Source organism: Pseudoalteromonas luteoviolacea CPMOR-1 (genome assembly GCF_001625685.1).
Classification (GTDB): domain Bacteria; phylum Pseudomonadota; class Gammaproteobacteria; order Enterobacterales; family Alteromonadaceae; genus Pseudoalteromonas; species Pseudoalteromonas luteoviolacea_K.
The window spans coordinates 1-57,671 of the sequence record NZ_AUYC01000059.1; the positions used below are offsets into that span (position 1 = coordinate 1).

The window sequence follows — 57,671 nt, forward strand, 5'->3', positions numbered from 1 at the left end:
CTCAACTGGCTTTTCAATAAAAGTCTCCGTTAATACGGCAAAATACTCTGCTTCATTCGTCGCACCGTATTCATGGATAAAGCAGATGAGCATTTGATGCGTAAACTTGACCCCTTTACCTGTTTTACACCGCTCTACCCAACCAATCTCTGGGGTCAAACCTAAAATAGCTTACTAACAGGTTAAACAGTTCTAGGTTTTCTTGCTTTAGCTCAACTGGCTTTTCAATAAAGGTCTCCGTTAATACGGCAAAATACTCTGCTTCATTCGTCGCACCGTATTCATGGATAAAGCAGATGAGCATTTGATACGCAAACTTGACCCCGTTTGTGGTTACCAGTTTTACACCGCTCTACCCAACCAATCTCTGGGGTCAAACCTAAAATAGCTTACTAACAGGTTAAACAGTTCTGGGTTTTCTTGCTTTAGCTCAACTGGCTTTTCAATAAAGGTCTCCGTTAATACGGCAAAATACTCTGCTTCATTCGTCGCACCGTATTCATGGATTACGTGCGGCATTTGATACGCTAACTGTGTTTTTAGCTGACGATAGGCACGACTTAGCACATCAGCCCAATGCTGGTAACTGATCCCTTTTGGCAGCTCTGGCGTGCCATTGGTATTGCCAGCTTGCTGGTCCAATTGATGAGCAAACTCATGAAACACCAAGTTATGGCCATCCCCGGGTAAGCGGTTACCCTCGAGGACATCATGCCAACTGAGCACCAAGGTACCACCCGGCCAAGACTCGCCTTGCCTCACAGCAGTGTGATAGCTTACTAACCCAGCACTGTCTTTATTGGTTTGCGGCGCATAGTACTGACTTGGATATAGCAGTACTTCTTTAACATTGGGGTATAAAGGCCAAGTTTGATTTAACACCAATAAACAGGCATCCGCTGCGATAATTAACGACATCGGCCTTGTCACTTGCAGGCCGTCACGTCCAATCACACGCTTTTCACCTAAAAACCAAATGATGTGCTGCTCTAAACGCGTACGATCAGCATCTGTCATGTTGCGATAAATAGGCATGTATTTGCGCAATATTTTTTTATCTGCTCGTGACAGAGTTTGCTGCTGGTATTTTTTGTGCCAAAAGTAGCGCCTGATGTCATTGAGGTACCAATAGGCCACCACAAACACCACTAAGAACACGATCAACATAAGATTTATCATACTTGCTCAATTACTGTGCTTTTTTATTTAAGTGTGTTCACTCTTGTCCCTTTTCAATCGTTTTTTGATAAAATCGACAAAAAAGTACCGAATAAAAAACAGCCATGACCTTGCCCATTGAATCCATCAAGTCAGAATTTCTAGCCACCATCACAAAGCAAGATGTTGTCGTGACCGCAGCCACAGGCTCCGGGAAATCAACACAACTGCCTATCTGGGCAGCCTCTATGGGAAAAGTATTGGTTGTCGAACCACGGCGAATTGCGTGTACATCGCTTGCTGAATATGTCGCTAGCTTATGCAACTCACAACTAGGCGACAAGGTGGGGTATGCTATCCGTTTTGAAACCGTATTTAATGAGCAAACGGATATCGTATTTGTTACGCCCGGTGTCGCACTAAGATGGTATTTTGAAGATAAATTAGCCGATTATTCACACATCGTGCTGGATGAATTTCATGAACGGCGTTGGGACATGGATTTGTTGCTCGCCCTGCTCAAGCAACATGCTGAACACCGGTTAGTACTCACCTCCGCAACGCTTAATGCACAGAGCTTGAGCCGCTATCTTGAAGCGCCCATTTTACATAGCGAAGGCAATATGTATCCGGTAGAGCAAGACTTTATCGCAAAAGATCAGCGTGCAATGCCTAGTAAAGACCGATTGACAGAGCGCGTAGTCTTTGCCTGCCAACAAGCGCTTGAAGACACGCAAGGCGATATTTTGGTGTTTTTGCCAGGTAAAGGAGAAATTATCGCCTGTGCCGCAGCCTTAAAATCTCTCGAAGTCATTATTGTCCCGCTGTACAGCGGCTGTAGTAAGCAACATCAGCAACTTGCTCTATCGCAACAAGCAACGCAACGCATCATACTCGCCACCAATGTCGCAGAAACATCTCTGACAATTCCAAATGTTACCTGTGTCATTGATTCAGGATTAGAGCGCCGCACACACTTGAGAAATGGCAAAACCGTACTTGGATTAGATGCTATAGGGCAAGATTCAGCAAAACAACGCCTCGGTCGCGCAGGCAGAACCCAAGCAGGTATCTGCATTCGCCTGTACGGCCAATATGCCCCTTTAATAGACCGTACACCACCAGAAATTCAACGCGAAGCGCTCACCGAGCTTGTACTCGCAGCAGGGTGCGCTGCACAAGGCGTTGACTCATTGCCCTTTATCGATCCCTTGCCAGAGACGTCAAAGCAACGCGCAATTTCAACGCTCCATAGCATCGGTGCCATTGACGATGACCAACGTGCTACCGGCCTCGGTCGACTACTATACCCGCTCCCAGTCGATGCTGAACTTGGATATTTAGTTGACAAAATGCCCTCTGGCGCGCTTAAACAGGCCATGATTGACTTAATCGCTGTTATCTCTGTGCCAGCACGTGTTTACCAACTACCGACTCACCTTGAACAGTTAGAGCAACTAAACTTACTACTTCCTAATCAATGCGATGCAGAACTTGCTATCGCGCTGATAAGAGGAAAGCTTGATGGGATTGTTCAAGCAGAACCAGAAGCCCTAACCGAAGCCAAGCAGTTTAGTGAACAGTTAAGAGAAGCATTTTCACTGCCAAGTCTTGATAAGGCTGCTAGCTACGATCGCCACGCCCTTATCAAAGCCATCGCAGAGGCCCGCCCAGAGTGGATATTCATAAAGCGACAAAACCGCAGAGGCGGTTTTGGAAACGGTCACATGGAAATATCTCCTTCCAATACCTCTCGAGTAGATGAACGCTCTCAGGCAATGCTGGTACTCGATACCTTCGCTTTAGCAGGCAAGGGCACAAAGCAAGCTATGACCATGGCAACACTTGCCGCGCCATTGCCGATTAAAATGCTAGTTGAATTAGGAGTAGGTGAACAGCATATTACTCATGCATTTATAGAAGATGGGCAGATAAAAATAGAATATAACCTAATCTATGCAGGCGTTTCGCTGGCGACCAAAGTAAGTCATGCAGAAGGTGATATGTTGATCCCCGCTTGTCGTATGCTAATTCAAAGCGGACAGTTGTATCCCGGTGTTAGTGACATACTCGAAGAGTCGCTCGCATACCATGCTTTATACTATCAATACGAGAAAATAAGCGACATAGTACCCGCGCCAGAGGAGTACTTAGAAAGCAGGTTGTCCGAGCTGGGCGTCACTCACTTTGAAGACCTAGAGCTAATTGAACCAGAAGATTTATATTTTCAAGCCATAGAAAGTTGGATATTAGCGCCTTTTATTGAAAAACACCCTATCAAAGTCACACTGCCCGAATTAAGCATGTCAGTAACGTATAACTTTTTATCAAAAAGAATTTTATTAGAATATCAAACGGGTAATAGAAAAGATTCGCCCAAAAGATGGGAACTGCCAAGCTTTCAAGGCTTTAAAATACAATATAAAAAAGCCAGTAAAGTCGTTGATATTAGGTAAAAAACCATGAGTAAACAACTTTAAATTTTAATGGAGGGGTAACCCTCCATTACTTTAATTACAAATAAATTCAAAAAACAACAAACCTTATTTATTTTTATTTAAAAGATTTCACCTTCTCCATTTGGATTTTAAAAACCTAATCACTCGCATCCACCAAGGCGATAGTAAAAGAAGGAAAAGCTAGCTATACATATTAGATAAGCAGCAATTATTAATATAAGAGTTACTAACTAAAATTATTATCGGCCATCATTTCCAGTTAAGATTTGCTTCTGAGAGTTTCGCAGTGATTCAGCACCACGCCTACGAGTCTCGTCTCTTTGCTTGCGGGTTGAGCAATACTTAGTTGGAATATTTGAGCCCAAAGCCGTCACTTGTTCGCAACGATACCCTGAATCTGTTGTTTTACTCTGTCCATCATTGCTTTGACAGCCCACTAAGAAAACACTCGTTACAGCCAAAATAGTAAGAACATTAAGTTTCATCTTTATCATTCCTTTTAAACTTTGTTTATATCTAATTTCATACTTAAAAGCACAACCTATAACAAATAACACTGAAAATATGAAATAAAGCCAGACTCAAATTAACCTATTAGAAAAAGTCTCACTTACTCTAAAAAAACCATGAACCAGTAAACCCATTCTGTAAGAGCTATATCGCTTATATTTTTACACCAATAAAAATCTGTTTATTTATAAACAACAAAGTAGAATACAGATCGAAACCAACCAAACTTAGTTAAATAAACAGTAACACACCATAAATTCATTAAATACAGCTTTAAATTCCAATGCAAATATAGTGACATCCTACTCCAAGCGGTACCTAGCATGCATTTAAAATAAAACCATTAACATTTTATACTAAAACAAAAAACAACCGTCAACAAAGCAGGTTGCTGTTATTAATATTTAAATAAAAGACATCTCTTAGTTTATAGCAAGCTTACAATTCAAGATGGCGTTAAAGTAAACCTCTAACAATAATATAATTGTCTAGCCCTGTATGAATAAGCTAATGGCCAAGCATAACATCCAATTTTAGTTGCTTAGATTTGATGTAACTTTCATACTTACATGAAAGAAAAAACCGTATTAAAGCGTCAATGCATAGGCTCACACTACACGTAATAGATGTGTCTATATTTGCGAATATAAAGGCACTAGCTATTGTCTAAATAACAAATGCACTAAAATAGAAACAGCAATGCCTTTCGGAAAAAGAGAAGATGTGAGAATAGATTTTAAGTGAAGCGAGCGGAAAAATGCAGTTCCGCCTATGTTCTAGTATCTAGCGTTAGTTTCCACTGTTAACTGTCGATACTCTTTGAGCATCACGCAAATCTCGCTTTGCTTGCTCACGAGCTTCTGCCCTTTGTTTTTTAGTAGAACAATATGTGGTGGGAATATTCGAACCAAGCGACCTTACTTGCTTGCAGCGATAACCCTTATCAGCCTTGCTATTTGCAGTCGCACCACTATCGTTGCTTTTACACGCAATTAAAAATGTACTTGAAAAAGCCAAAAGTAAAAGTGTCTTTAATTTCATGATTCCTTCCTTTTTAAATTGGATTTAGTTTGATTATTTATTGTTTTTATTTTGGATAAAAAAGGCCGCAGTATATGCGGCCTTTTTTAAACTTCAGATTAGAAGCTGTAATCAACACTTAGGTAGAAAGTGCGAAGCAGCTGGTCATAGTAACGACCTTCATAACCTACAAGGTGGCCTTCTGGATCACCTAGTGAGAACGGAGGCTCAACATCAAATAAGTTGTTAACACCAAGTGTAATCACTGTGTCTTCTAAGCCATAGTAATCAACTTTATAATCTGTCTTCACGTATGAAGGGATTTGAAGTTGTACGTGCTCTGAAACAAACTGATTACTACCAACGCCATCTTCGTCGAACACTTCTTCCATTGTTGGGTTAGCAATTGTACCTGCAAATACCTCAACACGGTCGTCACGGTAGCCAGACTTATAGCTTAGACGAAGTGTATGCGAGAAGTCACCATGCGTTAGCACGTTTTGGAATGTAGCAATATTTCTGAATACAACTTCGTTATCAGTACCGTATTGACCAAGGCTTGATCTCCAGTCATAAGGTACAACACCTGGCGCTGTGTACGTAGACTTAGTGATATAAGTACCTTGTAAAGTCGTCTTCAGCTGGCCGAAGCTTAGCTCATTGTTGAACTCAAATTTCCAGTCAATACCCGCAGTTTCATTTTTACCAAGGTTAAGCGAACTACGCTCGACACTCAATAGCTTTTGGTTGTCATCGGCACGGCTTGTGTGAACAACAAACGCATCATTGAATAAACCAACATTCTGGAACATATAATCAAAGTCAGGTGCTTGTACCTGGTCTTCAATCTCTACACTCCAATAGTCAAATTGGATTGTTGTATCAGTTGTTGGAGAGTAAACAAAACCTAGTGACTTCTGCTCAGACTGCTCAGGAGCTAGGTTAGGGTTACCTTTGAAGAATGCTTGATACTGTGTTGTACCTGGAGGACAGAATCCTTCACGTGAAGGGTCACCTAAATCAGGACAAGTATAGTTACTACCCGTCACACCATTCGCTGAAAGAGGCTGTGCGTAGTCACGAAGAGAGGCAACTTTAAAACCAGTACCGATTGAACCACGAATTACTAAGTTATCTGTCGCATTGTAACGTACGCTGAACTTGTAAGTTGTGTCGTTTGCAGACGTGTAATTATTGTTATCAGCAACGCTGTTTTTAACCTTACCAATATTATCGTAACGAATAGCAAGGTTAGCACTTAAGTCGTCAAGGATTGGTACCTGGAACTCAGTGAAAGCACCATAAGACGTACGGCTTAAGTCATAGTCGAATGAAGTTGGTTGAGGCGTTGCAACGCGATTAACGTGTGCTTCAGTACGAGTAAGCTCGTATGAGTTTTCGCGAGCATCTATACCATAACCAATGTACACCTCACCAGCTGGCAATTCGAATAAAGGTTGTGAAGCACGGAAATCGAATGATAACACTTCTGTCTTAATTGTTCTCCATAGACCACGCCACTGTACGCTTTCAAGTGCGTCAACAGATGCTTGGTCCTGCATGAACTGGTCAGGAGTTAAGAATACGTCGATAGCACCTGATGCGATAGTAGGTGCAAATTTAGAACGGTTGAAGTGACCATTTTTGATGTGCTCTTCACGCTCATTTGTTGAGTAAACGAAAGCAGTGTTGAAATCAACTTGGTCGAAAAGAGTACCTTCAAAGCCAGTAATTAAGTTGATGCCAGTATTTTTGTTTTCAGTCGTACGGTTCCCACCTGGAAGAGCACGCCATGAAGCACCAAACTCTGTCGCATTTGCTTTTTCTTCGTCTGTTAGGTGTTTTTCAATATACTTGTCAAACAACACACTATCAGTACCGATTGGTAGTACACCTGTTGGGTTAGGTGCAATACGACCAGTCATTGAGAAGTCTGTGTAAGAGAATGTTGCAAAGCCTTGAATGTCATCAGTTACTGTGTAATCAGCTTGAAGGATAAGCGCTGCACGTTCGTTTTCTGGGTAGATTTCTAATGTGCTTGTGTAGTCAAATACACAGTCAACACCACCGGCATTACCGAAAGGAGATACCGCTGTGTTTGGAGCACAGGTATTATTGTCAAGATAGTATGGGCTGAATACACGTGTGTAAGAACCTGCAGTCGGACGACCTTCTTCATCACGAGTACCAATAAATACGTTTGCGATAGCAGGGATTGCGTTAGAAGAACCGTTTAGCTCCCAGTACTGTTCGCCATCGTGTTCAAACTCTAAGAAACCAGTTTTTGCAAAATCACGGTCTTTTGAACGAAGCATTTCTGTTTTATCGTAGCTAAGTGAAGCAACAATGCTATAACCGTCACGATCGAAATCACCAAAACCTGTTGTGAAAGATAGGTTGTAAGAATCACCACCATCTTGAGGACGGTCTGTACGTACAGAAAGCGTAGACTGGTCTACTTCAGACTTAAGAATGAAGTTGATTACACCCGCGATTGCATCAGAACCGTATAGTGCAGAAGCACCATCCGTTAAAACTTCTACACGCTCAATTGACGCAAGAGGAATTGAGTTAAGGTCAACTGTGTTGCCTGAGTTCATTGGTGCGATACGACGACCGTTTAAAAGTACTAGCGTATAAGCATCACCGATACCACGAAGTGATGCAGTTGCTTCACCAGTACCGCCGCCACCAACTGTAGATGTTGGTGTAGTAAAACCCTGCATTGAAGGGATTTGGGCAACTAGGTCACCTACGCTTGTAACACCAGTGTTTTTGATGTCTTCAGCTGAAATTACGTCAACAGGAAGTGCACCTGCAAGGTCAGTACCTTTGATACTAGTACCTGTAATTTCAATTTTTTCGATTTCTTTTTGTTCTTCAGCTGTTGCGTTAAACGCAGTTGCTGAAACAGCACCAAAAGCGATCGCTAAGCGTACTGCTTTTGAGATCTTACTATTTAACATTCAATTTCTCCCTGGGCTTTTGACAAAGCTTTTATTTTAATTATGCATTCAATACAAGGTTAAACACGTTACTTTTATGTGTACCTTATATGTAACAACGCAAGTATAGTAACCACAAAGTAAATACCCATGCAAGCTTGTAAAAATGAGTTAATACACATATTAATTGCACAAAACACAACAAGTAAAATTTATAAAGACCCCCGTTATAAATACAAACAATCTAACTAAACACTGCTCTAAACAAGCTTTTTTTTCGCTTTGTTATTTTGTCAAAAAAATCAAAATCAAAAAATAAAAGCAAATAAAAACAGACCTCTAATTGAAAAAAATGAGTATCAAAAACCTAGAAATAAAATAAATAATAAATTTAACACGGGAAGGGGTAGAAGAAATAAAACACGTCAAACGCTCAAAATAAAGCCAGACGAATAAATCATAAAAATTAACTTCGTGAACATTTTGAACACAAATAGGTACAAAAATGACAATAAAATAAATAAAAAAAAACCTGCGGATGCAGGTTTTTTAGACGAGAATATTTCAAGCTGAAACTTCAGCTACATGGCATCTACCTTTTTTACATAAATTCACTAAGCGTTGTTTATGAATAAAGTTATAAATGCTGCAACATGTTATATTTTCCTTCTAAATTCGTAACTTGGCTCTAGGTTAGACTAGAGCCAAGGGTCCTAATATTAGAAAGTGTAATCAGCTTGTAGGTAGAAAGTACGTCCATACGGGTCTGCATAGCGTGGGTCATAACCAACCTGGTGACCCGCTGCTGCGTTAAGCGTAAATGGCGGCTCTTTATCAAATAAGTTCTTGATACCAAAGCTTACATTTGCGTTATCGCCCCAAGCATATGCTAAGCGATAATCAACTGTCATATATACTGGGATATGCTTTTGAATTACGCTACCATCAACAGCATCATTCCAATCATCAGCTTTTGCTACATAGAAACTTACATCTGCTGCTGCATCTGTGTAACCACTGCGAGCCTTAATATTCAAGCTGTGTGTGAAATCACCATGCGTGAAGGTATTATTAAAGTTCACGATGTTGCGGAATGTAACAGCTTCGTTAGTACCCACTTTACCTAAGCTAGAATCCCAGATATTTTCACTACCAACACGCAAGCTTTCACTTTCAAGCATGTAAGTACCCATTAATTGAGACTTAAGTGTGCCGAAAGAAAATTCTGTTGTGAAATCAAAGTGCCAATCAATACCTGAGTTTCTTGACTCACCCACGTTGTCAGCTGCTTGGATGATCGCTACAACTGTATCGCCTGTACCTTGGTCAATCTTAGTCGTGAACCACTCAGCGTATGTTACTGGGTCACCAAAGATTTGGTTCTGAGTTAGACGTCTAACCTGGTTTTCCATCTGTACGTTCCAGTAGTCCATACCAAAGCTTGTGCCTTGATCGCCAGACCATACAAAACCAAATGTGTACTGCTTAGAAGTCTCAGGCTTAAGTCCTGCATTACCTTCACGGAATACATCGTACTGAAGTTTGTCAGAGTAACAGAATTGTGCAATTTCTTGTCTCAAACCAGCTGGACAGTCATAAGGTGATGCTGTTACACCAAACTCAACACGTGGCTCTGCGATTTCACGCATTGTAGCCATCTTGAAACCAGTACCATATGAAGCACGCAACAACCATTGGTCATTAGGACGATAAGAAACACTCAATTTATATGTCGTATCGTCAGCACTGTCGTTAACAGTTTGGTTGCCAGTACGCTTAGAGTCTGTGATTTCACCAATTTCATCGTAACGTAATGAACCTGTTACTTCTAAGTTTTCAAGTACAGGTACTACGACTTCAGCAAATGCACCGTAGCTGTCACGCTCTAAATCAAACTCTTCACCAGCTGATTCAAATAGTACGACTTCAGCATTTTGACCTTCACCATTAGTCAGTGAGTAGTTTGACATGCGGTAATCAAAACCAACAGCCATGTATACTGTACCAGCATCCAGCTCTGCGATTGGGCCTGATGTTTTACCTTCAATAGCGAACAAACCAGTTTCGGTTGTGTCCCACAAACCATTAAACATCGTGTTTCTAACAGCTGTGTTTTGCTCATCAGTGAGTGAATCAGGATCTGCGAAGATATCTACTTCACCAGATGTAACAAGTTCAATGAACTCTTTCTCTAATGGGTAACCAGTAATACGAACTTGCTCACGCTCTGCATCAGACGCGGTAACGGCTAGATCATAGTTCCACTCGCCAAAGTCACCACGTAAACCAGCCACAAAATGTGTTGTTGTTGCCGTATATTCGTCCGTACGATTACCACCTGGAAGTACACGCCAGCGAGCAGCAACTTTCGTCATATCTGCTAGCACATTATCAGGAAGATATGGAAGTACATTATCTTTCACGATTTGTGAATCGTTAGCCAGTGTAAATGTACCTGTTGGGTAAGGTGCAATACGCGTAGTCATTTGGAATTCTGAAGCAGACGCTGTCACATATGCTTCTGTGTCGTCGTTTACTGCAAACGTACCTTGTAAGAATAAGTTGTTACGCTCACTCTCTGGCTGAATTTCTAATGTACTCGTGTAGTCAAACTGACATGCATTACCAGATGGTGCACTTGTCGTGTGACAAGAACCATTTGCTTCTTTATAAGGGTTTAATGCGTAAGTCTTAGTAACATTGTTGCCAGCGTCATTTAAAACTAAATTTCCAGCCTCGTCACGCGTGTTATAAGTCACGTAAGCGTTACCAGGGATCGCATTTGAAGAACCCGCAATCGCTACTAAATCTTGGCCAGCGTGCTCAAATTGAACAAAACCAGTTTTTGCAAAATCGCGGTCTACAGATCTTAAGTTGTCTTGCTCATCACGGCTAAAGCTCACCATAACGTTGAAGCCATCACTGCCTAAATCACCAAAACCTGTCGTGATTGAGAAGTTTGAGCTAGACGTATCTTTTGGCTTGTCATAACGTGCACTGATGGTTGTCTCTTGCACGTCATCTTTAAGAATAAAGTTTACAACACCTGCAATCGCATCAGAGCCGTATAGTGCAGATGCGCCATCTTTAAGGATTTCAACGCGCTTAATCGCTGATAAAGGGATTGAGTTAATATCAATACTTGAACCTGAGTCAGACGAAGCCATACGGCGACCATTGATAAGAACAAGCGTATATTCAGCGCCCAAATCACGTAGGGAAGCAGTTTGAATACCACCACCGCCACCGCCGACAGACTCACCAGCAGCTGTAAAACCCTGCATTGATGGAATGTTTGCGATCAAATCCGGCACACTTGTTACGCCAGACTTTGCAATATCTGTTGCATCGATTACATCTACAGGTAACGCACCTTCAAGGTCTGTTCGCTTGATTGCAGAACCCGTAATTTCAATACGCTCCACTTCTTGCTCACCTGCATCGTTAGCAGATACAAAAGCGGATGCTGATACAGCACCTAAAGCCAATGCTAATCGCACAGCCTTGGTTACTTGATTGTTTAACATTTGAATCTCCCTGGACCACTCTTTTGAGTGGTTATAATTATATAAATGGCGTAAGCCAATTTTTTTATTGTTGCACTTAAAGCAACATGGTGCAGAAATACTAAACAATCCCTGCCCTAAGCGTCAACAATTTTATTGCACTTATACCTGAAAAAATCAACATCACCACACAATAAAAGTTACAAAAAAAACACAACAAAAACAACAAACCTATGTTTTTAAAGGTTTTTATTATTTAAACCCAAAATAAAGACAAAAAATTAATAAACAACAAAAACAAAAAACCACCCGATTAGATCGAAAAACACAATAAAGGTACACAAAAAAACTGAGGCGAATTAAAAGCAAAAGAAAAAACACAATAAAATCAATAATTTAGATACAGCTAAAGCTCAAAAACCACAAGGTTAAACATGTGTAAACAAGCCTACACTGATAATAAATGGTAAACAAACAGGTCCAAACCCACTCAAAGTAAACCTTAAAAAAACATGGCAACAAAATAGATACAAAAAAAGATGGTTTTAGATGTTTTTTAAGCCAAAATAGATTTTATTGAAATAATTAAACCAATAGAGCTAGTAGCACTACTCGATAAAAAACATACTATGAGTTGAATTCGAAATGGAGCTCAGTTTATTAACGGCTCTGCGGCTGCAGAAAGTTAAATAGGATATTAGAGTGGGAAAGTGCGAAAGGCAGCCATAAAAAAACCTCGCAAATAGCGAGGTTTTTAAACTTTTTAAGTTAGGCAAATAGCTTAGAAGCTAATGCTGTAACCTGCAAAGATTTCACGACCGATGTGAGCTGTGTGATAGATAGAGTAATCAATGTAATTACCGTTATCATCGTAGTTCACTTCTTTATCAAACAAGTTACGTGCACCTAGAGTAAACGTACCGTAGTTTTCAGTGAAGTACTTCATGTTTAAGTTATGTGTAACGAACGTTGGAATGTTATCTTCGTACGCTTTCACAGGTACTAATTCACCATCACGTGATTCCGCTTTCACATATGCAGTCTCATACGTATCAGCAATGATATCTGTCGTCCAGTTAATCGCCACGTTATCCAGCGTGTAATTTACCGTGAACTGTGAACGCCACTCAGGTTGCTCAGGAGCACCTTTCTCATTACCTGTTGGGCCAGAGAAGTATACGTCTTCACCTACTTCAGTCAGTAACGTTGTTACGTTTCTGAACTTGAATTCACCAAAGCTCGTATCTAGCTTGTATGAAAGGTCAATGTCAAAACCTTTACGAGACATAGAAGAGCCGTTTGCGTAAAGTGTTTTAACTTTACCGTCTACAGCGCCATTCGCATCACGCTGAATATCAACTTGAGGGAATTTAGTTGTGATTTCGCCCAGCTTGCCAGCGTTCTCGATGTAAATTAGATCTTGAACAGTGATTAAAGACACGACGTTTTCAATTTCAAGCTCAAAATAATCAACTTTGAAAGATACATCTTCGAAGCCAGAGTAAACAAAACCTAGGTTAACATAAGTTGATTCTTCAGGACCTAAGTCTGGGTTGCCTTGTCTTAGTTCTTCAAATCCACGCTGCTTACATTCTGAAGCAGTTGTGCCTTGTTGTGCACAAAGCACATAGTCTGTCGCTTGAGGTGCACCTTCAGAGTCAGTTGCATTCAGCTCTTTAAGTGTTGGTGCACGGAAACCTTCTGAGTATGAACCACGAATAAGTAGGTCATCGATTGGACGGTACTCAACCTTAATACTTGGGTTGCCTACACTACCGAAGTCACTGTAATCATCGTAACGGTATGCCGCACTTACAATTAGATTATCAAATACAGGCATCTGCATTTCATAGAATACAGCAGTTACATCACGCTCACCTAGGCCTGAACTACCAGCACTACCACCGATAAGTTTCGCTTCACTTTGCGCATCATATTTAGACTGAAGTACTTCTTCGAAGTACTCACCACCAAAGTAGTGGCCGATCATACCACCTGGTAACTCACCAAATTCAAAACCAAGACCTGCGAAGAAGTGGTCTAGCTCGCTTTGGTTCTCTGTATACGTAGTCGCACGCATGTTATCGATACCCTCTTCAGAGCCCATATCGATACCATTTTGTTGGTTATATGCAAGACCTGAGTAACTTAGGTAGTAACGACCAGCTGTACGGTAATCTAGCTTAGCTTTGTGATAAGATACTTCCCACTCAGCTGAATCGCCGAACATACCTTTAAGACCTAACAGGTAGTCTTGCTGATAATCTGTTACTTCACCGTCACGGTTACCAAGTTGATACCAACGGAACTGACCATTAACAACTTCATCAGTCGGGTTATGCTCATTGTCAGCAGCCATGCCTCTCCAAGATGCCGCTGGAGGTGCATAACGACCGAAAGAGTCATTTCGGCTAAACATACCACGTGCATATAGCTCAATATCGTCTGTAAGCTCATATGTTACGCTAGTCATGATTGAGTCACGTTTAGTTGATGCAGAGTTAGCTGAAACGTCAGCAAATGCGTAACCACATACTTCACCCTTGCCAATACCACCTAGGCTTGAACCTTGGTCAAGTACACCAACAAAACCAGGAACAGTTTCTTTTAGGTCATTACATTTAGGTGAAGCTAGGTAGCCATCAGGGCCTTTTACAGTTGCACCGAAGTAACTAATACCTGTTGTTTCATCGTAAATTGAGATTTTGCCATCGCCGTTTGTGTCTTCCATTGTTGCAGACGTATAAGGACGGTCACGGTCGAAGATCTCACCACGCTGTTGGTGGTCATATACAAAAGTGATGTTACCTTTGTCAGAGCTTACACCAAATGAAAGAGACATTTGTTTAGTATCGCCACCTTTTGCTTCTGGGCGACCTACTTGAATATCAAACGTTGCCCCTTCGAAGTCTTTCTTAAGGATAACGTTGATTACACCTGCAATCGCGTCAGAACCGTAAATAGCTGATGCGCCATCTTTTAGGATTTCAATACGCTCTACCGCTGCCATTGGGATTGAGCTTAGGTTTGCACCACCGCCATTTAGTGATGGAGAACCACCTAAACGCTTGCCGTCAACCAATACCAGTGTACGACCAGCACCAGCGCCTAAAAGGCTTACTGTGTTTTGAGATTGTGCGCTGCTACCTGACGATGGTGTGATAGAACCAAAGCTGTTAGATGTAACGCTTTGTAGTGCTTCAGCAACAGATACTCGGCCTTGGCTTTCAAATTCAGCAGTTGAGATTACTTCAACAGGGCTTGCACCTTCCATATCAACACGCTTGATACGTGAGCCAGTTACTTCGATACGTTCTACTTTTTCTGCGCCTTCTGCAGCCACAGCATTCGTCGCAAATGCAGCTGAAGAAGCAGCACCAAATGCTAGTGCAATGCGCACAGCCTTAGTTACTTTAGTGTTCAACATGAGATTCTCCCTGGGCTTACCGCAGTGCAATAAGCTTGAGTTTTATAAGTCTTTATTTCTGGCTCTAGTGGCCGGTTTTAAAAATTCGGCATGGATACTAATCGGGACTCATGTTAAACGTCAAACAAGAGCGAGTTAACACTCACTAACAAGAATTAAACACAAAAGAATCTATTTTTAATATAGTTTTGAAGTTAATAAACACTTACTACAATATGAATTAAATTATTAATCAAATTCACAGGCGAGATGTACAATAAAAAAGCAAGTTTTGATCGCGTTAAAAAAGGCAAGCGACAATCGCGTTAATAAAAATATTTTTATTTTTGGTTTAAGTGGGTACAATTTGACCAGCAAGTTCGGTTTAACACAAAAAATTTGCACAAGTGGGCATTGGCATTTACATCACGGTAAACGCAATTTTATCGATTGACTATCTGCTGTACGGTAAAATCTCGAATATTACAAAGCGATAAAAAATCGCTTCCTGACGTTTACAAATCAAAAGAACGTTGACCTGCTAAGTTGATGGCATTTTCATCTATATTCGGTAGCATTCTGTAAATAGGTAAAATTTGCTTTTCTATATAGTGGGTATAATCTAGCTGCTTAATATCTTCAATAAAAAGCTGTGGGCCTGATTGGCTAATATAGTATGCAATTTGACTCCCCTTACCAAGACCATTAACAAGCCCTAAACGCGTTGCTTCTTTTGCTGCGCGCACGTGAGGCGGAATATTTTTGACATAGGCATCGAGTGGTTTACCCAACCGCTTTTTATATATCAACTTATCATCCACTTTCCCTGATGTGATTAAGCTAATGTAGTACTCTGTAATGTTAGTGACATTATTTCCATCAAATAGCGCTCTGATCAACGCTTGTTGATAGTCTTTTGCAATGCTCGTCCAATCACTGCGTACGGTCTCCATCCCTTTAAATACCAATTCAGGTTGCCCGTTTTTCTCGATTTGACCTACGTAGCGCTTTTTCGAGCCAGTTTCTTGGCCTCGGATCGTCGGCATAAAAAATGGGCTGTAATGAGTTTCAAACTCAATCTCTAAAAAGCTCTGTAATTTGTAACGCTCATTAAGCTCGTTCGTCCAGCGAGCATTAATTTTTTCCATCAGTGTATTACCAATACTTTGGCAAGATTCACCTCTCAAATCATCATTGACTTTAACAAACGTTGAATCTGTGTCGCCATATATCACCTCATAACCCATTTCTTCAATCCAACGACGCGTAGTTTGCATAATTTCATGCCCGCGCATGGTAATTGAGCTTGATAACCTTGGGTCGAAAAAGCGACACCCTTTAGAGCCCAGCACACCATATAAACTATTCATGATAATTTTTATTGCCTGCTGTAGCATTTGCTCACCTTCCTGCTTAGCTTGATGACGCGCCTCCCAAAGCTGCGCAACAAGCTGTGGTAAGTGATGGTGTTCTCGTGAAAATAGCCCCTTATTAAACCCTGGAATGGCACTAGCATCATCTTTGCCACCTTCAATAAGTCCCATGGGGTCAATACAAAATGACCGTATAATAGAGGGATATAGACTCTTAAAATCTAGTACTAGGACGTTCTGATATAATCCTGGCTTAGAGTCCATCACATAGCCACCTGGACTATCAAAGTTCAATCCATGCTCACCTAAATTCGGCGCAATATAACCACTGCGATGTAAAAGTGGTAAATATAAGTTTGTAAAGGCTGCAACAGAGCCTCCCATACGCTCAAGCTCTAAACCGGTTAATCGTGTTCTTGCGATCGCAAAATCAAGCAGTGACTGTTGCTGAAATATATCCCATACTAGCTGGCAGTCTTCTAAGTTATATTTTGCTAAGCTCAACTTGTCTTCATGGAATTGTCTAACAATTTCTTCTAACCGATTATCCTGACTGATCAATTTATCTCGCCCAAGTACTTCTTTAGCGACAAAGCTCAATTTAAATGTTTCAAAGTGGTATGTGGCGTTTTTCATCGTATCAATACCATCTATCACCACTCGACCAGGGATCAGCACACGCGTGAAATTACCTCTAGAAACATGCATGGCTTCGCCATCACGGCCAATATCCAAGGTGACACCCAAAGCTTGAGCGCGTTCATGTAGCACGACACAATCAAAATCAATGACATTCCAACCGATCAATACATCAGGATTTAACTGTACAATTAACGCACACAACTTATGCAATAACGCAATTTCATCGTCAACCCAAACAATATTCATATCGCTTGGCTGCGCAGAACCAATCATGACTACAATTTTATCTTGACCAGACACGAGGCCTACTGAAAATAAGACACCATCACCGCTGCATTCAATATCCAATGACAACATATTTAAACTAGGCACAAAGGTAGGATGCGCTTTTAACTTCGCATGCTGTAACTCGAGATAACCATTGCGCTTTATGGGTTGGCCTGTAACCCAAACGCCGCCTTTTATATATCGCTCCATCAAATACCTGTCAGCATGGCGGATATCTTCTTCATACATTGGCACATGCCCGTTCAGTGTTTCCTTGGCGGTATAAAAGTCACTTAAGCTGGTAAAGTAGATGGCACACACAGCTGATTGATCGAAATGTGTTAGCGGCACATCTGTCAATTGAAACTGGCAGCCAGCTTGCTCTAACCTGTGCCTTACTTGACCTTGATGCGATTGCTTGACAAAAAACACACTCTTTTCTTGCTCAATAAATGCTTTGATTACGCCTTGCTGTGTCTTTAACCAGTAACACAATCGTATCCTGCCTTTATATGAAGTTTGCTGCCGAGACAAAATAAAGCCCGGATATACTGCTTGTGCCAATTGTTAACCCCGCCTAAAATACACCCCTGTAATTATATCCATACTTTTTTGCTTAGGCGATCCACATGTTGTCAGACTCATTAAAAAAAACCGTACGTCATGCCCATCAAAATATCGCCCAGCAATTGGAGGACTACCGTCCTCGTAGTAGCCAGAACTACCTAGTGGCTGAAATAGCAAAAACACTCGCTGGTGAATACCACAAATCACAACGTATCTGTGTCATTGAAGCGGGTACTGGTACTGGTAAGTCATTGGCATATTGCTTAGGCGCACTCCCTTTAGCGCTAGCAAAAAAGAAAAAGCTCGTTATTTCTACCGCAACCGTAGCCTTACAAGAGCAGTTAATTGAAAAAGAGCTCCCCTTTTTCAAAGCACATAGCGGCATCGACTTTAAGTTTGATTTAGTGAAAGGACGCCAGCGCTATATTTGTGTTCAAAAATTAATGGCTGCAGTGAATGAAGATGATATGCAAATGTCTCTGGTTCCGACTACATCATCACCGCTGACTGACATGGAGCAAAAATGTCTTCAGACGCTGGCCAACGCATATCAAAATAAACAATGGGCGGGCGATCGTGATAGCTGGGAAGATACCATTCCAGACAAAGTATGGAACCTCATTGCCTGCGATAAACATGCCTGTCAGCGTCAGATGAAATCACATCATTTATGTCCTTTTCACCTGGCACGACAAAAAATTGCTCAAATGGATGTACTGGTGATTAATCACGCCTTACTACTCGCCGATTTAGAATTGGGTGGCGGTACGATATTACCAGAACCTGAAGACACGTTTTACGTCATTGATGAAGCTCATCATTTGCCGCACATTACACGTGACTTTTCATCGGCCGCCGCAACCATCAAAGGCACCATTGAGTGGCTTGAAAAATTATTAAAATTTAGCGGTAAAATGGCCAACACCATTGTCTCGCAAAAAGCCATCGGACAGAACTTTAAGCTCAATGATGCTGCAAACGACACCAGTAAATACTTAAGGACGGTGCGTGACAGCCTTGATCAAGCAAACTTCGAATACAATGATAGTGATACCTATCGATTTATAAATGGGGATGTGCCGGAATCACTTACGACTCAAGCAAAAGACATTGCTGATGCCACCCTTGATGCACTGCGGGCACTCAATAAAATGCATGATGCACTGACAACAGATGTATCAGATGGCGACGTGCAGGCATTTCTCGCTGATCCACTGTTGGTAGAGAGTGGTCAATATATTAACCGACTAGAACAGCTTAATAAGTTATGGTTTAGCTATGCTGCGAAAGGGGAAAGCACCCCGCATGCACGCTGGATTAAACGTATGGAATATAAAAACCATCATGACCATTTATTGTGTGATTGCCCCATCGATGTCGGGTTTTATTTAAAAGACAAGCTCTGGCGAGAGTGTGCAGGCGCTGTGCTTTGCTCTGCGACACTGACTGCACTTGGCAGTTTTGATCACTTTTCTAGAGAAGGAGGGTTAACTGGCGAGGAGGGAGTGAAGTTTATTAAAGCTGACTCACCGTTTGATTATCAGCAACAAGCGACTTTGCATTTGCCTAAAACAGCCGTTGAACCAACAGATCAAACATTCAGTGATTTTTTGGCCGACGCATTGCCGCAATACTTGGATAAGAAAAAAGCCAATTTGGTGTTGTTTGCCTCTTACTGGCAAATGGATCATGTTGTGACTGCACTACGTAAAAAGAAACTGAATATTCTAGTACAAGGCGAAATGTCACGAGAGGCTTTATTGAGCCGCCATAAAGCAGCCATTGACTTGGGTGCCGGCAGTATTTTATTTGGTACACAAAGCCTCTCCGAAGGACTAGATCTGCCTGGTAAATATCTAGAGAACTTAGTTATTACCAAAATTCCTTTTGCCGTACCAACCTCACCTGTTGAAGAAGCACAAGCTGAGTTTATTCAATCAAAAGGCGGAAATCCGTTTTTATCTATTACTGTACCTGATGCTGCAAAGAAATTAGTACAAAGCTGTGGTAGACTGCTGCGCAAGGAAACTGATTCTGGTCGCATTACGATACTTGATAGGCGTCTTGTAACCAAACGTTACGGAAAAGCCATGCTTGATACGCTGCCACCCTTTGCTAGACAAATAGATTAAGAATGCTAGAACTCGCTTTTGACCCACTCACATGGGCACTTTTATGTGCAGTTGCTTTGGCAGCTGGTTTTATTGATGCCGTCGCAGGTGGCGGAGGCATGCTAACTGTACCTGCACTGTTAACTGCGGGGTTGCCGCCTCATGTTACGCTGGGTACCAATAAATTAGCGGCCAGTTTCGGGTCACTCACTGCCAGTTTTACTTATTATAAAAAACAGCTTTTTAATCCACGCTTTTGGGCAGCCTCTACGTTAGCAACAGCCATAGGTGCCATCCTAGGCACACTACTTGTAGATAAGCTGAGTATTGAATTTTTAAATAAGCTCTTGCCTGTGATCATCATCATCGTCGCTTTATACAGCTTATTTGGCAGTCTGAGCTCTACGGAACTAAACACTCTGCCTAAAAAAACGCCTATGTTGAAAGTAAAACAATGGCTACAAGGTTTATCACTGGGCTTTTTTGATGGCTTAGCAGGCCCTGGAACGGGCACCTTTTGGACTGCCTCAAACAGCTTACTGTATAAAATGAGTTTACTCTTAAATTGTGGCTTGGCGCGCTCAATGAATTTTGTGTCAAATTTTATTTCCCTGATCACATTCGTCGCGCTAGGACATGTCAATTTCTTATTAGGGATCACCATGGGGGCATTTCTCATGCTCGGTGCATGGATTGGCGCTCACTCAGCCATTAAGTTTGGCAGTAAATTAATAAAGCCTATATTTAATACTGTGGTCATAATATTAGCAGGCAAGCTCATTTTTGAGGCATATATATCATGAGCAGAGCACTGGTTAAGCTCAACAGTAAACTTGAACAACTGGGCACGCAGGCGCACCAGTTTGACAATGCAAAGTGGTTTGATAAAAACCGCTATATCCAAAATCAGCCAAGTTTATTCGATAGTCACTTGTTCCATACAAAAAGCCTATTACTCGGTGATTATGTCGACGAAATAAAACTTACACTTAAAAACCTGCCCCCAGAACAAAATCGCCATGCCTATCAATTTGCTGTAGAGCAAGTCGGGGAGCAAATGCAGGCCATCATTAAAGTGCTTAAATCCACCCCCGTGTGGGCCAAAGAAAATAAACTCAGCCAACCTAAAAAAGCCAAAGTATTTAAAAAAGCAGTGCAACGCATTATGCAGTCATCCCATGAGCTTTATCAGGAGCTGTCACAAAACCATGAGTTTGAACGTCGTCTACAAGATATGATTGATAGTCGTCGTGCGCAACTTGATGGCGCAAACGCAGAACAAAATGCAAAGCTCAACGCTGAAATTCTAGCACTTCATACCCGTTTAGGACGCTGTCGCAAGGCCATCTCTGCCACCGAAGAAAAAATACAACAGCTCGAAAAACAGGGTAATCGTTAACGTGCTGTTTTACGACTCTATCTACAGTAAGCTAGCACTTCCCCCTAAACATCGCTTTCCTATTTGTAAATATGAGCAGCTCAAATCGTATATTGAAGCGATGGGGTTGGGCCAATATATCAGACCTGTGAGTAATAAAGCCTCTATGCAGCAACTTGTTCGCTGCCATAGTGAAACGTATATCCACGCATTTTGCACTGGCGCAATGAGCCAAACTGACATCAAGCGTATGGGGTTTCCGTGGTCCGATCGATTAGTTGAGCGAACTCTCACCTCTGTTGGCGCGAGCATTGAATCAGCAAAGTATGCGTTAAGACATGGTTTTTCAGCGAATTTAGCAGGTGGATATCATCACGCGTTTGCAGACAGAGCGACAGGCTTTTGTATCTTCAACGATTTAGCCATTGCTGCGTGTGAGTTGTTAGACACTGAACTGGTCGACAATGTGTTGATCTTAGATTGTGATGTTCACCAAGGTGATGGCACAGCGGCCATTTTACAATCACGCCGCGATGTGATCACCTGCTCAATTCACTGCGAACAGAACTTTCCAAGATTTAAAGAAACCTCAGATTATGACTTTGCCCTCCCCTCAGGCACACAAGACAGTGAATATTTGACTACCCTAAAGCAAGCCTTGGAACTGTGTGTGCGGGTCCATCAGCCTGACATTATATTATACAATGCGGGAGCTGATATATTCCACAAAGACGAACTAGGGCACTTCGATATATCACTTCAAGGTGTGTTAGAACGTGAGCAAATCATTTTAGACTATTGCTATCAGCATCAGCTCCCTCTAATGTGTGCATTAGGCGGTGGTTACCAGCGTAATACCGACAGTTTAGTCACAGTGCATCAGCAACTTTTCAATGCCTTAGCCTCATCCCACTTTCTCACCAAATAGGCTTTGTCATTTAGTTTTAGTATGTGTCCATACAAATTTTACCTTACCGTTAAGTCGCGCAGTCAACTTTTATGATATAAACTTTATAGTGTAAAAAAGGGGGGAAGTGATATTATGAAACTGCATGATGATTTACATAATTATTATGAAAAAATTATGCTCGAACAAATCGTGGAGCGGAAGTTACATGAGACATACGATGAAAACGTCATGGCTGATTTCTGTTGTACGGTCCTCAATCAATTACCTGCTCGTTACATTCGATATGATGTCGATATGGAATTTTACCTGCCTCAGGCTGAGCGACAACAAATGGAAGAGCGTGTTAAGATCGCCATCGAAGTAGCTGTAGAGCAAGTATCCAAAAAGAGACAATTTAACACATGAGTAATCCCTCCTCACTAGACCAAGCTCCACAACATGTAAAACTCGCTATCGATTTGATAATGCTATTAGAACAAAACCAAGTACCCCCTCAGCAAGTCTTAGATGCACTTGAAATAGTCAAACAAGATTATCAGCAAAAAGTCGATGCCGGAGCTGAGTAAAAACTTAACTTTTAACATTTAAAACACATTTGGTCATATTATGGCGATAAGATACATGTTTATCATGTGTATATACACACTCTGATAACGCTATATCGTCAATAACAAGGAATATTATGACCAACAAAATGATTCATTCAGCACTTTTGCTTAGCTGCATTACTTATAACACCAGTATAAAAGCGAATGACTTCGCCGCCCTCAACGAGGCGCTCCCACCAAGTTATGTAATTAATAACACAGAGCCCGTTTTTGACTTTGACGGTGATGGCTGTTTCCCAAGTGCAGGGATAAGTCGGACAGGGCAACAAAACTCTGGGCTGAAAACCTCTGGCGCACTGGGTGGCAGTTGCCGTGATAGGGAGTTTTTATCAACGTCAAATACAGTCCATAGATATGCGTGTAAAACGACCAATGTGGGGCAGTTTTGCGCTCACTTTTACGCTTTATATTTCAAAAAAGATCAGATCATTCCATATCTTGGCGGCGGGCATCGCCATGATTGGGAGTATGCCGCTATTTGGACCATAGATGGCAGTGTGACACATGGAAGTTACAGTGCCCATGGAGATCTATATACAAAGCCAGCCAATCAACTTCCCTTCGAAAATGGACATTTGAAAATTGTTTACCATAAAGATGGCTTGCTAACACACGCGTTTAGATTTGCCAAACCCAATGAAGTGGCCGAAAACAATTATGGATACTTTGTCACCCCTCCTATCATCAGCTGGTCTCACATGATAGGAGATGGGATCAGTAATCAAGCTCTGCGTGACAAGCTCAATACCTATGATTACGGCTCTGCCACTTTACCTGTCAAAGACAGCCGTTTTTTACTCAACTTAAATCGTTTCAAACCAGATAATTACCCAACTTTTTCAACACAAGATCTTTAAAAGTTCGTGAGGGCTACAACTTGCCCTCACATTTCCAATACTTCAAGCACTGTGCAACAAGCACTGGCCAGCCATCATCAGCTTATACTGTGCAAAAAACTGACTATCCAACTCAGATTCATAAGGACAGACAAAGTACGCGACGTCATCCCTCAGCGGAGCGCCTGCGAGGTGTTTCCCATCTTCCCAATATAGAACGGCATGCTTCACTAACTCCTCGAGATAAGTGTGGTCCCACTGATAGTGGGCATAGCCATGATGATCAGACAAATAAGGGGAATAATCTTGTTTACACAAGACACTTGTGACACCATTTTTATGATCTGCAAATGCCTGCGCATCTTGCTCCGCAGTGTGTGGATTAACAAAGTAGGCTATATCGCGGCGCGGCGGGATGGCCTGCGGTAATCCAAACTTTTCACGTACAGCAGAACATTCAACCACGATCCAAGACACAAAATGAGCACCGATTTGATGGTCCCATTTCAAAGCAACAAACATGAAGATACTCCTTCCAACAGTATTAATACATCTAAGTACGATTGCTTGTTTGTCCTTAAACCTGCCTTTTTGACGTCCTATACTACTCCTTTATCACAAGCTTCGATGTCAAAAGGCTGTTCCTAATATATTAACGCAATTCTAGTCTAGCGCTGATAGCAGATACAGCTAAACTTTCTGCGAAGAATATAATGTTTAACCTATATCAATATCTCGATAGTTTACTGTCCAATCCCCCATTTTCGTATCAACTTTTTATATATGTATCAATCGTCAATTGGGGGCTAACACAAGTCAGTTCTCTCAATAAGTTACATCTTGAAATAATGAGCCTTTAAATTTCTCTGTCAACTCAGCTCAAAACACCTATTTCAATCAATGATAAATTGTTACAGCTTATTGCAGAAATGCAATCAACCGCTTTAAAACAGCAGTTTATCGCGCGATGTCATTATGGGCTTTTCGTTGGGACTGGCACTTTTTCACCCAGTCGTTACACTCCATCATGTACAGTTAAACTTGGATGTTGTGATGAATTTAACGCGTAGTTCCCTCAAGAATCCTGCCAGTGTCATTGTCATACTGGCACTTGTAATGGTATTTGGATTATTAAGTATTTTTAAACTCCCAATACAACTCACTCCTGATATTGAACAACCTCAAATCACCATCTTTTCTGGCTGGCGACAAGCCGCACCAGAAGAGATAGAATCGGTCATCATTGAGCCACTAGAAAATGCAGTTAAAAACACGCCAGGTGCACTTGAGGTAAATACGACGATTAATCGGGGTAATGGTTCTATATCACTCACTTTTGCCATCGGTACCGATATGCAGCAAGCCATGCTTGATGTACTCACTAACCTCAATCAAGCTCCTCCACTGCCACTTGATGCGATTGATCCAGTCGTATCCGCAGGTGGCGGTTTTGGGGGAGGTGGCGCAGCCGCCGCCACTTTACTGGTCACCCCGCTCGAAGCTGGCGATCAAGGCTTGAGCCTAGATATGGCTCAATACCAAAAACAAATAGACGAAATTATTGAACCCAGATTATCTCAAATACAAGGCGTTTCCCGTGTCGACCTCGCCAGTGAACGTTCAAAAGAACTGCGTGTCACTTTTGATCCACATAAAGCAGCTGCTCTTGGCATTAGTATCAATCAAATTAGACAGACATTACGGGCTTCTCAAGATACCTCTGCGGGCCTCGCCAATGTGGGGCGCAGACAATATACCGTGCGCTTCACCGGCCAATATGATTTACAAGATATGCTGCAAATGCGCATCGGTTACTCAGGTGATAGACCCATATATCTTGGGGACATTGCCACGGTAAAAGAAACCTTTTCTGACCGTTTGGGTATGAGTGGCAGAAATGGGCAACCTGCCTACTATATTCGCGTAGCACGAATCAATGATGCCAATACCGTAGCACTACTGGATGAGATTAACATTGCAATAAATGAGCTTAATGCAGGCCCATTGAAGGAGGCAGGATTGAGTATAGAGCTCAGTTATGACGCTTCAGTACACATTCGTAACGCCTTGCTGCTCGTTAAAAGCAATTTGGGCTTAGGGGTACTCTTGTCCTGTATTATTTTGTGGCTGTTCTTTCGTGGTCTAAAAACAACGCTGATCATCGCAGCAACAATCCCCGTCTCTTTAATGATGGCATTTCTCGCACTCAATATCTTTGACCGCAGCATTAATGTTATTTCTCTGGCAGGCTTAGCATTTGCCGTCGGTTTAGTATTAGATGCAGCCATCATAGTACAAGAGAACATCGCGCGGCTAAAATCCACTGGCTTTGATACTAATAAGGCAGCACTGAAAGGCGCGACACAAGTCGCTGGGGCACTGTTTGCATCGACTGCTACCAGTGTTGCCATCTTCTTACCCATCTTATTTATGGCAGGTATTGAGGGACAATTATTTTCAGATTTGGCTTTAACATTATCCATTGCCGTGATCGCCTCTTTGCTAAGCGCCCTCACTATCATCCCCATAGCTAATCGCTATATGCCTGACAGCAAAGCAAAAAAAGACCCATATCAAGCATACTGGAAAAAATTAACCAAGTTTATCATGCAGCTAACCAACACCAAGCTCAAACAAATCTCTTGGATCATCGGCTTATTGGGGAGCTCATTACTCATCACAGTCACCATGCTGCCTAAGACAGACTTTATGCCTCAAGCACCCACTGATGGTTTTTTCTTTTCCCTCATTACACCACCAGGTGGGAATGTAAACTATATGGAAGAGGAGTTGTTAAAGCGGGTCAAAGCGCGACTGATGCCTCACTACACAGGAGAAAAGCAACCGGGTATCAAAGACTTCAATTTTTATCTATTTGGCACAAATGCCGGCGGTTTTATTTACTCTGCAGATCCACAGAGAGTAGAAGAGCTAATGAAAGTCACCCGTGAAGAAATCTTGGTAGACCTACCTGATACCCAAGTTTTCCTCTTTAGAGGCTCTATGATTCAAGTTTCCAATGGCGGAGATGGACGAAATATAGACATCGAGATAACAGGTCCTAATATGGATGACCTCATCTCAGGCGCACAAGTGGCATTAACGGCGGTTAAGGAGGCTCTGCCCGAGGCAACAGCGCAACCCCAACCTCGATTAGATATGGCCGAGCCAGAATTAAGGTTGCATCCAAATGATCGCCGAATCACACAAGCAGGCCTCACCCGCCAAGACGTTTCTCAAGCTGTACAAGCTTTTACAGGAGGATTATTCGTCAACGAGTACTTCAATGGTAATGACCGTATGAATGTGATTTTACGTGCCACCAGCTGGGATTCACCCGAAGCATTAAAAGCTTTGCCTATCGTCACGCCGAGCTCAGGTATTCAAACCGTCGGGGAGCTTGCACATGTCGAACGCACAGTCGGACCAAGTCAGTTGCGCCGTGTCAATGGTCGCAGAACGGTCAGTGTTGTAGTCACGCCGCCGGCTGATATGTCACTTGAACAAGCACAGCAAATTTTGCTGTCGCAAGTTATTCCTAAAGTCAAAGCCACACTACCTGAAAATGCAGGGGTTATCCTGTCGGGAAATGCACAAAAAATGAACTCGGCCATTCAAGAGATGGCTATCAATTTCGTCTTAGCCTTATTCATCTTGTTTTTATTAATGAGTGCGCTATTTAAATCTGCCAAAGACAGCCTATTAGTGCTTTTGGTGATGCCATTAGCTGCTGCGGGCGGCGTTATCGCTTTATTTGTTCTTAACTTATTTACTTTTCAGTCCCTCGACTTGCTCACAATGATTGGCTTTATCATATTACTCGGATTAGTGGTGAATAATGCCATTTTACTTGTCGACCAAACTCGTGTTGCCGAAGCTTCCGGCATGCTTAGACAAGAGGCGGTAAGACAAGCCGTCTTAATGCGTGCAAGGCCTGTGTATTTGAGCACATTAACCAGCCTGTTTGGCATGCTACCGCTGACATTAGTGCCAGGGGTTGGTGCTGAGATCTACCGCGGTTTGGCCACTGTGATCGTAGGCGGTATGGCAATAAGTGCCCTGTTCACCTTAATATTGATGCCGAGCTTGCTGCAACTTGGTCAAGGCAAGCAACCGAAAGTTAAACAAAATAATAATTCAAAACCTTCTCTCAATTTAGTGTCGAACCAATAAGGAATTAGCAATGCGTAAAACATCTTTAACTGTGACATTATTTTCCTTGGCTTTGGCATGCAACTCGCTATTGTATAGCGCAACCAGTCGTGCAGCCCTGCCAGTTACTGTAGAGGCAGTGACAGAGGCCCCGTTGACCAGCTCACTGGCAGTCAGTGGCACCCTTTTTGGTAAGCAAGATGTTGTGATTACTGCAGGACTCGCAGGGCGTCTGCTCTTTGTTGCAGAGCCCGGACAAAGAGTAGAACAAGGAGAGGTGCTCATTCGAATGGACACCCTGCCTTTAGAACTCGAGCAAGCACGCCAGCGAGAAATGCTAAAACGTGCACAAATCAATCTCAGATTCCACCAGCAAGAACTGACCCGATTGCAAAAACTCGCTAAGACTAACAGTGCTGCGGCTACTCAAGTAGATAGTGTGCAAAATCAACATGATTTGGCTCTATCTGATATCGCATTAGCTCAAATTGAACTGAACGTCATCGCAGATCAATTATCTCGGGCGACAATCACAGCGCCTTTCACCGGTGTTGTCAGTGAGCGATTTAAACGCGCAGGTAGAGAAGTCAGCCGAGCCAGTGAATTACTGAACTTTGTTGATATTCATAATTTAGAAGCAAGGCTATATGTCCCTGTAAAATATTTACACTATCTCAAGCAGGGAATTATTTTGCCTTTTCAAACTGGTGACTTGAACAACCCAGCTACAAGCTCAGCAACAATTAGCCGTGTTATCCCTGCCACGGATCCTCGCTCACAAACGGTCGAAGTCAGAGCCGATTTGAACACAAACCAAAAGCAAGTTTACGCGGTTGGACAGCTTGTTGATGTCACCGTACCGCTGCAATCCAATCAACCCGTTTTATTGGTTAACCGTGATGCGCTCATCATTCGCCAAAACGGGATCCATATCGTCAAAGTTGACCATGACAACACTGTTCAGCAAATACCGGTCCAAGTTGGTAAAGGTGAAGGCACATTTGTCGAGGTCAAAGCCATAGATAACACGCGTCAACTTAATATTGGCGATCAAATCGCGGTCAGGGGTGCTGAACGTTTGACTGATGGGCAGGAAGTTGACGTGCAAGCCCGTAATTAATTGACAGATTACTAGCCCAATGAGCCTACTTATGGATGAGTAGGTTCATTTTTATATCCTTAAAATTCATTGATTTAATATAATTTAATAAGACTAAGACCGTTAATTTCAGTAAGTTTAATTGGCACTTCTTACGCGCTTTTTACAAGCTACTCCACATAGACATAACGGAGTAGACAACATGCTAACAAACAAAATTTTAATCACGACACAATTGGGCTTATTAGTGGCTGGCACACTTGGCGTAAGTGCCAACGCTCCCGCAGCCAATGCAATATCATCTCAAATCATGTTCGATGACTTTAGCTATCGCCAATTTGAGGATGCACAGAAAAATGGTTGGCAAATTCGCGATGAAGTAGGTCACCCCGGTATTAAAAATGCGACCTGGTGGAAAGAAGGTGTCACATTTCATCCTGATCCCATCAACCACAGCAATACAGTGATGCGTATTACCTCGAAAACCGATGGTTCAGCGGAAAATACCCGCCACACTCAAGTCTGCCACAATAGAAAGTACAAAGAAGGCACATACGCCGCTAGAGTTTACTTCAATGATGCGCCGCAGTATGGACCGGACGGTGATGCGGTTATCCAAACATTTTATGCTATCAGCCCGTTAAAGGCACCGATGGATAAAAACTACAGTGAAATGGACTTCGAGTACCTCCCAAATGGCGGCTGGGGGACTGAGCGACTGGCTTTATTTGCGACCTCTTGGGAAACGTTTCAGCTAACGCCTTGGACGAAAGTAAACGCATACGATTATCACATTGAATCATTACAAGGCTGGAACACGCTTGTTTTACAAGTCGCCGATAATTCACTGAAGTACTACGTCAATGGCCACTTATTTGCCGAGCATGGTGCCGACGTTTATCCTGAAGTGCCTATGTCCATTAACTTCAATCAATGGTTTGACCCGAATAAATTGGTTCAGTCGACACAAATGCGTCAATACTATCAAGACGTCGATTGGGTGTATTTCGTGAAAGATAAAGTCATAGCGCCTACGGCCGTAGTGCAAGCAGTTGAACAACTCAGAAAAGATAAAGTCGCTCAACGCGACACGGTACCAAATTGGAAGCCAAAACAACCAGACTACTGTAGCCTTTAATTAATCGTGTGGATGGGCACTTGAGCAAACCACGCTTGCACACGTGCAATTAATTGGGGACTATCTGCTTGGTGTGCAATATCCAGTGCCTGCTGTGCCATCCCATGTGCACGGCTCTTTTCCCCCAACTCTCTATACATGTCAGCCTGCGCTAACAATACCCAAATTTGGTTAGGGCTGGCATTGCTTTCGTTTGCCACTTGCATCGCTTTATTAAAATAATGTTTAGCTTCATTTATCTCTTGCTGTGCAATGGCTATTTTTGCCAATTCTATCAATGCAGCTGTTTGACCATATCGTCCGTGAAAGCTTTGATGATACTCAAGTGCGGCTAAAAGCCACCTTGTCGCTTCACTGTATTGCCCTTGCAAGCGCTTGATTTTGCCCAGTTCCTCATAAGAGTATGCAATGAACAACTTATCTTGGCTAGATTGTGCTAAGCCCTTTGCTTTGGCAATATACTGCTCGGCTAAATCTAACTCTTGCTGCCTGTTTTCCCCTTGTGGCCAATGTATCAATAAATAACCAATCAACAAATTGGCACGTAAATGTTCTTTTTGACTCGCTGAGTTATCTGCTAATAGCAAACTGCCCTGCAACAAGCTGATTGCTTGCTCCAACTGATAAGTATTTGCCAAACTCCCCGCCAAATACCGTCGTGCGGCGAGCATATTCGGTTGCTCTACCAACGCACTGCGAAACAGTGCTATGGCATCTTCATAGTCTCGCTGTAAAAAAGCGTTCACCCCTTTGGCAAAAGCTTGATTGCTAAATGCACCATGATAAGACCCAGAAGCCGTTATTTCTTGCTGTTGGTATTTATCGGCCAACACGTTGACCAGCTGATTTAATGCATCTTCTACACTTTGGGACAATATTACCCCTTGTTGCGGACCATATTTTGAATGCAGAGTGTAGTGTAATTGTAAATCTTCAGGATAACCGGTCAGTCGAGTCTGGACTACAAGCTGCACATCCAACTTTTGCTGCAACTTAAATATTTTCCCCGACAGCGAGCGTGCGCCCCGAGTATCTCGCTCCTGCAGATATTCTATCGCCAATAGCACATCATCAGTATTACTTACAGATAAGGTTGTTTGCTGAGCAAGTGCCCGTGTTAAGTGATCCATGCCTTTAATCGGTACCCAATCATGCAGCTTATCAGGCATGTTGTTTTCAACAGGTAAGAACGCCACACGGGGCAATTGCTGAGAGTCAGCTCTGTCCAAGATAAAATGTGCTAACCCTACCACTAAGATCAATGCTAAAAAAACGAGCGCTAACATACGCATTGTCATGAACTGTTTAAACTGCGCTGATTTGTTTATTGGTTCAATCTCTGCGACCCAACGATATCCTATTTTAGGGAAGGTCTTAATGGTGCTGGCCCCAAGCATATCCCTGATCTCTTTGATCGACTGAACTAACACTTGGTCTTGTACGACAACGTCACACCAAACATTGTCTAGTAATTCTTGCTTGCTAACAACACGGTCTGGATTTTCGACTAACAAGGTGAGTACTTGCAACGTTTTTGCTCGTATATCATGTCGTTGTTGTGAGCCTTGGGTATAAATCACCCCACGGATCAGGTCGACTTCCTTGTTATCAATTTTAAAGCGCATGATTTAACACCATTGGGTCAGCCTTCGCAGACACCTATTCATAACCATCTGTTTTAAATGTAGTTTGCCCTAATGTTTACGTGTACTCAAGTTTCATAAGATAATCTTCAGAGGGAACTAGAGGAATAAAATCCATATCACCACACTGACTTTTCATCACATGGTATCTAAACGTCACAAAGTTAACCTTTGTGCTACATTTAATGCTGGATTGTCCCAATGCATCATTCTGTTATTAAAACAGAGTGAGTTTAAACACCTGCATAAAAAGTAAAAAATTTATGTAAATCGCAGATTTAACCATCTGCTTTGCAGCACAGTCGCAGTAGTTGTTTTATAGGAGCAGTCGTCTGCCAAAGTAGACTTAACCATCAAGGCTAAGGAAAAACTATGACACATTACACATTTGGCAAAGAAATTACGGATAAACCCCTCCCTACAAAAGTCAAAGTAGCCATCGTTGGCGCGGGCATGTCAGGCCTATATAGTGCTTGGCGATTACAGCAAGAAGCGCAGATACAAGATCTTGCTATATTTGAACGCTCAAATCGAACTGGTGGACGTTTAGACTCAGATCTCATTGAGTTCAATAACCTACGCTCAGAACACCCTAAAACGATTACCGTTAAAGAGGAGCAAGGGGGTATGCGCTTCCTTTTCGATGGGATGGATGATCTGATGGCGTTGTTTTTAAAACTGAACCTACAAAACGACATCGTTCCATTCCCTATGAATAGCGGCGGCAATAACCGATTATTTTTTCGCGGTGAGAGTTTTAGTGTGGAAGATGCTCAACAAGATGACTACGCCATTTGGTCTCATCTATACAACCTTGACCAATCTGAGCAAGGTGTGAACCCCAAAGACATCGTCAACGTCGTCTTCAATCGTATTTTAGAAGCCAACCCGCAGTTTCAACAGCGACCTGAAGTCAGAGGCCCTGAGTTTTGGCAGGCCTTTAGGTTGGAGTGCAAGTGGCAAGGACAAACGCTTAATGAGTGGACGCTGTGGGATCTCTATACCAACATGGGTTATTCACAAGAGTGTATAAATATGCTCTACCGAGTACTTGGCTTCAATGGTACATTCTTATCACAAATGAATGCTGGTGTGGCATATCAGCTGTTAGAAGACTTCCCTGCCAATGTACAATTTAAAACCTTTAAAGACGGCTTCAGCACATTACCCAATAAGTTGGTTGAAGAAGTGGGTACTGACAATATTCACCTGCAGACCAGTATCGAAGAGATTGATTACGCTGAAGAGTCAGGACTGTATTCACTGCATTATAGCCATACCGACGAGCACGGTCGGACGCAAAAAGGGGTTGTGCAAGCGGAAAAAGTCATATTAGGCTTACCAAGGCTTGCACTTGAAAAACTGTTTGTTCGTTCTAATGCGTTTAACCAACTAGACAAGGATAAATCAGAGCAGCTATGGAATACACTGCAATCGGCCAGCAACCAGCCATTACTTAAAATCAATTTATACTACGATTCAGCTTGGTGGGGACGTGGCACTACAGGCAGACCTGCCGTGGAGTTTGGCCCTAACTTTGCAGATTTACCCACAGGCTCTGTTTACCCCTTCTATGCGGTCAATGATGAATTGGCAGCAGCACTGATGTACCAAGAACGCTCGACACACCCATCTAAAGATGTTCAAGCTAAGCTGGACCGTATCGGCAACGAAAAATATGAGCGACCTGCGGCACTGACCATCTACTGTGATTATTTAAATATCAACTTCTGGAGCAACCTACAAAATATTGGTGAAACATACCATCACCCACACCAAAGCGATTATGTACAAGATGTCCCAGCTGATATATACCCTGCATCTACAGCTGTTGTTGCACAAGCAACCAAGTTCTTTAAAGAAATATTTAACACCCACTATGTACCTGAGCCTATCCTAACCAGTGCTCGCATTTGGGAAGGCAGCACTAAGTTTGATATTCCCGCGAGCCGACAATTCGGTTTCGGTGTTCACCAGTGGGCGGTGGGCGCAAATGACAAAGAGGTCATGGAAACACTCAGCGAACCACTACCAAATTTATACACCTGCGGTGAAGCATTTTCTGATTACCAAGGTTGGGTTGAGGGTGCATTGCGCTCAACTGACTTAGCATTAGAAAAAAGCTTTGGCCTCAAGCCATTTAGCCAAGTTTATTTTGAAAATACGCACATCCATGCTTCAGATGCCATTAAAGCGATTTACGAAGAGAACTCAAGTAAGCTCATCAACCAGTATATAGAAACTAACTTCTCAGCCAATACAGCACCAATTGACCGTACTCAAGACTTTGATAGCGTCATTGGCGTTGATCTCTGCTACTTCGATACTAAGTGATAACTAGCACCAAAATAAGCGGCTATGTAATTTGCATCGCCGCTTTTTGGCCAATAAAACGGAGAGTCATTATTTATGAGTACATGTTTCAAAGAATATACGGTTGCAGATTATTTCAAAGACCGCTTAGAAGAAATTGGTGTTGACCAAATGTTTGGCGTCGCCGGTAATTATACCGCCGGCCTATTGGATACAATTTTAGCCGACAGCCAATCTCCAATTACCATTAAAGGCAATGCAAATGAGATTTGTGCCGGTTTTGCTGCAGATGCTTATGCTCGACTAAAAGGCCCTTGTGCATTGTATGTCACATATAGCGTCGGTGCATTTAGCCTACTGAATACCATTGCAGGTTCTTATGTTGAACAAGTGCCCGTTATTTTAATTAATGGTGCACCAACCAATAAAGAGGACCAAATCTCAAAATGCCAAGGGTTGCTATACTCCCATACTACAGGCTACGAATTCGTTGATATTCATATGTTTCGCCCAATTACGGTGGCCGCAGAACGAATCAATAACGCTTTACAAGCCCCCTACCAAATCGACTCAGCTATCACAGCTCTGTTGAGCGAGCAACGTCCTATCTATTTTGAAGTTACTGAAGATATCTGGCGCAGCCCGTGCCAAAGACCACAGGGACGAATAAGAGAGCGCACAAATGATACGCTCACGGTCAGTTGTGCTAAACAAGCTGCTGACGCCACCTTGCAATTGATGCTATCTAAGCCCAAAAGCATCTTTTGGGCAGGTATTGAATTACAACGCCTCGCGTTACAGGATGAGTTTCTCAATTTGATGGAAGTGATTAATCGTCATCACTCTATGCCGGACGGACACATCCATTTTGTCACTTCCGCTTTAAGTAAATCAGTCATTGCAGAAACCCACCCCTGGTTCGAGGGCTGTGTCACACTCTCACCCTCTGAAGTACAGGATCTGGTCGGTGAGGATGGCGTATTAGTAGGCATAGGTGCATGGACAACGGGTAAGGATACCGGAAATCAGGATATTCGCAGCAGCAACACCATACTATCTGCTCACCAAGGCGTCTATGTCGGTGCTGATTTTTACCCATCTGTATTGCTCAAAGATTATTTATACTACCTCACAGAAGCATTTGAGCAATTGGCCAAACACAACCCTGCCCAATTGGCCGGTATTCGCAAGCCTATGGCTGCGAACAATATGCCTATGCCTGAACAGCAATTAGGTTACGATAGCTTTTTTGCCGCGATGAGCAGCTGGATAACAGAAGATGACGTATTAATTGTCGATGCAGGCTTCCCACTCATCGGGGCTCAACGTGTCAAAATACCTTCACGAAATGGTTTTATAGCCCAAGCTGCGTGGTTATCAATCGGTTACTCAGTCCCGGCCGGCACCGGTGTTAAGTGCGCTTACCCTGATAAACGGTCGATTGTCGTTGTTGGTGATGGGGCGTTCCATGAGACCTGTCAAGCCGTTGCCGATCAACATGCTTACGGGCAAAACACGGTTGTCTTTGTCTTAGCCAATGGCATTTATGGGATTGAGCAATACCTCGTCAACCCCAACCCATTTCGTAAGCCGCCTGTTGATTATCAAGATAAATTACTCAATCAGGTGTATAGCTACAATGACTTACCTTCATGGGAAATCGCCAAGCTACCTGATGCGTTCGGCGGCAAAGGGATTAAAGTAACCAGCGTTGAACAATTACTCAGCGCAATGGAAGAAATTCGTCATAATGATCACATCAATTATGTCGTCGAAGTCTGTATTCCTAAAGAAGATACTCCATCAAGTATCACAGCCGAAGCCCCAACAGCCGTCGGTGAAGATGAAATATGCAACCCACAATGGCCACCCGCAAATAAATTTTAGCCCTAGTAACCAGCCTATATGGCTGGTTTCTTTACATATATTAAAAAATGATCTTGCTGTGATAAATTTGTGATAATTGAGCGAGGCTTTCGCGACAATTGCCCTGCATGATTACTCTTGTCAATTACAAACAACAAGAGCCAATTATGAAAACACGTATTCTATCACTCATCGCAGGCACACTTCTTAGTTCCGGTGCTGCACATGCAGCGTCGCTTGAAGTGAAGGTTACTAACCTAACCCAAGGAATATACTTCACCCCTTTACTCATCACTGCCCACACCAAGGATGCCATGTTATTCAATGTCGGTGAGAAAGCATCTGATGAGCTTCAAGCCATGGCAGAAGGCGGCAGCTTAGACGGCCTTAACACCATATTGACAGGCATAAACGCCAATACAGTCAGCAACCCAGCTGGTGGCTTACTCGCACCAGTTACCAGTACAATGACTGATTTAGAAACCACTGATGGCAACGACAAATTGTCAATCGTTGCCATGATGCTACCGACCAATGATGGCTTTATTGGTTTAAATAGCTGGCAGATCCCAACTGAAGCGGGCACCTATCATGTTTACCTGAACGCCTATGATGCCGGCACAGAGGCCAATAATGAAAGAGTGATAGCTGAATCTGGTGCGCCTGGCGTACTCGGTATTCCAGCCTCACCAGGTGTTGCACCAGGCACTGGCGGCGATGGTGTGACGACTGAAGAGGCCAATCAAATGATACATATTCATAGAGGTAACTTAGGCGATGATAATCCAACCGGTGGTGACAGTGATTTACATAATACAGTACACCGCTGGTTAAACCCCGTTGCTAAAGTGACTATCACAGTAAAATAAGGTGGCTATCATGAAACTCTCTAAATTGATTATACCGATTGCTTGCCTGACCTTAGTTGCGTGTAGTGATAATGACGATGAACCGACAACAGTTGTAGAAACACCGGCACCAGCACCAACACCGGATCCAACACCGGACCCAACACCGGATCCGACCCCAGACCCAACGCCGGATCCCACACCTGATCCTGACCCCAATGAGGCGATGTTAACCGTGACGGTTACCAATTTGACCTACGCACAACCGCTATCACCAGTCGGCATTGTGCTGCATCAAGAAGGACAGTTATGGCAAATCGGAGAAGCGGCAAGTAATGCACTAGAAAAAATGGCGGAAAGTGGTGATAACAGCGACCTACTCTCGCTAGGTGTAGTACAGAGCAAAGTGTCAGGAGAGGGTGTCTTACCTCCGGGTAATAAAACGGAATTAACACTGAGCCAATCTTCACTTGATGGACAAAAGTTATCATTATTTACCATGATGGTGAATACAAATGACGGCTTTACCGGTCTTAATGCCTTAGATGTATCTTCTATGGCTGTCGGTGACCAGATGCACTACGTCACCTATGCGTATGACGCAGGTACTGAAGAAAATTCAGAAACCAGTGGCACAATTCCTGGACCCGCAGACAGTGGGGAAGGATTTAATGCGCAAAGAGAAGAGCTGAACAAGGTTGCAATGCATCCTGGTGTTGTTGGTAAAGACGATGGTCTTACGAACTCTGTGTTAAGCAGCATTCATAAATTTGACAACCCACTGATGTCAGTGACCATTATGAGAACCAAGTAGCCTCCTACTCGCCCCGGCAACGAGTAGCTGGGGCGTGTTTGTTTGTGTAATAGCACAGGCAGGAGGTTAGTCTATGCATCAACGTGTGCTCATTGTCGAAGACGATTTAGACATCGCTCGTTTGCTTCAAGTACATTTAAACGAACTTGACCTTGAAGTTGATCACCTTTCGACTGGAGAAGGTGTTATGTCTCAGCTATCAATTCAAAAATATGCCATCGTGTTATTAGACATTATGTTGCCCCAAGTCGATGGGTTAACACTGTGTCGAGAGATAAAAACACTACATCCCAAAATTAGTGTTGTCATGTTGACTTCAAAAAGTAGTGAGATGGACCGCATTATTGGTTTAGAAATGGGGGCTGATGACTACATTTGCAAACCCTGTAGTTATCGAGAGTTTCAAGCGCGTATTAAAGCACAGCTCAGACATATCAAATTACTAGAAGCACAGCAAACCATTGAAATACCCAATGGGACATCGCACCCCATTACCCTAGGTGATTTGCAAGTTGACCCACATTGCCATGAAGTCTCCTTGCACCAAAAGCAATTGGATTTAACCGCCACCGAGTTTGAGTTAATGTTGTTTTTTGCCAAGCATCCAAATCAAGTATTTTCACGTGCTCAATTGCTCGAGTCAGTTTGGGGATACGACCACCTTGGTTATGAGCACACAGTAAACTCGCATATTAATCGTATTCGCACCAAACTAGAGAAACTCACAGACCAAGCGATTATCGAAACGGTCTGGGGAGTGGGGTATAAACTCAATTCAAAGCCTTTACAACAGGAACGGTTATGACCTTTTCACTCTATCATCGCCTTGCATTGATCATCACTGGCGTGTTTATGCTGACAGTCTCCGCATTTGTGTTCTGGACACAAGACCTCTCGTCAGTGTCTCGTTCCCAAGCCGAGCAGCAATTGCATCTAGGGCTCGCGGAACATTTGGCACAAGATAACCCGCTACTCAAGCAAGGGGTATATGATTACAAAGCACTGGAAAATCTGTTCCATACTTTGATGGTACTGGGTCCTGCCTTTGAGTTTTACTTTGTCGACCCCAGTGGTAAGCTGCTCACCTACTCCGCTAAGCCCGGCGAAGTCAAAAGACAATCGATAGACCTTAGGCCCTTGATTCAATTAATAAATGAGCCCAGCAAACTTCCTGTCTATGGCGAAGACCCACGCTCAATTGAACAAAAAAAAATATTTTCCGTCTCTCCCGTTTATAACGGGGACACGTTGCAAGGCTACTTGTATGTGATTATCGGTTCAGCCATCGCAGACTCGATTAGTGCGCAAATTAAAAGTTCTGAACAACTGGCTAAAAGCACCGCATGGTTAATTGCAATGGGGGTCTTTCTATTTGCCATTCTGTTGTTACTATTTAGAACTATGACCCAACCTTTACAACGTTTGAGCCAATTTATTCAAACTGTCGAGCAAAACAACTTTGATACACAATCCACCGAAAAAATCGCCTGGCCATCAAAACACAATGAAATTCACCTTGTCGGCCAAAGTGTCAATAGTATGCTGGACACCATCCACCAGCAAATGACGCAGCTCACCGCCATAGATGAGCAACGTCGAAAATTACTCGCACACTTATCTCATGACCTTCGCACCCCACTGGCGTCATTACAAGGCTATCTAGAGTTAATAGAAAAAACGCCTCCTGCTGGTATCAATGAACAAGAGTATCTCGCCATTGCACTTAAAAATTGCAACCAATTAAAAAGTCTCATTGACCAAATATTTGAATTGGCACACTTAGAGTCTGGTCAGTCTAATGTCAACTTTGAAGTCTTCAATCTAGGGGAACTCATCTATGATATTCTCGCTAAGTTTGCACTTAAAGCGCAACAAGCAGATATATCATTGAGCATCTCACCAACGGACTGCGACTTTACCGTTTTCTCTGATATAGCCAAGTTGGAACGCATTTTAAGTAACCTCATTGAAAATGCCCTGCGCCATACGCCTGCAAAAGGTAATATTTGCATTTCAATATGCGCGATGGATAAATCATATAGTATCGCGGTACAAGATACCGGAGTTGGGATCAGCCCAAAAGAATTGCCCTATATTTTCGAAGCGCGATATCAAGCAAGTAATACCCGTGGATGTAAAAAGTCTCATGCTGGACTCGGTCTTGCAATCACAGCCAGATTAATTGAACTCATAAAATCAGAGATCAAAGTAAACAGCCGCCTTGGCCAAGGCAGTGAGTTTATATTCCAAGTAAGAAGTGCTGACGCTTCTTAATACGGCGTCAGTACGGCCTTTTTCGGCGTTTTGAGATGGGTGCCTACGTGTATCCATGTCATGTTATTTGGCAGACTTTAGTCGCTGTTTTGCAGTTTTTTCCAAAAAAACCGGATAGTCGCTCGTGCATAAACCAAATCTGCATCAATAACCAAAGTGGTTTAAACGCCAAATAGAGTATATTAAAAGGCCCTCATTGACCTAGAGAAATGCGCCCAGCCTGATTGCTATACAAGAAAACGCCGCCCACACTTTACGCGGTAGAGAAACGACTCCACTGCTCAGCTAAGTCTTTATAAATATTACCTAATTTATAAAAGTTCACTATCACACCCGAATCTTGAGCCCGATCAATAATACAAAAGTAAAAGGCGATAAACTCAATAGCAACTTCTAAATTAATAAGGCACAAACATGAAAGCTGCTGTCGCTCATCAGTTTAAAGATCCACTGCGTATCGAAGACGTCGCACAGCCTGAAATAAGGCCTGGAACAGTGCTAGTAAAAGTGGCTGCCTGCGTGTATGCCATACAGACTTGCACGCATGTCATGGGGATTGGCCTGTAAAGCCTAAAATGCCCCTGATCCCCGGCCATGAAGGCATGGGGACTGTCGTCAAAAAAGCGGATGACGTGACGCATATCGACATTGGTGACAAAGTCGGGATCCCATGGCTACACTCTGCATGCGGTCACTGCGAACACTGTTTGCAAGGCAATGAAAACCTGTGTCCCGACCAACAAAATAGCGGCTACTCCGTTGACGGCAGCTATGCTGAATATTGCTTAGCGGATGCGCACTACGCCATCAAAATTCCAGAAAACCTAGATTTCGTTGCCGCTGCACCGCTCTTTTGTGCCGGTGTAACGACCTACAAAGCCCTCAAGGTGAGCGACGCAAAACCAGGCCAATGGGTATCCATTGTGGGGGTCGGAGGGCTGGGACATCTCGCTATTCAATACGCCAAAGCCATGGGTCTAAATGTTATCGCCGTAGATACGGGGGAAAGTAAACTTGTGCTGGCAAAAGAGTTAGGCGCAGATATCTGTATCGACTATGAGAATACTGACCCTGCCCAACACATCCAAACACAGTTTGGAGGTGTACAAGCAGTCATATGCACTGCGGCATCAAAAACCGCTTTTGACAGCGCATATCAGAGTGTAAAACGCGGTGGAAAATGCATATTAGTGGGCTTGCCAAATGATGCGCTGCCCATTCCGATTTTCGATACTGTTTTGAAAGGGATCAGCGTAATCGGCAGCATTGTAGGTACACGACAAGATCTAATCGAATGCTTGGAGTTTGCAGCCTCTGGTAAAGTGCGAGCTATTGTGCAAACCCAGCCATTGACCAATATTAATCAGGTATTCGAACAAATGATCAAAAGTGATATTCAAGGCCGCATTGTCTTAACCATGGATTAGTTTTTTTATCCCAACTTGCTAGGCTGCACCGCAGCCTTTTTTGAGGTTATCTTGTCACCTACTTACTTTGATTCTCACGAGACAACTTGAGTAAACATTGCAGCGCTTTATCAGCACAGCTCTCTTGTACAAAAATATGATCATGATAATACCCAGCAACCACATTTGCGCTGATCTGATTTTGGCCCAATGCGGTAGCAAATGCAGCCGTTAAACCGACCGCTTCCAAACTAGAATGTACATTGAGCGTAATACAGCGATAATCTCCCTGATATTTTATACCTCGCGCTTGAGCATACGATTTAGTGGTGATCACCGTAATGCCTTCTTTTTCTCGAAATAGACCCAATATATTGACCATACTAAGCTGTTCAAGTTGCCGTTCAGACACAACCGCGTACACATAAAGCTCCGAAGATAGCACCGGCTCCATACTGGCAAGTAATACCGTTAAGTTCATCTCCCCTGTCATAAAAACGACTCCTTTTATTCTTATTGTGATTTATTAGTTAATTTACTCATCTTCTTCAGAACGCTGTTTTTTCCTCTGCTCCTGCTTCGCCTTGGCAATATTTTTAAATTGTGTCGGAGGAATTGGGAATAATGCAATTAATGGCATTAAAGCCATAAATAAAAAAGCACCTTTTGGCATTTTCTTTGCCCAGAGTACCGCTCGATACAACAAAATAATCACTGCACACAGCAGCAAAAATACACCTATTTGCCCGACCATGCTTGATACGCCTTATTACCAGTATGACAATGCTATAGGGTCGATGCGAATGCTTTTCAAGCGCCAAGCAAATTACTCTGTTGGTAATACGCGTTATCGAGTAAAGTGATGATGTGTAATGTACAGGCAGTTTAGAAATGAGGATAGACAATGACGCAGGTACCCAATAACAATAGTAATGAGCAAGCCGTTGCTGAACTGCTCTTGGCTATTCGCAGTAAAAACTTAGCAAAAATATGCTCGGTCTACCAGCAACAAAATGATCTTGGCCGCGCTGCACAGCTCAAATTTTGCTTTGAAATTGCTGAGTCACAAACAACTCGCTATGCTGATTATCAAAATATCGCTGCACAATGTATTGTGGCTCATGGTCTCCCCTCAGGCATAATCGCGGGATTGAACAACAGTGATAGGGTAAACTTTTTTATGCCCGCACTACAAGCTGCTGACGCATTTTCACAAACTAACCATCAAGGTAATACGTTTTTGCATGCGCTATTCGCCAACGCAGAGCACTCACCACCACCGTTTAATTTTATTCGCTCACTCTTACTATTTGAGCGCAATGAATCATTGGCTAAAACACTTCGAGTACGTAACCAACATGGGTTAACACCGTTAGAATGCTATTTCGTGTACAACTTGAATAATAGAGACTTACCCGAACACGAGCTTACCGCACTATTTGCGCTCATTGAAGCAGAGCAAGCGGGCAATGCCTCCCCTCTAAGTAACAACCTGAGCCATGTAAAAGGGGCGATGAAAAGCCATAAGATAAACCTTGATCCAAAAAATCAAGTTTTACTCATTATTGCTAGCTATTATCAGATTGATATCAATGCGTTGTGCCAACTACACTAAGTTTAGCTTTTCAAATTGCTGGCGAGTAATTGCATATAAGCAGTGAGCTTGCAAAGCATGGCCACTGGGTAACGCTGGGTGTGCAAAGTCTCGATTTTGGTTTTGCATCCCCAAGCGAGTCATCAACTTTTGAGAAGGGATGTTTACCGCCGCCGTAAACGCATAGACCTGATTCAATGTTAAAGTCTCAAAAGCAAAAGCGAGTGCCGATTTAGCAGCTTCAAGTGCATAACCTTGGCGCCAAAAATGCCGATGCAGTCGCCAGCCAATTTCCATAAAAGGCTGATCAGGCATAACCTGTGTTTGCCAATGCAGGCCTACAAAACCAATAAATCGATTGGTCGTTAATGTCGTAGGCACATGAGGTATATTCTCCTTGAGTGAAACGGCCCAAAAGCCATAACCACGCTCATCGATCAAGGCCTTGATTTTTTCGCTCAACGCGTCACTTTCATTTTTGTTTAGCTGCTCGGGAAAATAGCGCATCACTTGGGGATCAGAGCACAATTGGGCAAACGGTATTTTGTCCGTTTCCTGCCATTGCCGCAACACTAAGCGCTCCGTCTCAAGTTGAGCAACCGCAGCACACTTAGGTATGGTCGCCAATTTCAATATACTCCTTTGCAGTCATTGGAAAATACTTTACATGACTGTGCATAATGTGAGCCGGCTCAGGGTCTACAACCTCTATAGGTATATCCTTATGGCGCGCTATATCCAAAGCCATCTGTGTGATATTGACACTGAAAGAGGTGCCCATAAACACCATTTTACTGGCCCCCCACATCCGCTGCTGCGCCCTTTTTATGCCGTATAAATCGGTATAAAACTCATCAAAAAGCAAAACAAACGGCTTGAGGGAGGCGTTAAGCTCAGGCCCTTGACTAGAGATCTTGAACAACTCCAGCAACGATTCAGTCAAATTACGTTCATCAACTTGCGCCCACGGTGTCGTTTCAATGCCTACTTCTTCACCTTGGACATGGTATAGGGTCATTTTATCAATTCGCCCATGAATAGAAATAAAGTCGTTATTCCCCGCTTTGCCATCTAATCCATCTATATTCTGGGTGATTAATGACTTATCAGCTAGCCAATGATGCACTGTATTTGGACCATGATGACGATACGTCACAAAACGATGATAATACCACTTTAAAAATTCAGCCGGATTTTGTTCATACATCGCTCGGGTTGCCATTTGCTGTGGCGTATAATTGCGGCTGCCAATCGTCCAGTAGCCATCCTCGCCACGGAAAGTAGGAATGCCACTCTCAGCACTGACACCTGCACCAGTAATATAAAGCGTCGTCATGTGTAAATCGCTCCGAAATCAAACAAACAACCAGTGTACCTATGCGAATAAGAGATAGCTAGATTTCTATTTTTTGCAAATGCTTGACCTCTGGTAATGCGATGAGATGTTTTTGATTACAACCCAAAGACAACCAGCTTGCTGTTTGCTTTAAACTGAACGAATGAACTTTCCCTCCTGTGGATTTATCTCTCGTGCAAGCATATTGAACGGCCTCCAGGGCGCTCTTACCAAAGTCCATTGCCGCTATTGCCCAATTAGCACCAGAGCCAATTGCCCAGTTCATTTGCAAAGGTTCCAAGAAGCGTTTGCCGTGACGTATTTCTCCGTAAAATACCTGATCAAACTTATTAATAAAGAAAAATGTACACCCTATCGCTTCAAAACAATTTTTTTGCCAATTACTCAATAGGTGATAAATTTCCGTACAATTACCGGATGCAAAAATAAATCCGTTGTGTACTTTTTGGCATTTTTGCGCATCATGGGTGACAATGCTTTGCGATGTGGTGGTCAAACTATCAACACAAATGGTTTGTGTTGGGTGATGGTATGCTATCGTAGTCAAAAAAAACTCCTTTTGGTCAAAATAGCCTCAAGGGCAGGCTAACTTAATAGTACCAATAACAACAGGTCAAATATGCCCTTAAATAGCTCTTATAGACTTAACTTTCGACAGTAAAACCTTAAATTAGTTCAATTATTCAACCTCCAACCACCTGCATCACGCCAATACGAAAAAACCAAGTTACACGCTGTCCAAATTGCTTTCAGCCCCGCAAAACTGTCAGGGCTGATTTTACATCACAACCTAAGCACCGAGTTACCAGCTTTAAGATAGCGTGATAAAGCCTCCAACAGCAGCCAGCGCAACTAGCATAGGTATAATCATTGTCCACGGAGGCTGTATGCCGTCTTTCTCATTGGGGTTTTGAGTTGGGGCACGGTCATTTGAATGGTGTTCAATGGTAATACCGTTCGCAGCAAGCTCTTGTAAGGCGCTTTCTACAGTGTCGCACGGTAATTGCCATTGATACCCTTTTTTTGAGAATGTCTTGATGGATTGATCTCCAAAAAGCGCTCTCAAATGGCCAATGTTCTGAAATACAACTTGCTCAGTGACGGTTCTGCCAGGCCAAACTTTTTCTAAGATCTCCATTTTACTGTGGATCTTATCTGGCTGAGTTATCAACATAGCAAGAATTTGTGCTGGCTTTTCTTTTAATGATATTTTTCTTCCGTCTTTCGACAGTGCCAACGCTTGAATATCAAACTGAAAGTCTTCGAATGCTAATTTCATTGTCCCTAAACTTATAATTATATTTTTATTCAACGATGTTACTATTTTTACCACATATTGTTAGAGGAATTAAACCTGTTATTTATACGCGGTAATAAATTCATCTCACTTGTTGTAAAATGACTTGAGCCAATAATGTGGTTTATCTTGTTTGCACTTTTTTGGCTCAGGCTTATCTCTTTATTTAAGACGCTTTCTTCTTCATCAAATTAACCAATCTCAACGAATCGCCAAATTGATAAAGTGCCAAGCTAACAATTATGGTGATCGCACCTATTAATAACAGTGGCGTGATCGTTTCATCATTCACCCATGCGCCTAATGTCATTGCTAGCCCTGGCGTGATCAATGTTGTTAACGCTACAGTACTTGCCTTCAACTTTTGTAATATATGAAAATATGCGAGAAAGCCGAAAAACGACCCGAATATCCCCAAATAAAAAGTCGACAAAATAGATTTTTCGCTCCAACTAGCGACCTCAAATGGCGCACCGCAAAGCAACCACATAATAAAAAAACAAGGCGTAGCAACGAGCAGTGAACCAAATGTTGTCGCCATAGGGTGAATGGCAATTTTAACCCGTTTCACCAAGATGCCACTGATACTAAAGTTTATAGTCGCAAGCACAACGAATATCAAACCCAGCGGCTCTAAATTCAATTCTTGTAACTGTGTGAAACACACTAGAAACATGCCAACTAAAGCCAACCCTAAAGCACTCTTTTTGATGATTGTAAGCTTATCTTCCCCTAGTAGCTTTTGGGCCAAGACACCAGAAATGATGGGCGCTAAGCCAAAAACCAAAGAGATCACCCCAGATGGCACTGTTCGAGAAGCCAAATAGGATAGCATCATACCAATGAAAATTCCGCCACCTGAAAAGGCGTATAAAAGCCACGCTGTTTTTGTCCAACGCATTTTTATTCTGCTCAATGTTACCACAATCGCTGCCAATATCAGCGCCAGTAGCATTCTCAATAAAACACTCGTTGTAGGTGCCATCGTCGAACTACTCCAGACAATCGTCAACGGAGTAGTAGACCAAATTAAGACTACAAATGCATAAGACAGTTGCACGGGCATTATTATTAATCCTTATTGTAAAAGGACGATAAATGAGGTGATTTTTCAGAATTAACTAACCGCACTTATCATCGCGGTTAGAAAAATAGCTAAACCGCTACACAATTAGCCATGTGACTGAACGCCACTGACAATTAACTTGTGTATTGGAAAGCAAATTCATGATTATTTCTTATTATCCTGTGAAGTAGAACGATTACTATGTACCCTTCAGTGTACTGAGTCAATATGATCAACAAATAAAAACTGATAACCTCTCAGAGCGATTCAGATAGACAATTAAAACGGCTCTGTCATAGCATCGCTCAATCATTCATTAAAAGTGGTTTACAGATGTTATTCGGATATATTCTGGTCATTGCGCTGATCAAAACTTCATTGCTGGGTTTAGGTATTATCAGTATCGCGGTCGCAATGCTTGCCATCTTAATTTTCAAGTTTGCGCCTTTAGACATCCCAGAAGTATCTAAAAAGCAATTTAAACGTGTATACAAGATAGCGTTATTCGGCCATTTAAGTGCATATATTGGGTTAATCGTTAAGGCGTTTTTCATCGATGGTATTGAAGATATTCCGACATTTATAGTCAGTCATTTGGTGTTACACCACCTTCTTTGCGCGGCGATCGCAGGCATTGCAACGTTTATGTTTTTGCGCATTTTCATCGCACATCGTCACCAGGGCAGCGCATAATCGTGCACTAACTGATTTACTGCGACACTTTCTCGTTCATAATCTAAACATCCCATCTCTAAAGAAATGACCGGTTTAGCCGATAAGTTAACCAATAAATCAGATACTAAGGATAAGGTGATGATTGATAGATTGGTAAAAACAGTCACAGGTACCACCCTCGATTATTTACATCATGGTGAAAACAAACCACTCCAATCAGCGATCAAAAAGGCAGAGTCAACATATCAATCAACTAGTCTGCCCAGTGGCGACGATTACCATGTATCACTAACAACTGCTCAACAAGACCACGACTTTTTAAATAGTTTCAAGGATAATATCTTCACCAAAGCAATACCGAACCTAGTTTCTTTTGGCTATTTCAGCCTATACCGAATTCAAGCTGATCATGATGAGGAAAATAAATTTCAATATGGGGAGCTTACTGAACAAAGTGATATTGACGCTTTCCTTGCACAAAAAGACAGGCTGTCAGCAGACGGACAAATTAGATTTACATTTATAAAACCCACCAAGGAATTACTTGAGCTGAGCCAACGGTTAAATGACGATGAACTGGAAAAACTGGCTGAAATCCTGACATCAGCGCCGCGTTATAATGAAAAAACGAATTTAATCAGCGACAACAGTGAAGCAATTATCTCGACATTAAACACATTATCAGATGATGTACTCACTAGTTCGCTGAATGCGCTGACTCACCTTACTCAACAAAATAAAGTGCACGACAGAGCAGCCCCTTATACACCTGAGGGACTGCTAAATGAAGATGGCATTGAAAATCCATTGCTGCGAGTGGAATACGCTTCTTTTGAAGACTCCGGGTGGATAGAGTTAAACGATTACTCCTCACACCTGATGCAATACATCAAATTGCTTGATAACAACAGAATGCATGATGGCCAATTATTAGAATTTAATCAGCATATTAGCCAAGGTGACTTCGCAACAAATGCCGGAATGATTGATATGGCCATCACCATGAAACCATTTGAGCATCAACACTTTTTTTCCTTGTTACAAGAGGTCGATAAGTCCAACACGCAGAATATTTTCGCCATGCTTGGACAGCAAACAGATAAATGGGCACATACTCAGTACTTTATGAATGATGATCGTGAGTTTGTTGTACACCATGATCAAGATACCAGTGAAAGCGACCGCAGAGCTTTATATAAAAACGTCTTAAAAGCGTATGAAAGTAATGGGGTGGGCTGGATGAATGACGTTGTAGCACTCACCTTCAATGAGCCTGCCGCCATGCATGGAGAAATTTGGCATCAACTTTTACACGATTTAGAATCGCAGCCAGATAAATTCCTACGCTCAGATTCCATTGAGCTGTGGACCAATACCAACCTAGATATTATCAAGCAAAACTTTGTACAACAGCAGTTACAAAAGGTTTATGAATTCAATCTCGATTTACAGGTCCCTTATGAACTCGGTGAACTTCAGTACATTGAGCCAGAAAGACATACGGACTCCCCTAATAACAAAGCGTCCCAAACACCAAAAAATACCGTGCTGGAATGAGCTTTGTAAATCAGTTCAGCACCTATGTGACAACCTCAAAATGCAGCTTTCACATTATTTGCGCAATTAGTGTTCAAACTAGACGGGTTCATTTTTATGGAGGCTATGGCCCATGATCACACCAGCTACGCAATCATACACACGAACTGCGCAATCAAATCGTCCTCAACCCACTTTATCTGAGCAGCAAACCAATACCATTAAAGAGACGCTGGCGCAGTTTGACGCAGATAACTTGTCAGAAGCCGATGCGCAGAGCATTGTTAATAGCTTCAGCGAAGCGGGAATTAAACCATCAAAAGCACTCGCAGAGCAAATGTCTGAATTAGGCTTTGATGCCAAAACAATCGGCGAACTCGCTGGTACGCCAGCGAGACCGCCAAAAGACAAACCCGCTTTAGAAGTAGATTTAAAACAAGTTGTGGACTCTTTAAGTGACGCTTTGGCGGATCAAGACACCAACCCATTAAGTGATGAGCAAAAGCAAACGCTATTATCTGACTTAAAATCTCAATTTGGTTTGTCCGATGATGAGAACTTAGTCAACATTCATGTTTGAAATTTAAACGCGGTTGTGTCATTGTAACGTTATCGAATGGGAACCATTCGATAATCACAACGTAAGCGGGATAGACCTGCGTCGCGTTTTACAATAACAGCAAGGGGTTTGCTGCAATGACACTACAACACGATCAAAAGTACGATTTCCTCGTATTTATTGGCCGTTTTCAGCCTTTTCATCAAGGTCACTTAGCTGTGATAAAAGAAGGGTTAAAACGTGCTGAACATATCATCATTTTGTGTGGCTCTGCCCACCAACCAAGAACAGTTAGAAATCCATGGACAAGCTCTGAGAGAGAGTTAATGATCCGCGGGACACTTACTGCTGAAGAAAACAACCGCATTCACATTGCTCCTCTAATGGATACAGTCTATAACGACGATGCTTGGGTCCGCAATGTACAAACAACTGTGAATGGTATCATTACCGCGCAACATAAAGTACCGCACAAAACACCTCACGTAGGCTTAATTGGCCATAGTAAAGATCAGTCTTCTTACTACTTAAACTTATTTCCTCAATGGGGATCTGTGCCAGTAGCAAACTATCAGTCTATCTCTGCCACGCCAATTCGAAAGCAACTTTTTTCATCTCAAGGTGAAGACTTTTTAACTTCTCAAGATGCTCAGGTATTGCCTCCTTTTGTTCGTGATACGTTGGATAAGTTTATGCGAACCGATGATTATCACGCCATTCAAAGTGAACATGATTTCATCGAAAAGTATCGCCTAGCGTGGCAAAACGCGCCTTATCCGCCGACATTTGTGACCGTCGATGCGGTGGTTGTACAAAGTGGCCATGTACTATTAATTGAGCGAAAAGCACGTCCAGGCAAAGGCCTTTGGGCATTGCCCGGTGGTTTTGTCGATGGCAGAGAAAAACTCATTGACGCCTGCTTGAGGGAACTTAGAGAAGAAACCAAATTAAAAGTGCCAGCGCCGGTCTTAATGGGGTCGATTAAGCAACAACAAGTCTTTGATGATCCGAACAGATCTGCGCGAGGACGCACTATTACTCATGCATTTTATTTTGATTTGGCGCCGAATAAATTACTGCCCAAAGTCAAAGGTGGGGACGACGCTAAACATGCTATGTGGGTACCGCTAGCAGAGTTAGAACCAAGTAAATTATTTGAAGACCATTACTTTATCATTCAAGAATTAACCGGCATGTAAATGCCAAATGCGGATTGGGATAGACCCAGTCGCCAAATAGATAGGAGGAACTCCATCATGACCAATATTATACTTAACGCAGATAGCTATAAAGCTTCACACTTCAAGCAGTATCCAGAAGGCACCAGCCAAGTATCTAGTTACATCGAGCCTCGCGGCGGACAATATGATAAAGCCCTGGTTTTTGGTTTGCAGATGTTCATTAAACAGTACCTTACCACGCCGCTGACTCATCAAGATGTAGATGAAGCAAAAATGATTTTAGAAGCGCATGGTGTACCGTTTCATGAGGCAGGTTGGCGACATATTGTCGACAAACACCAAGGTATGCTGCCTATCAAAATTCAGGCATTGCCTGAGGGGTCTGTCGTGCCCATCAGCAATGCATTGGTCCAAGTAATCAATACCGACCCCAAATGCGCATGGCTAACCAGTTATGTTGAAACCGCCCTATTGCGCGCAATTTGGTACCCAACCACAGTTGCGACAGTATCTTACCATTGCAAGCGCATTATTCGACAGTATATGACAGAGACTGCTGAGTCACTTGATGGGCTTGAATTTAAGTTACATGACTTTGGCGCACGTGGCGCGACCACAGAAGAAGCAGCGGCTGTGGGCGGGGCTGCACATCTACTCAATTTTATGGGCACCGATACGCTCAGTGCCGTCGTCGCTGCAAGACGTTTTTATGGCGCAACCATGCCTGGATTTTCAATTCCTGCAGCAGAGCACAGCACCATTACTGCGTGGGGAAAAAACGGCGAAAAAGCTGCCTATGAGAATATGCTCAAGCAATTTTCTGGTCCAGGCAAACTCGTTGCGGTGGTAAGTGACTCGTACGATCTATGGCACGCTATTGATAATATTTGGGGCGAGGAGCTGAAAGAACAAGTAGAGCAAACAGGCGGTACTTTAGTGATCCGCCCAGACAGCGGCGAGCCTGTCGAAGTGGTCACCAAAACCATCGAAAAACTGATGACAAAATTCGGCTACCGTATTAATAGCAAAGGCTATCGTGTGTTGCCCGATTGCGTTCGCGTGATCCAAGGTGATGGCATTGCAGAAAACAGCATTCGTGAAATTCTCCACACCATGAAAACTAAACAACAAAGCGCAGAAAATATTACGTTTGGCATGGGGGGGGCGCTGCTGCAAAAACTCGATAGAGACACCATGCAGTTTGCAATGAAAGCCAGTGCCGTGAAAGTGAAAGGCCTGTGGCATGATGTCTTTAAAGACCCCATTACCGATCACGGTAAACGCAGTAAAAAAGGCCGTCTTGCCGTGATCCACGATAAGGTTAAAGGGGTTAAAACCATTCGTGAAAGTGATTTGGGCAACCGACAAAACTTACTTAAAACCGTATTCAAAAACGGGGAATTATTAATTGAGTACAGCTTTGATGACATCAAAGCAAATATCAGCTAATCAGACTCAGAGTCACATATTGGCGGCTGCCCTTGTGTGACTCTTCTCTAATTACCATCAACAGTGAGTTCCGAAACTGGCCAGTAACCTGTGATAATTCGCATATACTTACCTCATTAACGAAGAAGGACTGGTTTGATGTTAGATGTAGAAGTCTGTAAAAAAGCACGCTATTCACGAGATCCACGCTTTGATGGTAAATTTTTTATTGCAGTAAAAACCACCGGTATATACTGCCGTACAACCTGCCCTGTGCACCCGCCTAAAGAAGAAAACGTCAGATATTTTAGCTCAGCGATGTCTGCGGCGCATGCAGGGTTTCGTCCATGTTTACGCTGCAGGCCAGACAGTGCGCCGGGCTCAGCACCATGGAAAGGGGTTGGCACAACGTTGGACAGAGCGCTTAGCTTAATTGATCAAGGGGCACTACAACACGGTTCTTTACCTCAAATGGCGAGCCGGCTGGGGGTCAGTGATCGATATGTCCGCAAGTTATTTCGTCAGCACCTTGGGGTGTCACCAAAAGCTTACGCACTTTACCAACAGTGCCTGTTCGCCAAAAAGTTACTTCATCAAACTCAACTACCTATCACAGAAGTTGCTTTAGCAAGCGGGTTCGAGAGCATACGTCGCTTCAATGACTGCTTTAAACGTCAGTTACAGCTAACACCGACGCAAATGCGCAAACAACAAAGCCATACCAACTCAAGAATTACTTTAACGCTATACTTTCGGCCACCTTTTAACTGGCAACATATGCAAAAGTTCTTAGCCAATCGACTTGTTGACGGTCTTGAGTGGATAACGGATGACAGTTATGGTCGCACGTTTATTTGGCACGGTTGCAAAGGGCAATTCACCGCCAAGCACGTGAGCAAAAAGCACTGTTTTGAAGTGGATATAGAAATTGACGACATTAAGCATCTCAAGCCGGTGGTAAATAATATTCGTCGTATTTTAGATTTAGATGCTGATTTAAGCCAAATTGAAGAGGATTTAAAACAGGCATTACCCAATGAATTCACTTTAGTAACAGGGCTGCGCTTGCCTGGTATATGGGGGCTATTTGAAGCGGGTGTGCGCGCTATTCTTGGCCAACAAGTATCTGTACAAGCAGCAAAAAAGCTTGTAACTCAACTGGTACAAACGCTGGGAGAGAAAAATGCAGAGCATGCTTTTTTCCCTACGCCACACGCAATGGCTAGTAGTGACTTAGCTTTTTTGAAAATGCCCACAGCACGCCGACAAACACTGATCCGTTTTGCTGAGCATTTTGCGCAAAACCCTGTGACCGACAACGCAGATGACTGGTTACCTATCAAGGGAATTGGCCCCTGGACGATTTCCTATGCCAAAATGCGTGGGCAAAGCGACCCGGATATTTTTTTAGCTTCTGACCTTGGCGTCATTAAAGCCCTTCAAGCACAACAAAAATTTGATGATAGTCGGCTTTCCCCTTGGCGCAGCTACCTCACTTTTCAATTATGGAGTCAATTATGAGCCTATACACTGATTATTTTCAAAGTCCACTCGGGCTGATTGAAATAAAGGCATCTGGTATCGGTATTCGCCAACTAATATTTTGCGGTGAGAAAACATCACAGGTGCATAGCAATGCCCTACTACAAGAGTGTAAACAGCAATTATCCGCTTACTTTGATCATAAGCTCACTCAGTTTAACCTCGACCTCGACTGGCAAGGCACCCCATTTCAACAGCAAGTATGGCAAGCTTTAACAACCATCCCTTTTGGTCAGAGTTTATCTTATTTAGAATTAGCCCAGCAGCTTAATAATCCCAAAGCAGTGCGTGCAGTTGGCGGCGCGAATGGACGCAACCCAATTACCCTGATAGTGCCATGCCATAGAGTAATTGGTGCCAACGGTAAAATGACAGGATATGCCGGTGGTGTATTACGTAAACAGTGGCTGTTAGCCCATGAAGGTTTGATAGATCAAAAACCAAATGCTCAAGCCCTTGCACAGCTGGCCTCTCAACGCCAAGCAAAAACCGAATTCTTACAATAACCACTTTAGCCTTACGTCATTTTCACAACCAATAGCTATATAATTCACTCCGCTGCCACGGCACAAGTCGTGAATTCGCAGCGGATTAAGCAACCCCCTGCCAAAACGCATAAAACACACTGACTTAGCTCAATCATTGAGACACAAGACTGAGTGAAGCGCTACCCGCATCATGAAGACACAAAGAGTTATCAAATAATTAACACAAAAAACCTTTAAAGTAAGAATAAATTATATATATTTATAAGGGTGGCAGTGCATAATTTATGGTAGAGAGTATGTCGCGTGGCAGTAAAAAATAACAGCAAGTATTCACTGCGTTTAAACACCTATTTTGATGGCAAGGGTAAAGTATTCCCACTCTTATCCCTGATCATTCTTGCGGTGTTTACCCCTTTAGCAATCAAAAACCTGATTATAGGTGAGCATGCACTTGGCGCACTCATTATGATTTTTGTATGCGCATTTATTGTCGATGCTTTTGCACTGATCAGAGGCCGAGCTTTGCCAATTCATGAGTACATTATTGCAGCTCTGGCGATTTCATGTGTCGCGTTGTCTCTATTTACTTTGGGCGCTGGCACAATCTTTTGGGTATTCCCGGTAAGTATCATCATTAGCTTTGCCTTCCCTCTTGTGCCATCCATCCTCTTCAACTGCATGTTATTACTCACCGCCACCACATACGTATTTTTGAATTATGATATGGCAGATGCACTCAGGTTTTTCTTCGCTTATCTGCTCACCGCTTGCTCAGTTCACTTGTTGCTCAAGCATATCGATGCGCTGCACACTTTATTAAAAGAAGAGTCAAGTAAAGATGCCCTCACAGGCGCGCTTAACCGAAGACAACTAAATCTGTTTTTAAAAGATGCGTTAGCCAATAAAATTCACTACCACAATGACTCGACACTCATCATGATTGATGTTGATCATTTTAAGCAAATAAATGATTTATATGGTCATGCCAAAGGAGATGAAGTCCTGATCAACCTTGTATCAGATATACGCGCACAGATCAGAGAAACCGATTTGCTTTTTCGTGTGGGTGGTGAAGAGTTCGTGGTGTTATTACCCAATACCGAATTAAAAATCGCAGAAAAAGTCGCTCAAAAGCTCAGAGCTAACATCAAAACACTCGCTCTATTAGATAACCGCCCCATCACAGTGAGCCTAGGGCTCTGTGCAACTGCGAACGACCTTACCCAAACCAAATGGATGAACTGTGCTGACAAAGCACTATATGCTGCTAAGCAACGAGGCAGAGACAGGGTGTGTTTATATAATTTGAACCATAATCGTATAGAAGATGTGGCTGCTTAATCATTTGGATAAATGCGCCCACATTGGGATATAGCACTTGACCCAACTCTTGCTATACTCTCACCAAGCCAGAAGCGCAAAGGAAATATCATGAAAAAAATCTTTCTATTCATCCTCATATACACTTGCAGTTTTATCGTCATTGCCGAAGAAGAAAAAAAAGAACTCCCTCCGTTGAACCCAGCCTATCAAGGTGAACATGGCATGGTACTGATGAATCGCGGTTCCAAAATTTACGCCACAAACTTTGCTTCTTACAAATTACCCAGTGATATTCAAATTGTGTATCAAATAGATAACCCTGACGTCGCTTTTTTAAATCTAGTTAGGGACTCAGACCTCATAACCATCAAGCCAAAGCCATTTAACTTGCAGCGCCTAGAACGTGGAGAGGAAGTCAATATTGTCGCCGATGTCTATGAAGGACACTACAAACGCGACGGCTTTAAAGTCTATAGTGACCGCACCATAGTATTTAGCAAAAAATTATATGCTCGGAAACTAAAGGACTTATCTCCAGCATCACAATGGCAGGAATATGACAGCATTGAAATCAACAAATCAGAACGCATTTACATCCACAAATTAACCCAACCACCGAGTTTCAATCATCTTATTTTTGTTGATTTAACCAATGCTTGCATGCAGAAGTTTAAAACATCAAAACGCGTGCCTAAAAGCTCTGAGCTGATGTATAAATTTGTCAATTGTGGCACACTAAAACATCTATATTTTGACGCTGAAGACTACCGTTAAATCATTAACTTCACAAAAATATACGGGGTCGATTTGTAACTTAATTTGCACTTGAATTGTGTATTGGTAGTTTAATGACAAATCGGCACCCTTGATTGTGCGAGCTGTGACAGGTAATTTCACCATGCAGTTTTTGCGTCACAATATTATACACGATATGCATGCCCAAACCGGTTCCGCCAGCACTGCGCCTTGTAGTATAAAATGGGTCAAACACCTTTGCTAACGTCTCTTTACTCATGCCCACGCCATTATCCACAAAACACCACTCAATATGAGATGCGGTACGTTGTAAACTAATGTCAATTTTGCCCGCTTTTTTACCCTCTTCAAAGCCATGCCGCACGGCATTTTCAATCAGATTTGTCAGCACCTGAGCAAATGCCCCAGGATAAGTAGAGAGTACCGTGCTGTCATCAAAATCTGTCTCAACCACTATCTCAGTATGCTTCCATTTTGGCTTTAAGCTCATCAGGGTATCTTCGAGGTATTGGCCTAAATTCACCTCTCCACGTTCCTCTATGGACTGATCGACAGCAACTTGTTTAAAGTTTTTAACCAACTGTGCAGCACGAGATAAGTTTGACTCGAGTAAGTACAAACTCTCATTCATCACCTCTAAAAATGCATGCAGCTTATTTTTTGTCAGCTTACTGCTATCAAATAGCCCTTGGCATTCATCCAGCTCTTTCATCGCATGAGAACTTGCCGTAATGCTTATCCCTAACGGCGTATTAATCTCATGGGCAACACCTGAAACTAATCGTCCCAAACCCGCCATTTTTTCCTGTTGAACCAATTGATCTTGTGTTTGCTGAAGATTGTCATGCGCCTCTTTTAACTGCGCAAAAGTCGATTCTAACTTCTCTACAGACTCCGCATTTGCCAGTGCAATCGCAGTGTAATTAGCAATGGTACGTAACATCTGTACATCATTGTCACTAAATGCTGATTTTTTAAAGCTCTGCACTGTGATACAACCCAACACTTGTTTATCAATCAGTAAAGGTAAATAAATTAAAGACTCGGTGTTCGCGCCGCTGACGGGGGCAGCAACATATTCAACGTACAGCTTCAACTCTTCTACGCGATTAATAACAAGCTCGCTTTGATTATTGATACACCAAACAGCTGGGCGACGTAAGTCAGTCAGTGAATATTCAAAAGGAGGCAGCTTTTCACCTTGCTCAATCGCCAATTGACATAAGATCCGCTGCCCTGGCGCATCCAAAATGCCAACGACAAATACATCAGCATTCATCAACTCATTAACGTGCTTATAGACCCGCTCTAAGACTGAGCCCAGATGCAGCGTAGAGGTGATCTCTTGGCCAATTTTACCAAGCATAGAAATATTCTCGGTGCGAGACTGGACCAAAGAATCAAGCGCCATTTGTTGCTGCTTCAGCTCTTTCACGCGCCAGCGGTAAAAACCATAAAATGCCAGTGCAATCAATATAAATAGCGACAGCTTTATCCAAATAGTTTCAAACCATTTAGGCTGTTGCACAATGAGCAAATCAATTTGATGGTCACTCCATTTGCCTTTGCGATTGCTCCCTTTGATGTGTAAGTGATAATTACCTGGTGGTAGGCGGGTAT

The 57,671-nt window shown here is 42.7% G+C and carries 44 protein-coding genes and 3 pseudogenes (1 of these 47 running past the window's edge); 28 read left to right on the forward strand and 19 right to left on the reverse strand.

All coding sequences use genetic code 11. The annotated features are described in order from the left end of the window. The 3 genes and pseudogenes from N473_RS26015 to N473_RS20665 form a co-directional block, all read right to left on the reverse strand. Positions 1 to 78: pseudogene (locus tag N473_RS26015) on the reverse strand (zinc-dependent peptidase); the annotation flags it as partial. A gap of 46 nt (positions 79 to 124) precedes the next feature. Continuing rightward, positions 125 to 289 (reverse strand): annotated as a pseudogene (locus tag N473_RS20660) (zinc-dependent peptidase); the annotation flags it as partial. A 53-nt stretch (positions 290 to 342) separates the two neighbouring features. After that, on the reverse strand, positions 343 to 1,179 hold the full coding sequence (locus N473_RS20665) for a M90 family metallopeptidase (RefSeq protein ID WP_063369575.1): 837 nt from the start codon (positions 1,177 to 1,179) through the stop codon (positions 343 to 345). A gap of 104 nt (positions 1,180 to 1,283) precedes the next feature. Between N473_RS20665 and N473_RS20670 the strand changes: the two genes are divergently transcribed. After that, positions 1,284 to 3,614, forward strand: coding sequence for a DEAD/DEAH box helicase (locus N473_RS20670; RefSeq protein ID WP_063369576.1), 2,331 nt, complete (start codon positions 1,284 to 1,286; stop codon positions 3,612 to 3,614). Between the two features lie 242 nt (positions 3,615 to 3,856). On the opposite strand, the gene N473_RS20675 is transcribed toward N473_RS20670, so the two are convergent. From N473_RS20675 to N473_RS20700, 6 genes are all read right to left on the reverse strand, one after another. Beyond that, entirely contained in the window at positions 3,857 to 4,102 is a 246-nt protein-coding gene (locus N473_RS20675; RefSeq protein ID WP_063369577.1) for a hypothetical protein, read from the reverse strand. Positions 4,103 to 4,916: 814 nt separating this feature from the next. Beyond that, positions 4,917 to 5,168, reverse strand: coding sequence for a hypothetical protein (locus N473_RS20680; protein WP_063369578.1), 252 nt, complete (start codon positions 5,166 to 5,168; stop codon positions 4,917 to 4,919). 98 nt (positions 5,169 to 5,266) lie between these two features. Continuing rightward, positions 5,267 to 8,113: a TonB-dependent receptor domain-containing protein gene (locus tag N473_RS20685; RefSeq protein WP_063369579.1), complete on the reverse strand. Its 2,847-nt coding sequence runs from the start codon at positions 8,111 to 8,113 to the stop codon at positions 5,267 to 5,269. 698 nt (positions 8,114 to 8,811) lie between these two features. Beyond that, positions 8,812 to 11,619, reverse strand: a complete 2,808-nt coding sequence (locus N473_RS20690; RefSeq protein WP_063369580.1) for a TonB-dependent receptor — start codon at positions 11,617 to 11,619, stop codon at positions 8,812 to 8,814. Between the two features lie 760 nt (positions 11,620 to 12,379). Continuing rightward, on the reverse strand, positions 12,380 to 15,025 hold the full coding sequence (locus N473_RS20695; protein ID WP_063369581.1) for a TonB-dependent receptor: 2,646 nt from the start codon (positions 15,023 to 15,025) through the stop codon (positions 12,380 to 12,382). Positions 15,026 to 15,519: 494 nt separating this feature from the next. Continuing rightward, on the reverse strand, positions 15,520 to 17,850 hold the full coding sequence (locus N473_RS20700; protein WP_063369582.1) for a DNA polymerase II: 2,331 nt from the start codon (positions 17,848 to 17,850) through the stop codon (positions 15,520 to 15,522). A 65-nt stretch (positions 17,851 to 17,915) separates the two neighbouring features. On the opposite strand from N473_RS20700, the gene dinG reads away from it, so the two are divergent. The 7 genes from dinG to N473_RS20730 all read left to right on the forward strand — a co-directional run bounded on the left by dinG (position 17,916) and on the right by N473_RS20730 (position 23,717). Next, on the forward strand, positions 17,916 to 19,985 hold the full coding sequence (gene dinG / locus N473_RS20705) for an ATP-dependent DNA helicase DinG (protein ID WP_063369583.1): 2,070 nt from the start codon (positions 17,916 to 17,918) through the stop codon (positions 19,983 to 19,985). Positions 19,986 to 19,987: 2 nt separating this feature from the next. Further along, positions 19,988 to 20,767, forward strand: coding sequence for a sulfite exporter TauE/SafE family protein (locus tag N473_RS20710; RefSeq protein ID WP_039608632.1), 780 nt, complete (start codon positions 19,988 to 19,990; stop codon positions 20,765 to 20,767). Further along, positions 20,764 to 21,363 carry a primosomal replication protein gene (locus N473_RS20715; protein ID WP_063369584.1) on the forward strand — a complete coding sequence of 200 codons (600 nt, stop codon included), beginning with the start codon at positions 20,764 to 20,766 and terminating at the stop codon, positions 21,361 to 21,363. The genes N473_RS20710 and N473_RS20715 overlap by 4 nt, the downstream gene beginning before the upstream one ends. Position 21,364: 1 nt before the next feature. After that, positions 21,365 to 22,270 carry a histone deacetylase gene (locus tag N473_RS20720; RefSeq protein WP_063369585.1) on the forward strand — a complete coding sequence of 302 codons (906 nt, stop codon included), beginning with the start codon at positions 21,365 to 21,367 and terminating at the stop codon, positions 22,268 to 22,270. A gap of 114 nt (positions 22,271 to 22,384) precedes the next feature. Then, positions 22,385 to 22,657 (forward strand): late competence development ComFB family protein, encoded by a 273-nt coding sequence (locus N473_RS20725; RefSeq protein WP_039608629.1) that lies wholly within the window; start codon positions 22,385 to 22,387, stop codon positions 22,655 to 22,657. Continuing rightward, positions 22,654 to 22,818 carry a pleiotropic regulatory protein RsmS gene (gene rsmS, locus N473_RS26020; RefSeq protein WP_081221321.1) on the forward strand — a complete coding sequence of 55 codons (165 nt, stop codon included), beginning with the start codon at positions 22,654 to 22,656 and terminating at the stop codon, positions 22,816 to 22,818. The genes N473_RS20725 and rsmS overlap by 4 nt, the downstream gene beginning before the upstream one ends. Before the next feature lie 116 nt (positions 22,819 to 22,934). Further along, positions 22,935 to 23,717, forward strand: coding sequence for an NPP1 family protein (locus tag N473_RS20730; protein ID WP_063369586.1), 783 nt, complete (start codon positions 22,935 to 22,937; stop codon positions 23,715 to 23,717). A 42-nt stretch (positions 23,718 to 23,759) separates the two neighbouring features. On the opposite strand, the gene N473_RS20735 is transcribed toward N473_RS20730, so the two are convergent. After that, positions 23,760 to 24,218 (reverse strand): hypothetical protein, encoded by a 459-nt coding sequence (locus N473_RS20735; protein ID WP_063369587.1) that lies wholly within the window; start codon positions 24,216 to 24,218, stop codon positions 23,760 to 23,762. Positions 24,219 to 24,749: 531 nt separating this feature from the next. On the opposite strand from N473_RS20735, the gene N473_RS20740 reads away from it, so the two are divergent. From N473_RS20740 to N473_RS20750, 3 genes are all read left to right on the forward strand, one after another. Continuing rightward, positions 24,750 to 27,869, forward strand: a complete 3,120-nt coding sequence (locus tag N473_RS20740) for an efflux RND transporter permease subunit (protein ID WP_063369588.1) — start codon at positions 24,750 to 24,752, stop codon at positions 27,867 to 27,869. 10 nt (positions 27,870 to 27,879) lie between these two features. Next, positions 27,880 to 28,968 carry an efflux RND transporter periplasmic adaptor subunit gene (locus N473_RS20745; RefSeq protein WP_063369589.1) on the forward strand — a complete coding sequence of 363 codons (1,089 nt, stop codon included), beginning with the start codon at positions 27,880 to 27,882 and terminating at the stop codon, positions 28,966 to 28,968. A 181-nt stretch (positions 28,969 to 29,149) separates the two neighbouring features. After that, on the forward strand, positions 29,150 to 30,085 hold the full coding sequence (locus N473_RS20750; RefSeq protein ID WP_063369590.1) for a glycoside hydrolase family 16 protein: 936 nt from the start codon (positions 29,150 to 29,152) through the stop codon (positions 30,083 to 30,085). On the opposite strand, the gene N473_RS20755 is transcribed toward N473_RS20750, so the two are convergent. After that, positions 30,082 to 31,710, reverse strand: a complete 1,629-nt coding sequence (locus N473_RS20755; protein ID WP_063369591.1) for a tetratricopeptide repeat protein — start codon at positions 31,708 to 31,710, stop codon at positions 30,082 to 30,084. The genes N473_RS20750 and N473_RS20755 overlap by 4 nt on opposite strands. A gap of 390 nt (positions 31,711 to 32,100) precedes the next feature. Between N473_RS20755 and N473_RS20760 the strand changes: the two genes are divergently transcribed. The 7 genes and pseudogenes from N473_RS20760 to adhP all read left to right on the forward strand — a co-directional run bounded on the left by N473_RS20760 (position 32,101) and on the right by adhP (position 41,270). Next, positions 32,101 to 34,062, forward strand: coding sequence for an FAD-dependent L-amino acid oxidase (locus N473_RS20760; protein WP_063369592.1), 1,962 nt, complete (start codon positions 32,101 to 32,103; stop codon positions 34,060 to 34,062). Positions 34,063 to 34,137: 75 nt separating this feature from the next. After that, positions 34,138 to 35,928 (forward strand): alpha-keto acid decarboxylase family protein, encoded by a 1,791-nt coding sequence (locus N473_RS20765; RefSeq protein ID WP_063369593.1) that lies wholly within the window; start codon positions 34,138 to 34,140, stop codon positions 35,926 to 35,928. Between the two features lie 146 nt (positions 35,929 to 36,074). Beyond that, complete coding sequence (locus tag N473_RS20770; protein ID WP_063369613.1) at positions 36,075 to 36,776, forward strand: spondin domain-containing protein; 702 nt, start codon at positions 36,075 to 36,077, stop codon at positions 36,774 to 36,776. Between the two features lie 10 nt (positions 36,777 to 36,786). Beyond that, positions 36,787 to 37,569, forward strand: a complete 783-nt coding sequence (locus tag N473_RS20775; RefSeq protein ID WP_063369594.1) for a spondin domain-containing protein — start codon at positions 36,787 to 36,789, stop codon at positions 37,567 to 37,569. 73 nt (positions 37,570 to 37,642) lie between these two features. After that, entirely contained in the window at positions 37,643 to 38,374 is a 732-nt protein-coding gene (locus N473_RS20780) for a response regulator transcription factor (RefSeq protein ID WP_063369595.1), read from the forward strand. Then, positions 38,371 to 39,843 (forward strand): sensor histidine kinase, encoded by a 1,473-nt coding sequence (locus tag N473_RS20785; RefSeq protein ID WP_063369596.1) that lies wholly within the window; start codon positions 38,371 to 38,373, stop codon positions 39,841 to 39,843. The genes N473_RS20780 and N473_RS20785 overlap by 4 nt, the downstream gene beginning before the upstream one ends. A gap of 414 nt (positions 39,844 to 40,257) precedes the next feature. Next, positions 40,258 to 41,270: pseudogene (adhP, locus tag N473_RS20790) on the forward strand (alcohol dehydrogenase AdhP). A gap of 58 nt (positions 41,271 to 41,328) precedes the next feature. Here adhP and N473_RS20795 read toward each other — a convergent pair. Beyond that, a complete protein-coding gene (locus N473_RS20795) occupies positions 41,329 to 41,742 on the reverse strand; it encodes an ACT domain-containing protein (protein ID WP_063369597.1) in 414 nt (137 codons plus the stop codon). A 42-nt stretch (positions 41,743 to 41,784) separates the two neighbouring features. Beyond that, on the reverse strand, positions 41,785 to 42,003 hold the full coding sequence (locus N473_RS20800) for a hypothetical protein (RefSeq protein WP_063369598.1): 219 nt from the start codon (positions 42,001 to 42,003) through the stop codon (positions 41,785 to 41,787). A 150-nt stretch (positions 42,004 to 42,153) separates the two neighbouring features. Here N473_RS20800 and N473_RS20805 point away from each other — a divergent pair, with 150 nt between their 5' ends. Beyond that, positions 42,154 to 42,864: a hypothetical protein gene (locus N473_RS20805; RefSeq protein WP_063369599.1), complete on the forward strand. Its 711-nt coding sequence runs from the start codon at positions 42,154 to 42,156 to the stop codon at positions 42,862 to 42,864. Here N473_RS20805 and N473_RS20810 read toward each other — a convergent pair. The 5 genes from N473_RS20810 to N473_RS20830 all read right to left on the reverse strand — a co-directional run bounded on the left by N473_RS20810 (position 42,856) and on the right by N473_RS20830 (position 46,563). Next, entirely contained in the window at positions 42,856 to 43,470 is a 615-nt protein-coding gene (locus N473_RS20810; protein WP_231099611.1) for a GNAT family N-acetyltransferase, read from the reverse strand. The genes N473_RS20805 and N473_RS20810 overlap by 9 nt on opposite strands. Continuing rightward, a complete protein-coding gene (locus N473_RS20815) occupies positions 43,454 to 44,179 on the reverse strand; it encodes an SIR2 family NAD-dependent protein deacylase (protein WP_063369600.1) in 726 nt (241 codons plus the stop codon). The genes N473_RS20810 and N473_RS20815 overlap by 17 nt, the downstream gene beginning before the upstream one ends. Before the next feature lie 58 nt (positions 44,180 to 44,237). Then, positions 44,238 to 44,747 (reverse strand): hypothetical protein, encoded by a 510-nt coding sequence (locus N473_RS20820; protein WP_063369601.1) that lies wholly within the window; start codon positions 44,745 to 44,747, stop codon positions 44,238 to 44,240. A 264-nt stretch (positions 44,748 to 45,011) separates the two neighbouring features. Next, positions 45,012 to 45,479, reverse strand: coding sequence for a winged helix-turn-helix domain-containing protein (locus N473_RS26025; protein ID WP_081221322.1), 468 nt, complete (start codon positions 45,477 to 45,479; stop codon positions 45,012 to 45,014). A 184-nt stretch (positions 45,480 to 45,663) separates the two neighbouring features. Then, the gene (locus tag N473_RS20830; RefSeq protein ID WP_063369602.1) at positions 45,664 to 46,563 is read right to left on the reverse strand and encodes a DMT family transporter; all 900 of its coding nucleotides are present in this window, start codon (positions 46,561 to 46,563) and stop codon (positions 45,664 to 45,666) included. 333 nt (positions 46,564 to 46,896) lie between these two features. On the opposite strand from N473_RS20830, the gene N473_RS20835 reads away from it, so the two are divergent. The 9 genes from N473_RS20835 to N473_RS20875 all read left to right on the forward strand — a co-directional run bounded on the left by N473_RS20835 (position 46,897) and on the right by N473_RS20875 (position 56,069). Beyond that, positions 46,897 to 47,256, forward strand: coding sequence for a hypothetical protein (locus N473_RS20835; RefSeq protein ID WP_063369603.1), 360 nt, complete (start codon positions 46,897 to 46,899; stop codon positions 47,254 to 47,256). A gap of 120 nt (positions 47,257 to 47,376) precedes the next feature. Then, positions 47,377 to 48,795: a hypothetical protein gene (locus N473_RS20840; RefSeq protein WP_155735684.1), complete on the forward strand. Its 1,419-nt coding sequence runs from the start codon at positions 47,377 to 47,379 to the stop codon at positions 48,793 to 48,795. A gap of 112 nt (positions 48,796 to 48,907) precedes the next feature. After that, positions 48,908 to 49,354 carry a hypothetical protein gene (locus N473_RS20845; RefSeq protein WP_063369605.1) on the forward strand — a complete coding sequence of 149 codons (447 nt, stop codon included), beginning with the start codon at positions 48,908 to 48,910 and terminating at the stop codon, positions 49,352 to 49,354. Positions 49,355 to 49,470: 116 nt separating this feature from the next. After that, positions 49,471 to 50,532 (forward strand): bifunctional nicotinamide-nucleotide adenylyltransferase/Nudix hydroxylase, encoded by a 1,062-nt coding sequence (locus N473_RS20850; protein ID WP_063369606.1) that lies wholly within the window; start codon positions 49,471 to 49,473, stop codon positions 50,530 to 50,532. Positions 50,533 to 50,589: 57 nt separating this feature from the next. After that, a complete protein-coding gene (locus N473_RS20855) occupies positions 50,590 to 51,963 on the forward strand; it encodes a nicotinate phosphoribosyltransferase (RefSeq protein WP_063369607.1) in 1,374 nt (457 codons plus the stop codon). Between the two features lie 138 nt (positions 51,964 to 52,101). Then, a complete protein-coding gene (locus tag N473_RS20860; protein WP_063369608.1) occupies positions 52,102 to 53,463 on the forward strand; it encodes an AlkA N-terminal domain-containing protein in 1,362 nt (453 codons plus the stop codon). Beyond that, a complete protein-coding gene (locus N473_RS20865; RefSeq protein WP_063369609.1) occupies positions 53,460 to 53,990 on the forward strand; it encodes a methylated-DNA--[protein]-cysteine S-methyltransferase in 531 nt (176 codons plus the stop codon). Before N473_RS20860 ends, N473_RS20865 begins: the two co-directional genes overlap by 4 nt. Before the next feature lie 285 nt (positions 53,991 to 54,275). Further along, the gene (locus N473_RS20870) at positions 54,276 to 55,313 is read left to right on the forward strand and encodes a GGDEF domain-containing protein (protein ID WP_039608606.1); all 1,038 of its coding nucleotides are present in this window, start codon (positions 54,276 to 54,278) and stop codon (positions 55,311 to 55,313) included. A 90-nt stretch (positions 55,314 to 55,403) separates the two neighbouring features. Continuing rightward, positions 55,404 to 56,069 carry a hypothetical protein gene (locus N473_RS20875; protein WP_063369610.1) on the forward strand — a complete coding sequence of 222 codons (666 nt, stop codon included), beginning with the start codon at positions 55,404 to 55,406 and terminating at the stop codon, positions 56,067 to 56,069. 40 nt (positions 56,070 to 56,109) lie between these two features. Here the strand turns inward: N473_RS20875 and N473_RS20880 are convergent, their stop codons facing one another. Then, a protein-coding gene (locus tag N473_RS20880; protein WP_155735685.1) for a two-component regulator propeller domain-containing protein crosses the window boundary here: on the reverse strand, positions 56,110 to 57,671 show its end. 2,308 nt of this gene lie beyond the right edge of the window; only the last 1,562 of its 3,870 coding nucleotides appear in the window; its start codon lies beyond the right edge, outside the window; its stop codon occupies positions 56,110 to 56,112.

What these genes read in the sequence shown, in the direction of transcription:
- N473_RS20685 (WP_063369579.1), bottom strand. Translation starts at nt 8,113, where the DNA reads ATGTTAAATAGTAAGATCTCAAAAGCAGTACGCTTAGCGATCGCTTTT.
- N473_RS20805 (WP_063369599.1), top strand. Translation starts at nt 42,154, where the DNA reads ATGACGCAGGTACCCAATAACAATAGTAATGAGCAAGCCGTTGCTGAA.
- N473_RS20800 (WP_063369598.1), bottom strand. Translation starts at nt 42,003, where the DNA reads ATGGTCGGGCAAATAGGTGTATTTTTGCTGCTGTGTGCAGTGATTATT.
- N473_RS20745 (WP_063369589.1), top strand. Translation starts at nt 27,880, where the DNA reads ATGCGTAAAACATCTTTAACTGTGACATTATTTTCCTTGGCTTTGGCA.
- N473_RS20675 (WP_063369577.1), bottom strand. Translation starts at nt 4,102, where the DNA reads ATGAAACTTAATGTTCTTACTATTTTGGCTGTAACGAGTGTTTTCTTA.
- N473_RS20845 (WP_063369605.1), top strand. Translation starts at nt 48,908, where the DNA reads ATGATCACACCAGCTACGCAATCATACACACGAACTGCGCAATCAAAT.
- N473_RS20740 (WP_063369588.1), top strand. Translation starts at nt 24,750, where the DNA reads ATGAATTTAACGCGTAGTTCCCTCAAGAATCCTGCCAGTGTCATTGTC.
- rsmS (WP_081221321.1), top strand. Translation starts at nt 22,654, where the DNA reads ATGAGTAATCCCTCCTCACTAGACCAAGCTCCACAACATGTAAAACTC.
- N473_RS20835 (WP_063369603.1), top strand. Translation starts at nt 46,897, where the DNA reads ATGTTATTCGGATATATTCTGGTCATTGCGCTGATCAAAACTTCATTG.
- dinG (WP_063369583.1), top strand. Translation starts at nt 17,916, where the DNA reads ATGTTGTCAGACTCATTAAAAAAAACCGTACGTCATGCCCATCAAAAT.
- N473_RS20735 (WP_063369587.1), bottom strand. Translation starts at nt 24,218, where the DNA reads ATGTTTGTTGCTTTGAAATGGGACCATCAAATCGGTGCTCATTTTGTG.
- N473_RS20830 (WP_063369602.1), bottom strand. Translation starts at nt 46,563, where the DNA reads ATGCCCGTGCAACTGTCTTATGCATTTGTAGTCTTAATTTGGTCTACT.
- N473_RS20785 (WP_063369596.1), top strand. Translation starts at nt 38,371, where the DNA reads ATGACCTTTTCACTCTATCATCGCCTTGCATTGATCATCACTGGCGTG.
- N473_RS20715 (WP_063369584.1), top strand. Translation starts at nt 20,764, where the DNA reads ATGAGCAGAGCACTGGTTAAGCTCAACAGTAAACTTGAACAACTGGGC.
- N473_RS20780 (WP_063369595.1), top strand. Translation starts at nt 37,643, where the DNA reads ATGCATCAACGTGTGCTCATTGTCGAAGACGATTTAGACATCGCTCGT.
- N473_RS20680 (WP_063369578.1), bottom strand. Translation starts at nt 5,168, where the DNA reads ATGAAATTAAAGACACTTTTACTTTTGGCTTTTTCAAGTACATTTTTA.
- N473_RS20770 (WP_063369613.1), top strand. Translation starts at nt 36,075, where the DNA reads ATGAAAACACGTATTCTATCACTCATCGCAGGCACACTTCTTAGTTCC.
- N473_RS20765 (WP_063369593.1), top strand. Translation starts at nt 34,138, where the DNA reads ATGAGTACATGTTTCAAAGAATATACGGTTGCAGATTATTTCAAAGAC.
- N473_RS20795 (WP_063369597.1), bottom strand. Translation starts at nt 41,742, where the DNA reads ATGACAGGGGAGATGAACTTAACGGTATTACTTGCCAGTATGGAGCCG.
- N473_RS20755 (WP_063369591.1), bottom strand. Translation starts at nt 31,710, where the DNA reads ATGCGCTTTAAAATTGATAACAAGGAAGTCGACCTGATCCGTGGGGTG.
- N473_RS20815 (WP_063369600.1), bottom strand. Translation starts at nt 44,179, where the DNA reads ATGACGACGCTTTATATTACTGGTGCAGGTGTCAGTGCTGAGAGTGGC.
- N473_RS20665 (WP_063369575.1), bottom strand. Translation starts at nt 1,179, where the DNA reads ATGATAAATCTTATGTTGATCGTGTTCTTAGTGGTGTTTGTGGTGGCC.
- N473_RS20725 (WP_039608629.1), top strand. Translation starts at nt 22,385, where the DNA reads ATGAAACTGCATGATGATTTACATAATTATTATGAAAAAATTATGCTC.
- N473_RS20760 (WP_063369592.1), top strand. Translation starts at nt 32,101, where the DNA reads ATGACACATTACACATTTGGCAAAGAAATTACGGATAAACCCCTCCCT.
- N473_RS20690 (WP_063369580.1), bottom strand. Translation starts at nt 11,619, where the DNA reads ATGTTAAACAATCAAGTAACCAAGGCTGTGCGATTAGCATTGGCTTTA.
- N473_RS20775 (WP_063369594.1), top strand. Translation starts at nt 36,787, where the DNA reads ATGAAACTCTCTAAATTGATTATACCGATTGCTTGCCTGACCTTAGTT.
- N473_RS20730 (WP_063369586.1), top strand. Translation starts at nt 22,935, where the DNA reads ATGACCAACAAAATGATTCATTCAGCACTTTTGCTTAGCTGCATTACT.
- N473_RS20670 (WP_063369576.1), top strand. Translation starts at nt 1,284, where the DNA reads ATGACCTTGCCCATTGAATCCATCAAGTCAGAATTTCTAGCCACCATC.
- N473_RS20860 (WP_063369608.1), top strand. Translation starts at nt 52,102, where the DNA reads ATGTTAGATGTAGAAGTCTGTAAAAAAGCACGCTATTCACGAGATCCA.
- N473_RS20875 (WP_063369610.1), top strand. Translation starts at nt 55,404, where the DNA reads ATGAAAAAAATCTTTCTATTCATCCTCATATACACTTGCAGTTTTATC.
- N473_RS20865 (WP_063369609.1), top strand. Translation starts at nt 53,460, where the DNA reads ATGAGCCTATACACTGATTATTTTCAAAGTCCACTCGGGCTGATTGAA.
- N473_RS20855 (WP_063369607.1), top strand. Translation starts at nt 50,590, where the DNA reads ATGACCAATATTATACTTAACGCAGATAGCTATAAAGCTTCACACTTC.
- N473_RS20750 (WP_063369590.1), top strand. Translation starts at nt 29,150, where the DNA reads ATGCTAACAAACAAAATTTTAATCACGACACAATTGGGCTTATTAGTG.
- N473_RS20695 (WP_063369581.1), bottom strand. Translation starts at nt 15,025, where the DNA reads ATGTTGAACACTAAAGTAACTAAGGCTGTGCGCATTGCACTAGCATTT.
- N473_RS26025 (WP_081221322.1), bottom strand. Translation starts at nt 45,479, where the DNA reads ATGAAATTAGCATTCGAAGACTTTCAGTTTGATATTCAAGCGTTGGCA.
- N473_RS20850 (WP_063369606.1), top strand. Translation starts at nt 49,471, where the DNA reads ATGACACTACAACACGATCAAAAGTACGATTTCCTCGTATTTATTGGC.
- N473_RS20840 (WP_155735684.1), top strand. Translation starts at nt 47,377, where the DNA reads ATGATTGATAGATTGGTAAAAACAGTCACAGGTACCACCCTCGATTAT.
- N473_RS20710 (WP_039608632.1), top strand. Translation starts at nt 19,988, where the DNA reads ATGCTAGAACTCGCTTTTGACCCACTCACATGGGCACTTTTATGTGCA.